Source organism: Methylobacterium sp. W2 (assembly GCF_020662345.1).
Taxonomy (GTDB): Bacteria; Pseudomonadota; Alphaproteobacteria; order Rhizobiales; family Beijerinckiaceae; genus Methylobacterium.
The window spans coordinates 1-54948 of the sequence record NZ_VMOA01000034.1 but is presented as its reverse complement, the minus strand read 5'-3'; the positions used below and the strand labels follow the sequence as shown (position 1 = coordinate 54948).

At 62.6% G+C, this 54948-nt stretch carries 61 protein-coding genes and 1 pseudogene (1 of these 62 only partly in view); 30 read left to right on the top strand and 32 right to left on the bottom strand.

The genetic code is table 11. The features are described 5' to 3' along the window. Positions 1-1192 carry the 3' portion of a putative bifunctional diguanylate cyclase/phosphodiesterase gene (locus FPV16_RS18110; RefSeq protein ID WP_227439773.1) on the top strand. Its footprint begins 1169 nt before the window's first position, so only the last 1192 of its 2361 coding nucleotides appear in the window; its start codon lies off the left edge, out of view; the stop codon is at positions 1190-1192. A gap of 212 nt (positions 1193-1404) precedes the next feature. On the opposite strand, the gene FPV16_RS18105 is transcribed toward FPV16_RS18110, so the two are convergent. The 3 genes from FPV16_RS18105 to FPV16_RS18095 all read right to left on the bottom strand — a co-directional run bounded on the left by FPV16_RS18105 (position 1405) and on the right by FPV16_RS18095 (position 5900). Next, on the bottom strand, positions 1405-1743 hold the full coding sequence (locus FPV16_RS18105) for a hypothetical protein (RefSeq protein WP_227439772.1): 339 nt from the start codon (positions 1741-1743) through the stop codon (positions 1405-1407). A gap of 123 nt (positions 1744-1866) precedes the next feature. Then, entirely contained in the window at positions 1867-3429 is a 1563-nt protein-coding gene (locus FPV16_RS18100; protein ID WP_227439771.1) for a PepSY-associated TM helix domain-containing protein, read from the bottom strand. Between the two features lie 125 nt (positions 3430-3554). After that, entirely contained in the window at positions 3555-5900 is a 2346-nt protein-coding gene (locus FPV16_RS18095) for a TonB-dependent siderophore receptor (RefSeq protein ID WP_227439777.1), read from the bottom strand. A 757-nt stretch (positions 5901-6657) separates the two neighbouring features. Here FPV16_RS18095 and FPV16_RS18090 point away from each other — a divergent pair. Next, positions 6658-7356: a glyoxalase superfamily protein gene (locus FPV16_RS18090; RefSeq protein ID WP_227439770.1), complete on the top strand. Its 699-nt coding sequence runs from the start codon at positions 6658-6660 to the stop codon at positions 7354-7356. Positions 7357-7578: 222 nt separating this feature from the next. Here FPV16_RS18090 and FPV16_RS18085 read toward each other — a convergent pair. The 12 genes and pseudogenes from FPV16_RS18085 to FPV16_RS18030 all read right to left on the bottom strand — a co-directional run. Further along, positions 7579-7761, bottom strand: a pseudogene (locus tag FPV16_RS18085) (hypothetical protein); the annotation flags it as partial. Between the two features lie 269 nt (positions 7762-8030). Further along, positions 8031-8651, bottom strand: a complete 621-nt coding sequence (locus tag FPV16_RS18080) for a DUF6338 family protein (RefSeq protein WP_227439769.1) — start codon at positions 8649-8651, stop codon at positions 8031-8033. A 208-nt stretch (positions 8652-8859) separates the two neighbouring features. Next, positions 8860-9102, bottom strand: a complete 243-nt coding sequence (locus tag FPV16_RS18075) for a hypothetical protein (RefSeq protein WP_227439768.1) — start codon at positions 9100-9102, stop codon at positions 8860-8862. A 17-nt stretch (positions 9103-9119) separates the two neighbouring features. Next, positions 9120-10073, bottom strand: coding sequence for a site-specific integrase (locus FPV16_RS18070; RefSeq protein ID WP_227439767.1), 954 nt, complete (start codon positions 10071-10073; stop codon positions 9120-9122). A gap of 197 nt (positions 10074-10270) precedes the next feature. Next, positions 10271-10666, bottom strand: a complete 396-nt coding sequence (locus FPV16_RS18065) for a hypothetical protein (protein ID WP_227439766.1) — start codon at positions 10664-10666, stop codon at positions 10271-10273. A 12-nt stretch (positions 10667-10678) separates the two neighbouring features. Continuing rightward, complete coding sequence (locus FPV16_RS18060; RefSeq protein ID WP_227439765.1) at positions 10679-10954, bottom strand: ribbon-helix-helix domain-containing protein; 276 nt, start codon at positions 10952-10954, stop codon at positions 10679-10681. Positions 10955-10968: 14 nt separating this feature from the next. Beyond that, positions 10969-11631, bottom strand: coding sequence for an AAA family ATPase (locus tag FPV16_RS18055; RefSeq protein WP_227439764.1), 663 nt, complete (start codon positions 11629-11631; stop codon positions 10969-10971). Positions 11632-11861: 230 nt separating this feature from the next. After that, on the bottom strand, positions 11862-12041 hold the full coding sequence (locus FPV16_RS18050; RefSeq protein ID WP_227439763.1) for a hypothetical protein: 180 nt from the start codon (positions 12039-12041) through the stop codon (positions 11862-11864). Next, on the bottom strand, positions 12038-12331 hold the full coding sequence (locus FPV16_RS18045) for a hypothetical protein (RefSeq protein WP_227439762.1): 294 nt from the start codon (positions 12329-12331) through the stop codon (positions 12038-12040). The genes FPV16_RS18050 and FPV16_RS18045 overlap by 4 nt, the downstream gene beginning before the upstream one ends. A gap of 4 nt (positions 12332-12335) precedes the next feature. Continuing rightward, entirely contained in the window at positions 12336-12800 is a 465-nt protein-coding gene (locus FPV16_RS18040) for a hypothetical protein (protein WP_227439761.1), read from the bottom strand. A 70-nt stretch (positions 12801-12870) separates the two neighbouring features. Further along, entirely contained in the window at positions 12871-13671 is an 801-nt protein-coding gene (locus tag FPV16_RS18035) for a hypothetical protein (protein ID WP_227439760.1), read from the bottom strand. 609 nt (positions 13672-14280) lie between these two features. Then, a complete protein-coding gene (locus FPV16_RS18030) occupies positions 14281-14940 on the bottom strand; it encodes a hypothetical protein (RefSeq protein ID WP_227439759.1) in 660 nt (219 codons plus the stop codon). Between the two features lie 105 nt (positions 14941-15045). Here FPV16_RS18030 and FPV16_RS18025 point away from each other — a divergent pair, with 105 nt between their 5' ends. From FPV16_RS18025 to FPV16_RS18010, 4 genes are all read left to right on the top strand, one after another. Then, on the top strand, positions 15046-15306 hold the full coding sequence (locus FPV16_RS18025) for a helix-turn-helix domain-containing protein (RefSeq protein ID WP_227439758.1): 261 nt from the start codon (positions 15046-15048) through the stop codon (positions 15304-15306). Between the two features lie 226 nt (positions 15307-15532). Beyond that, a complete protein-coding gene (locus FPV16_RS18020) occupies positions 15533-15988 on the top strand; it encodes a helix-turn-helix domain-containing protein (protein ID WP_227439757.1) in 456 nt (151 codons plus the stop codon). A gap of 3 nt (positions 15989-15991) precedes the next feature. Further along, complete coding sequence (locus tag FPV16_RS18015) at positions 15992-16582, top strand: PIN domain-containing protein (protein ID WP_227439756.1); 591 nt, start codon at positions 15992-15994, stop codon at positions 16580-16582. A gap of 556 nt (positions 16583-17138) precedes the next feature. Then, on the top strand, positions 17139-18269 hold the full coding sequence (locus FPV16_RS18010) for a carboxylate-amine ligase (RefSeq protein WP_227439755.1): 1131 nt from the start codon (positions 17139-17141) through the stop codon (positions 18267-18269). A 593-nt stretch (positions 18270-18862) separates the two neighbouring features. Here the strand turns inward: FPV16_RS18010 and FPV16_RS18005 are convergent. After that, a complete protein-coding gene (locus FPV16_RS18005; RefSeq protein ID WP_227439754.1) occupies positions 18863-19393 on the bottom strand; it encodes a MucR family transcriptional regulator in 531 nt (176 codons plus the stop codon). A gap of 151 nt (positions 19394-19544) precedes the next feature. Here FPV16_RS18005 and FPV16_RS18000 point away from each other — a divergent pair, with 151 nt between their 5' ends. Beyond that, positions 19545-19868: a hypothetical protein gene (locus FPV16_RS18000; protein ID WP_227439753.1), complete on the top strand. Its 324-nt coding sequence runs from the start codon at positions 19545-19547 to the stop codon at positions 19866-19868. A 12-nt stretch (positions 19869-19880) separates the two neighbouring features. On the opposite strand, the gene FPV16_RS17995 is transcribed toward FPV16_RS18000, so the two are convergent. The 6 genes from FPV16_RS17995 to FPV16_RS17970 all read right to left on the bottom strand — a co-directional run bounded on the left by FPV16_RS17995 (position 19881) and on the right by FPV16_RS17970 (position 23875). Next, the gene (locus FPV16_RS17995; protein ID WP_227439752.1) at positions 19881-20102 is read right to left on the bottom strand and encodes a hypothetical protein; all 222 of its coding nucleotides are present in this window, start codon (positions 20100-20102) and stop codon (positions 19881-19883) included. Between the two features lie 211 nt (positions 20103-20313). Beyond that, positions 20314-20595, bottom strand: coding sequence for a hypothetical protein (locus FPV16_RS17990; RefSeq protein WP_227439751.1), 282 nt, complete (start codon positions 20593-20595; stop codon positions 20314-20316). A gap of 544 nt (positions 20596-21139) precedes the next feature. Next, the gene (locus FPV16_RS17985; protein ID WP_227439750.1) at positions 21140-21406 is read right to left on the bottom strand and encodes a hypothetical protein; all 267 of its coding nucleotides are present in this window, start codon (positions 21404-21406) and stop codon (positions 21140-21142) included. Positions 21407-21509: 103 nt separating this feature from the next. Beyond that, on the bottom strand, positions 21510-21917 hold the full coding sequence (locus tag FPV16_RS17980; RefSeq protein WP_227439749.1) for a DUF3597 domain-containing protein: 408 nt from the start codon (positions 21915-21917) through the stop codon (positions 21510-21512). Positions 21918-22021: 104 nt separating this feature from the next. Beyond that, complete coding sequence (locus tag FPV16_RS17975) at positions 22022-22744, bottom strand: thermonuclease family protein (RefSeq protein ID WP_227439748.1); 723 nt, start codon at positions 22742-22744, stop codon at positions 22022-22024. Positions 22745-23395: 651 nt separating this feature from the next. Beyond that, positions 23396-23875, bottom strand: coding sequence for a hypothetical protein (locus tag FPV16_RS17970; RefSeq protein ID WP_227439747.1), 480 nt, complete (start codon positions 23873-23875; stop codon positions 23396-23398). A gap of 302 nt (positions 23876-24177) precedes the next feature. Here FPV16_RS17970 and FPV16_RS17965 point away from each other — a divergent pair, with 302 nt between their 5' ends. Continuing rightward, positions 24178-24933: a hypothetical protein gene (locus tag FPV16_RS17965; RefSeq protein ID WP_227439746.1), complete on the top strand. Its 756-nt coding sequence runs from the start codon at positions 24178-24180 to the stop codon at positions 24931-24933. 121 nt (positions 24934-25054) lie between these two features. Here the strand turns inward: FPV16_RS17965 and FPV16_RS17960 are convergent, their stop codons facing one another. Further along, positions 25055-25438, bottom strand: coding sequence for a helix-turn-helix domain-containing protein (locus tag FPV16_RS17960; protein ID WP_227439745.1), 384 nt, complete (start codon positions 25436-25438; stop codon positions 25055-25057). A 201-nt stretch (positions 25439-25639) separates the two neighbouring features. Between FPV16_RS17960 and FPV16_RS17955 the strand changes: the two genes are divergently transcribed. From FPV16_RS17955 to FPV16_RS17945, 3 genes are all read left to right on the top strand, one after another. Continuing rightward, entirely contained in the window at positions 25640-26458 is an 819-nt protein-coding gene (locus tag FPV16_RS17955; protein ID WP_227439744.1) for an outer membrane protein, read from the top strand. Between the two features lie 472 nt (positions 26459-26930). After that, positions 26931-27632, top strand: a complete 702-nt coding sequence (gene ctrA / locus FPV16_RS17950) for a response regulator transcription factor CtrA (RefSeq protein ID WP_227439743.1) — start codon at positions 26931-26933, stop codon at positions 27630-27632. A gap of 378 nt (positions 27633-28010) precedes the next feature. Next, entirely contained in the window at positions 28011-28292 is a 282-nt protein-coding gene (locus FPV16_RS17945; RefSeq protein ID WP_227439742.1) for a hypothetical protein, read from the top strand. 301 nt (positions 28293-28593) lie between these two features. Here FPV16_RS17945 and FPV16_RS17940 read toward each other — a convergent pair whose 3' ends face one another. The 4 genes from FPV16_RS17940 to FPV16_RS17925 all read right to left on the bottom strand — a co-directional run bounded on the left by FPV16_RS17940 (position 28594) and on the right by FPV16_RS17925 (position 33677). Next, positions 28594-30684, bottom strand: coding sequence for a hypothetical protein (locus FPV16_RS17940; RefSeq protein WP_227439741.1), 2091 nt, complete (start codon positions 30682-30684; stop codon positions 28594-28596). Further along, the gene (locus FPV16_RS17935; protein ID WP_227439740.1) at positions 30684-32513 is read right to left on the bottom strand and encodes a hypothetical protein; all 1830 of its coding nucleotides are present in this window, start codon (positions 32511-32513) and stop codon (positions 30684-30686) included. The genes FPV16_RS17940 and FPV16_RS17935 overlap by 1 nt, the downstream gene beginning before the upstream one ends. Continuing rightward, on the bottom strand, positions 32513-32794 hold the full coding sequence (locus FPV16_RS17930; RefSeq protein ID WP_227439739.1) for a hypothetical protein: 282 nt from the start codon (positions 32792-32794) through the stop codon (positions 32513-32515). The genes FPV16_RS17935 and FPV16_RS17930 overlap by 1 nt, the downstream gene beginning before the upstream one ends. A gap of 349 nt (positions 32795-33143) precedes the next feature. After that, complete coding sequence (locus FPV16_RS17925; RefSeq protein ID WP_227439738.1) at positions 33144-33677, bottom strand: TraY domain-containing protein; 534 nt, start codon at positions 33675-33677, stop codon at positions 33144-33146. A 158-nt stretch (positions 33678-33835) separates the two neighbouring features. On the opposite strand from FPV16_RS17925, the gene FPV16_RS17920 reads away from it, so the two are divergent. From FPV16_RS17920 to FPV16_RS17870, 11 genes are all read left to right on the top strand, one after another. After that, positions 33836-34051, top strand: a complete 216-nt coding sequence (locus tag FPV16_RS17920; protein ID WP_227439737.1) for a DNA-binding protein — start codon at positions 33836-33838, stop codon at positions 34049-34051. Positions 34052-34221: 170 nt separating this feature from the next. After that, positions 34222-34365, top strand: a complete 144-nt coding sequence (locus tag FPV16_RS17915) for a hypothetical protein (RefSeq protein ID WP_227439736.1) — start codon at positions 34222-34224, stop codon at positions 34363-34365. Between the two features lie 235 nt (positions 34366-34600). After that, positions 34601-35005 (top strand): hypothetical protein, encoded by a 405-nt coding sequence (locus FPV16_RS17910; protein WP_227439735.1) that lies wholly within the window; start codon positions 34601-34603, stop codon positions 35003-35005. Continuing rightward, positions 35002-35934, top strand: a complete 933-nt coding sequence (locus FPV16_RS17905) for a toprim domain-containing protein (protein ID WP_227439734.1) — start codon at positions 35002-35004, stop codon at positions 35932-35934. The genes FPV16_RS17910 and FPV16_RS17905 overlap by 4 nt, the downstream gene beginning before the upstream one ends. Then, positions 35925-37508 (top strand): YfjI family protein, encoded by a 1584-nt coding sequence (locus FPV16_RS17900; protein ID WP_319802252.1) that lies wholly within the window; start codon positions 35925-35927, stop codon positions 37506-37508. The genes FPV16_RS17905 and FPV16_RS17900 overlap by 10 nt, the downstream gene beginning before the upstream one ends. A gap of 728 nt (positions 37509-38236) precedes the next feature. Beyond that, positions 38237-38494, top strand: coding sequence for a hypothetical protein (locus tag FPV16_RS17895; RefSeq protein ID WP_227439732.1), 258 nt, complete (start codon positions 38237-38239; stop codon positions 38492-38494). Between the two features lie 11 nt (positions 38495-38505). Then, positions 38506-38802, top strand: a complete 297-nt coding sequence (locus FPV16_RS17890; RefSeq protein ID WP_227439731.1) for a hypothetical protein — start codon at positions 38506-38508, stop codon at positions 38800-38802. 71 nt (positions 38803-38873) lie between these two features. Further along, the gene (locus FPV16_RS17885; RefSeq protein ID WP_227439730.1) at positions 38874-39596 is read left to right on the top strand and encodes a phosphoadenosine phosphosulfate reductase family protein; all 723 of its coding nucleotides are present in this window, start codon (positions 38874-38876) and stop codon (positions 39594-39596) included. Then, positions 39593-39835 carry a hypothetical protein gene (locus FPV16_RS17880; protein ID WP_227439729.1) on the top strand — a complete coding sequence of 81 codons (243 nt, stop codon included), beginning with the start codon at positions 39593-39595 and terminating at the stop codon, positions 39833-39835. Before FPV16_RS17885 ends, FPV16_RS17880 begins: the two co-directional genes overlap by 4 nt. 91 nt (positions 39836-39926) lie before the next feature. Beyond that, positions 39927-40349, top strand: coding sequence for a DUF5681 domain-containing protein (locus tag FPV16_RS17875; protein WP_227439728.1), 423 nt, complete (start codon positions 39927-39929; stop codon positions 40347-40349). Continuing rightward, entirely contained in the window at positions 40346-40609 is a 264-nt protein-coding gene (locus FPV16_RS17870) for a hypothetical protein (RefSeq protein WP_227439727.1), read from the top strand. Before FPV16_RS17875 ends, FPV16_RS17870 begins: the two co-directional genes overlap by 4 nt. Before the next feature lie 408 nt (positions 40610-41017). Here FPV16_RS17870 and FPV16_RS17865 read toward each other — a convergent pair whose 3' ends face one another. From FPV16_RS17865 to FPV16_RS17850, 4 genes are all read right to left on the bottom strand, one after another. Beyond that, positions 41018-41197 carry a hypothetical protein gene (locus tag FPV16_RS17865; RefSeq protein WP_227439726.1) on the bottom strand — a complete coding sequence of 60 codons (180 nt, stop codon included), beginning with the start codon at positions 41195-41197 and terminating at the stop codon, positions 41018-41020. 173 nt (positions 41198-41370) lie between these two features. Then, positions 41371-41709: a c-type cytochrome gene (locus tag FPV16_RS17860; RefSeq protein WP_227439725.1), complete on the bottom strand. Its 339-nt coding sequence runs from the start codon at positions 41707-41709 to the stop codon at positions 41371-41373. A 200-nt stretch (positions 41710-41909) separates the two neighbouring features. After that, on the bottom strand, positions 41910-43655 hold the full coding sequence (locus tag FPV16_RS17855; RefSeq protein ID WP_227439724.1) for a PAS-domain containing protein: 1746 nt from the start codon (positions 43653-43655) through the stop codon (positions 41910-41912). 21 nt (positions 43656-43676) lie between these two features. Next, a complete protein-coding gene (locus tag FPV16_RS17850; RefSeq protein WP_227439723.1) occupies positions 43677-44135 on the bottom strand; it encodes a CHASE3 domain-containing protein in 459 nt (152 codons plus the stop codon). Between the two features lie 405 nt (positions 44136-44540). Here FPV16_RS17850 and FPV16_RS17845 point away from each other — a divergent pair, with 405 nt between their 5' ends. Genes FPV16_RS17845 through FPV16_RS17830 form a run of 4 tightly spaced genes read left to right on the top strand, consistent with a single transcriptional unit; the run spans position 44541 to position 46901 of the window. Next, positions 44541-45617 (top strand): HWE histidine kinase domain-containing protein, encoded by a 1077-nt coding sequence (locus FPV16_RS17845; protein WP_227439722.1) that lies wholly within the window; start codon positions 44541-44543, stop codon positions 45615-45617. Positions 45618-45637: 20 nt separating this feature from the next. After that, positions 45638-46081 carry a hypothetical protein gene (locus FPV16_RS17840; RefSeq protein ID WP_227439721.1) on the top strand — a complete coding sequence of 148 codons (444 nt, stop codon included), beginning with the start codon at positions 45638-45640 and terminating at the stop codon, positions 46079-46081. A gap of 8 nt (positions 46082-46089) precedes the next feature. Then, on the top strand, positions 46090-46485 hold the full coding sequence (locus tag FPV16_RS17835; RefSeq protein WP_227439720.1) for a phage holin family protein: 396 nt from the start codon (positions 46090-46092) through the stop codon (positions 46483-46485). After that, positions 46482-46901, top strand: coding sequence for a DUF3618 domain-containing protein (locus tag FPV16_RS17830; RefSeq protein ID WP_227439719.1), 420 nt, complete (start codon positions 46482-46484; stop codon positions 46899-46901). Before FPV16_RS17835 ends, FPV16_RS17830 begins: the two co-directional genes overlap by 4 nt. A 400-nt stretch (positions 46902-47301) precedes the next feature. Here the strand turns inward: FPV16_RS17830 and FPV16_RS17825 are convergent, their stop codons facing one another. Further along, on the bottom strand, positions 47302-48195 hold the full coding sequence (locus tag FPV16_RS17825) for a LysR family transcriptional regulator (RefSeq protein WP_227439718.1): 894 nt from the start codon (positions 48193-48195) through the stop codon (positions 47302-47304). Positions 48196-48322: 127 nt separating this feature from the next. Between FPV16_RS17825 and FPV16_RS17820 the strand changes: the two genes are divergently transcribed. The 4 genes from FPV16_RS17820 to FPV16_RS17805 all read left to right on the top strand — a co-directional run bounded on the left by FPV16_RS17820 (position 48323) and on the right by FPV16_RS17805 (position 52194). Further along, positions 48323-49312: an aldo/keto reductase gene (locus FPV16_RS17820; RefSeq protein ID WP_227439717.1), complete on the top strand. Its 990-nt coding sequence runs from the start codon at positions 48323-48325 to the stop codon at positions 49310-49312. Between the two features lie 35 nt (positions 49313-49347). Then, positions 49348-50331: an aldo/keto reductase gene (locus FPV16_RS17815; RefSeq protein ID WP_227439716.1), complete on the top strand. Its 984-nt coding sequence runs from the start codon at positions 49348-49350 to the stop codon at positions 50329-50331. Positions 50332-50339: 8 nt separating this feature from the next. Further along, positions 50340-50921 (top strand): flavodoxin, encoded by a 582-nt coding sequence (locus FPV16_RS17810; protein WP_227439715.1) that lies wholly within the window; start codon positions 50340-50342, stop codon positions 50919-50921. Positions 50922-51030: 109 nt separating this feature from the next. After that, on the top strand, positions 51031-52194 hold the full coding sequence (locus tag FPV16_RS17805; RefSeq protein WP_227439714.1) for an aldo/keto reductase: 1164 nt from the start codon (positions 51031-51033) through the stop codon (positions 52192-52194). Positions 52195-54948 lie beyond the last annotated feature (2754 nt).

The window sequence follows — 54948 nt, the reverse complement described above, 5'->3', positions numbered from 1 at the left end:
TCAGGGGTTTGCCGTACTGATGCTCGACCTCGACCGCTTTAAGGTCGTCAACGACGCACATGGGCATGCTATGGGCGACGAGCTCCTGCGTAAGGTTGCTACCCGCCTACAATCAGCCGTCGGCGAGATGAACGTCGTGGCACGCCTCGGCGGCGATGAGTTTGCAATCCTGCTGCTCGACGGGGCGACCGTCGCCCAAGTCCAGTCCGTTGCGGCCAACATCGTCGAAGCGATCAATCGTGCCTTCCTGCTCGACGGGCAGCTCGTGCATATCGGGATCAGCGTCGGCGTCGCGATTGCCCCGTTGGATGGCACACAGCCCGAGGACTTACTCCGCAATGCCGATTTCGCTTTGTACAAGGCCAAGGGCGAAGGCAAGGCGACTTTTCGCATGTTCGAGCCCGTTCTCGCCGAACGGATGCAGGCGCGCAGCCGGATGGAAACCGACATGCGCCGCGCTCTGGAGACCGGCGAATTTGAGCTACACTATCAGCCCTTGGTCGACGCTGTGACGGGTGAGGTCACTGCTGCCGAAGCTCTTGTCCGCTGGCGCCATCCCCTGCACGGCCTCATATCTCCAGCCGACTTCGTTCCTCTGGCCGAGGAGACTGGCCTGATCATGCAACTGGGTGCCTGGGTGCTCCGTACGGCTTGTACGCAGGCTGCAACCTGGCCAAACGCAATCCGAGTGGCAGTCAATCTGTCACCTGTGCAGTTCCGTGACGATCAACTTCCGGAGATCGTGTCGGCTGCTTTGAATGCGGCGGGCCTAGAGGGCAACCGACTTGAACTCGAAATCACCGAAGGCGTGATGCTCGACGACGAGGAGCGCACGTTTCTAATGCTTACCAGACTCAAGGGGCTTGGTGTTAGCTTCGCGATGGACGATTTCGGCACGGGTTACTCTTCCCTGAGTTACCTGCGCCGCTTCCCCTTCTCCAAGATCAAGATTGATCGGTCCTTCATCCAGTTGCTCCCTGAGGATAAAGAGAGCGCCGCCATTGTTCGCGCCATCATCACAATGGGTGCATGCCTTGGTATGACGACGACGGTGGAGGGAGTAGAGACGGCCGAGCAGTATGCTTTTGTGGCTGCAGCTCACTGCACCCAGGTCCAGGGCTACCACGTTAGCCGGCCCCTGCCTTACGCAGAGTTCCTCGGCTTCTTGACCGACTTCAAGGCAGCCGCCTAAGCGAGGAGCGATATGCAATCGAACGCTGAAATTTTCAGAAGGTATCAACTCGAACGATCATTGCTTTAAAGTAGACGGACTGGGAACTACCAAAACAAGACACTCGTCCTACGACTAGGCATGTCGGAAATCCGATCATTTTCCAGACATTTTATAGGATCTTCTTGATATACTTAACTTCTATGCGCGGACGTAAAACCAAATATATTATATCAAACCCGTGCAGTTGTATTGGTAAACCGAAGTTCAGAACCAGACATAGCGGCACGACCGCGTGTCGTGATACGCCATTCCGTATTAGTGCCAAAAACTCGATCTGGCTTTGGCTTCACAAAACCTGCGACGTATAGCTGAAGTAAGCTCAAACGTTCCGTGTTATTTTCCCTTCCTGATAGAACAATCCCTTTTCTTCGCATCCGCTGCAGGAAAGACAAATGTTCACTCGTCAAATCTACAATTAAAGAACGGCTTGATGCAAAATCAAAAGGCACCAGACGTTGCCGCGGTGTTGAAAGTTGTTGTCTGCCAATTTTCGATGTTGCCAACAGCATTCTATAAGATCCTATTAATTGAGACCATTCTGGGTATCCGCTCCCAACGTTTCGCCATCCTGCAACCTCAGCCTTCGAACGCTCTCGATGCCCGGTTCTTGCTCCCGCTTTCGCCTCTTTGGTTCAGGCCGTCCTCGGCGCACCGACGGGGGCGGCTTTCGCACGCTTGCGCGTCTGGAAATGTGCGACCTTGTGGGCAACCAGCGCGAACAGCCCCGCGAGGGCGACCATGGCGGCATCGAACCAGAGGAAGCCTGGATCGTGCCGCAGCAGGGCGCTCGGCGACGGCGCGGCGGCGGCCAGGAGGTCCGCTAGGGCCACGGCGAGGAATAGGATCGCGGTGACGATGGCCATCTCCCGCCAGGCGACGCGGTGAGGCCGGAACAGCGGAACCACGCTCATGACGATCCAGGCGCCGAAAAAGGCCCGGACCTCCCAGTCGAGGCGGCCCTCGAGGCCGGGAGGGAGAGCGCGGTTGGCGAGGAAATACACCGCGATCGCCGCCGGCAGGCCGATGACGGTGCCGATATTGAGGGCCTGCACCACGCGAAGGCCGAGGAACGCGGTCTCGCCGGGTTTCGGCAGCCGGGCGACGGACCACAGGATCAGGCCGCTCGCCACCATGACGCATCCCATCAGGCCGCAGAGGAAGAACAGGATGCGCAGGGCCGGCCCGGCGAAATGGGCCTCGTGCAGGCCGACCATGGTGGTGAAGGTCTTGGCCGCCGGCTTCAGCCCGCCCTGCAGGATCTCGACGATCTCGCCGGTGGTGCCGTCGAAGGCGATCTGCGGGTGCTGATGGGCGAGCCCGTGTGGCTCCTCGAAGATCGCGATGACGGTAGCCCCGGCATCGCCCGGATTGACGACAGACAGGCGTTCCAGCGGCTCGTGGATCGTCGCCACGGCACGGGCGACCATCGGCCCGATCGGGGCCAGGGTTCCGGGCTGGCCGACGGGCGGGCGCTGCGTCGTGATCTGGGACGTCTCGGCGTAGAAGCGCGTCGCATCGCCCTTATAGGCGGCGGTGACGCCCCAGGGCATGTACATCATCGCCAGGGTGACGATGCCTGTATAGGTGATCATCAGGTGGTAGGGCAGCGCCAGCACGCCGGTGACGTTGTGCGCGTCGAGCCAGCCGCGCTGGGCCGACTTGTCCCGCCGCAGGGTGAAGAAATCGGCGAAGATCCGGCGATGGGTGATGATGCCGCTGATGAGCGCCACCAGCATCACCATCGCGCAGATGCCGACGATCCAGCGCCCCCAGAGCGGCGCCATGTGCAGCTCGAAATGGAAGCGGTAGAGGAAGTCGCCGCCCCTAGTCTTCCGGAACGTCGCCGGCTCCCCCGTCTGCCCGTCGAGTTGGACGATGCCGGGCGGCGACCCGGGCTTCGTCCGCCAGAACAGGTCGATGATCGGCCGGTCCGGCTGCGGCAATCCGATGAACCAGGACCGCGCGCCCGCGGCATGGGCCTGGAGATGGGCGATCCCGATCTCCGCCGCGCGGGCGAGGTCGGGGACCGGCTCGGCCCGCGCCGCCTGCCTCAGCTCCGGCTGCATCCAGGCCGTGATGTCGGTGCGGTAGTAGCTCGCCGTTCCGGTGACGAAGACGGCGAACAGCACCCAGCCGACCACGAGGCCGGACCAGGTGTGCAACCAGGCCATGGATTGGCGAAGGCCGTTCTTCATGCCGGGCATCATCTCCGTGTACGCGGCACCTCATGAAGGCGTCGGTGCATTGGCTAGCCGTACCCGTGGCCGAGGCACGGAAGGGGTCTTACAAGACCGCGCGGTGGACCCGCGCGGCATCGTCACTACCAACGGTAACGCAGGGTGGCGTAGACCGTACGTGGTAACCCGTAGTAGCAACCGGAATACGTGAAGCACCCGGTGACGTATTGCTCGTCGAGGAGGTTCTGGGCGTTGATCTGCATCGTGAAGCCTTGCAGCTTCGGATCAAGGTACTTCAGGTCGTAGGAAGCCACCGCATCGACCAGGACGCTTGCCGGTACCTGGAAACTGTTGGCCGGATCGCCCCAGGACGGTCCGAGGTAGCGCACGCCACCACCAAGGCCAAATCCGATGAGGGGACCGCTGGTGAAGCGATAATCGACGAACATGGAGGCAGTCGAGTCCGGAACCTGTACCGGGCGTCGGCCAACGATCGGCACCTGCTGTCCGGTAAGCGCGTTCGTGGTGAAGCTGAGGTCCGCCGTGTTGCGAACGTCGAGAAGCGAGAACCCGCCAATCAGCGTGAGCCCCTCGGCAAGGTTCGCGCGTGCCTCGAACTCGATGCCCTGCACGCCGATCTCGCCGGTTTGCACGACGAAGCCTCTGTTTACCGGATCCGTGTTCGTTGAGTTCGAGCGCCGGATATCGAAGGCGGCAGCCGTGAGAAGGATGTCGGTGCCCGGAGGCTGGTACTTGATGCCGGCCTCGTACTGATTGCTGGAGATGGGGTCGGGGATGCGGCCTTCCGAGCCCAACGCAGTGTCGAAGATCCGTCCATTGACGATCGGCTCGAACGCTTCGCTGTAGGAGACATATGGCGCGAAACCGCTGTCGAAGAGATAGAGCAGGCTCGCCCGACCGGTGAAGGCGTCGGCGGGGACGTTCTGCTCGGTCACGGCGCCAGTGTTGAGGTTGCGGGTCGGGCCGGATTGAAGCGCTCTGTCATAGCGGCCGCCTAGGGTCAGGACGAGGCGATCGAACTTGACCTGATCCTGAAAGTAGATGCCGGTTTGCTCGGCGGTGATGCGCGAGTTTGCCGTGAAGGCCGGGAACGCGATGTTCATCTCATAGTTCGGCGCCAGTAGGTTTTGGCTGGGTGCCAGCACAAACGGACCGGAGAGCGTCCTGGTCTCGAAACTTCTGTGATCGATGCCAAGAAGCGCGGTGTGAGAGAAGATGCCGGTGTCGAATGTAGCAACCGCATTGTTATCGATGGTGAAGGCATCGATTCCGACGCGTGTACCACCAGTGAACCGGCTCAGGATCGGCCCACTGGTGAACGGGCCGTTCAGTCGATCGTCGAAGTTCGTATACACGCTCCGGTAATCGCCCTCGGTATGCAGAAAGCGAGCTGCCGAGTGAAAGCGGAGATGATCGCTGAAGCGGTGGTCGAAGATGTAGCTCACTGACGCCTGCGTTCGATCTGAACGTTCAATACCGCGATCACCATCGTAGAAATCGACTGGAAGACGACCGATGACGCCATTGCCGAAGTTGCGCGGAAACAGTGAGCCTACCGCCGGCACACCGCCGTAGAAGCCGGAGAACGGATCGCGCTGGTAGTTGCCGATGACGGTAAGCGAGGTATCGGCCGACGGTCGCCATGTGATGCTTGGACTGATGAAGAAGCGCTCGACCTGGGTGGTCACTGCTGGGCCGTCACCCTTCCAGCCGAGGCCGATGACGCGGTAGGCGAACTGGTCGGCCAGCGGACCGGCCTCCGCAGCAATGGGGCCTCCGACGTCGAACCCGCCGCGGACCTCGTCGAAGCCGCCTCCCTGGACGAAGATTTCCCCGTGTTGGACGAAGCGCGGCAGCTTAGAGACAAGGTTGACGATACCGCCCGGCCCCGACTGCCCGTAGAGAACCGAAGCCGGACCCTTGATGATGTCGACGCGTTCCAGCCGGAACGGATCGACCGAGGGAGACGCATCGCGGCTACCTGGCAGGCTTAGGCCGTCGAGGAAGATCGGAGCCGTAAACCCGCGAATTGAGAATTGCTCCAGGCGGGTGGATCCTGCCCCGCCGCGCTGCTCCGTCGTCACGCTTGGCGTGTAGCGCAGCGCTTGGTTGATGGTCAGCGCATTCTGGTCCTCAATTTGCTTGCGGCCGATGACCGAAATTGACTGAGCTGTCTCAAGGATTGGCGTATCGGTCTTGGTTGCAACGATGCTGCGGCTAGCGACATAACCGGGAACCGCGCCAACAGCACCACCGGCCCCATAGAGAGCACCACCTAGACTTCGGCCGCTTGCCTCCGAGGTCACGCTCAATTCTGCGAGTTCGACATCTGTTGTAGCCGCAGACTGTGCGGCTGCTTCGTTGGGTCCGACTAGGGCACAGGTTGTGGAGAGCAGCGCCGCGTACAGAGAGGCGTACCAAGAATGGCGCACAAGACCGCTTGCGCTATTGAGATAATATAATGCCATTTCGCCAATCACACCGCTGCCAAGCATGCAAAATATCGCCGCCATGTTTTCGATCACGGCGATGTGATTATCTTATTAAATGGAGAGAGCCATGGCCCAACGGCTATGTTATGGAATGCTTCTAAGCTATTTCTGTTCGTATCTGTTTGTTTCTGATCGCCGATACGGTTCATCGCTCTCAGGTTGCGGTAGAAGCATCATCTCCTAAGTCGTCTTTAGAACGATTCGCGTGTAATAGTTTAGCTCAATTCACTCTCAAGTTGTTCTATGTAGGTATGTCACATGCCATGTGTGTGTGGCCAAAACGCAACAAAATGCTAGCTTAAGCTTCTAGCGAAGCCCTACAAACATCGCACGTGAAAGCCCCTTCAAGGTATACATTAGCCTAAAGTGGCAGGATCAAAAATCGTCAAAATCATTTATTTCAAGATAAAATCTGCTGCTACTATAAATACGGATCTGCAGTTTCGACCGATTAGCTTTGATTTTATCAACTGCATAGCTTAGTTTTATTGGAAATCTGGCCGTTTTCTTTACAAATGAGTGTAACTTCTGCCGATCCAAAGCGGCCGCTTCACTTCCAGGTTGACAGCGGTGCGTGCTAGCCCTCTTCTGTTAGCGGCTAGTGCAGCCTGCCGCTCGCGCCGCAAGGTACGGTGAATGCACATACCTCTCCGAATTGGTCTGACCTTCTGGGTGGTCCTCTCGGCAATGCGAGCCCCGATACAAGAGACTGCCCGGTTCAAGGATCGGACACATGCATATTCCTCACGACCCCAAGGTGATGGCCAAGAGCCTCCGTCAGGCGCTTGCCGAACGTCATGTCGACATCTCTCACAGTGATAGTCTGGAGTGCGTTGCGCGTCAGTTCGGCTGGCGTGATTGGAACACTCTGGCTGCCCAACTCGACCGGCCCGTTCTGCGTCTCCCCGAAGATTGGAACGTCGGCGGCACACGCAGCGACGATTACGAGATGGGCTTCGATCCGGCAGAAAGCTGTGCGGTCATTCGCTACCGTGTAGCTCTGGCGGAGCCAACCTTGGGTCATGCGTCATCAGGCTTCGGAACGTTGATGCAGAACTTCCGCGCCGAAGGCTTCCTCAATAAGCGGCTCGAACTCAGCGCACAACTGAAGGCTAGTGCGGTCACTGGAGCCGGCTCGCTTTGGATGCGTGTTGACGGGGAGAAGGGCCGTACGCTCGCCTTCGACAACCTGGATGGGCGCAAGAGCAAGGGGCCGCTCGTTGGCACCATCGGTTGGCAGGATAGGTCCATCGTGTTGGACGTACCTCCAGACGCTCAGTCGATACACTTCGGATTCTTCCTACGAGGCGGGGGCAGCCTCTGGGCTCGGCGGTTCACCTTCACCGAAGTGGATGCCTCTGTGGAAGTGACAGATCATATCATTCCTCGAAGGGCCGTTCCTACAAACCTCGATTTTGCAGCCGTAGCGTAATTTAGGCGGTGGCCTGAGCAGCTTCTATCACTCAGGCCACTGCCAACGCCAAAGTCTGCAACCCACCCCGAGCAGTTCTCTGGTTGTGTAATCATGTTTGTATGAAAAACGATCGTTTTTCTGACAGCTACGGAGTGTGCCTCATTGGACATTCAAAGCAGCTCGGTTCATGTCGGAAAAATATGGCTGGTTTTCTATTGTCGGTAAAACGTATCTAGATCGCTATCCCGACGTGCTAGTTCCATACGGCCCGCGAAAAAGGTCACCCATGGCCTTCCGGCGGAACAGGGTCCGCCAGCGTCTCCGTTGATGCTCCGGCCGATCGTAGATCATGTGGCAGCGCTGGCAGAAGGCCGCGAGGTTCGAGTCGGCGTTGTTCGCGGTGTCGTGGTCACGGTGGGCAGCACCATCTTCGCCGAGGCGCGGGCCGCGTCGCGTGCCGAGCGCGCGGCCCCGGACTAAACCACCCTGGGATCTACTTCTTCGAGCCGCTCGAACCACCGCTCGGCGGATTCTTGGGAGCATTCTGGCTAGTCGGCCCCTGGTATCCGCCATCGATCTTAGGGGGCTGGACGACATTGGTAAGCCCGTGATGCCCGTCCTGCGCAAAGCCACCTTGTGTGCCTTGGTGACCTTTGGTTTCGGAGCTTTGATTGCCTGGATTGCTTCCGTGCTTATTTTCGGTCGTCATTCGCGCTGTCCTTGTGCTTGTTGAACTCGATGGTTCTGATTTCACCCGCCGATATGAGAACACTTTTGCCAGTGTCCTTCCAAGGACCATCGCCGTCCTCTTCAAACACCTGCTCAATCAGCACGTCTCTCTCTTTTGCATCAGAAGAAGCGAAGGAAGCTCCTGACCACCATCCTCTGAATACAGTATCGTTCTTCAGCACCACTACCACCCATTCGCCACCTGCGCGGGCGAATTTGTAGTCCCAAGCATTTGGCACCGAATGGATTGGGTTCAAGCCCAGGCGACGAAGCAAATGATACAACATCTCTTTCTGAGAGGCTATGCCAGAGATGAAGCCCAATACTACAGGTGCGACGAGAAGCACAAATGTCCATAGAAGAACCCTCATCGAATAGGCTTGGTCGTAGGATATAGACAGGTAGATCATCCACCCGAACAGCGCGTTGCTCATCGAGCTATACGCAAGAAGTCTAACGAATTGATCTGCGCCAGTTCTGTCCTGCTCGATCACAAACTGACTTCTTACCGCCCTAATCAAAAATCCTGGGACAATGAAGATCAGGGCAATATAGACGGCATCTAATGATGATAGACTTCCCACAACACTGATGCTCCAAGTCCATTGGGCCGATTGCCCTCGGCCATAATGTACAGTAGTGCCCGAGCCTGTAGGAAGCCTGGGCGCCACTTTTATCAGCGGCGATTTGATCTCCGCTGATTGTTTTCAAAGCCGCCCCGGCTTCGCGCTGTCCGATGTTGTCGGGATGTCGCAACGACGAGGCGGCTTGTCTTCTCCTACACGCCAGGCGTCAGACCAAGCCGGCCATCATGTCGGGCTCTACCGAGTAGATGCAGCCGACATTCTCGCCGTCGTTCCGGCCCCAAAAATAGTCCTGCTCGCCATTGTAGCCCTTGTGCTGGTAGCCCGAGATCAGCCGCTCAGCCTCGTCGCGCGCCTCCCGCTGTGTCCGGTACGAGCCCGGCAGCGCACTGCCTCCGAAGCTGTTCTGACCCGGCCCAAGGTGCCGTTGGTACTTCTTGACGACGAACATGCATTCACCCTCTGCGGCTACAGGAACCCACTCCCTGCATGTCCTTTGAACGCATTCGCGCGGCGGATGTAGCCGACAACCGTCCTCGGGTCGCGGTGGCCCGACACGTCCATGATGCGGGTCATATCGGCGCCGCGGTCGGCTGCCGTTGTGATGAAGCCCGCCCTCAGCGAGTGGCCGGCGAAGAGAGCAGGGTCGAAGCCGGCCAGCGCGGCGTAGTGCTTCACCAGATCCCCGATGCTCCGATCCGTCAGGCGCGGGGCATTGTTCTCGCCCGGAACATTGCTCGCCCGCACCCTCCCCGACCGCGACACCGGCCGGAAGACAGGCCCTTCCGTGATCCCCGCCGCATTGAGCCAGTCCTGCACCAGCGCGACCGGGCGAATGAAGCGCCCGTGCGGAATCGCTTTCTCGATCCCCTTGCCCTCTTGGTCCGTCTTCGACCGGCGCACCATGACGCGCAGGCCCTCGGCATCCTCGCGCAGATCGGCGACATCGAGCGCCGCCAGCTCGGAGCGCCGGAACGCGCCAGCGAACCCGAGAGCGAGCAGCGCCTTGTCCCGCTTGCCGGCCAGCCCAGGCGAGACGTGCTGCAGCATGGCGGCGATGACCTCAGCCGTGGCCGGAGACTTCTGCGTCGGCCTCACCCCGACCTTGCGCCGGATTCCTTTCACCGTCGCGTGGATGCCCTCATCGGCGGTCGGGTCCGCGAGCCCGGCGAGCTTGTGTGCGTACCGGATCGCGGCGAGGCGGCGGCCGATGGTCGACACCGCCCTCCCCGCTTCGGCTTCATGCACCAAGAACTCGGCGATGGCGTGTGCCGAGGCCGGCATGGACTGGAAGCCGTACCGCGAGCACCACGCACCGAACGCAACGGCATCCCCGCGATAGGCCCGCACGGTGGCGTCGGCCTTCGAGGCGCGCTGGTACGCCTGCACGATCGGCGAGACGACGACCGGCAAAGCGTCCAACAGCTGGACACTCTCGGCCTCAGCGTCGACGACAGCGGGCGGCGGATATAGCCCTGGCTTCATTGTTTCACCGGTCTTTTGATCCGCTCGTGTCAAAACTTCCGAGAATGAGGCTTATCGGAAGTTACACGGGTGACGGCTTGATGTGAATCCCGCATGGTGACATGCCGTCCTGTGTGCCTGCCCACAGGCCGGCTTTAGTCGCTTTGTCTCAGGACGTTGCAAGGCAGATGCGTGAAGCCCGCTGCGATAGAAGCGAAGAAACGGTGGTAGCCATCCGCCGTGCGATACTCATAGGGATACGGCGGACGCTCTGGTCGGGGCAAGGCGAACGCTGGAACCGGATCAAGCACTTGATCACCTAGCATGCGCGCTAGAACGGCATGGAAGCGCTCCTTGGAAAAGCCCCGCCAGTCGAGAGGCACCCATGGATTTCGCCGGGGTGGCTCAATGACCTGGAGGGCAACGAGCGTCGCCTCGTTCGCGGTTCGATATGCGCAGCCTTCGGCGCGTGGCCGCGTCAGGTCCTTCCCTTCGAGCCAAGCGTCGGGAATCTCGAAGTCGAAGGGGTGGTTCGGCATCGCGAAGCGCATCGTCCGGCCTCCTTATGCGATCCGAGAGAGGCCGCGCTTCTCGAACACGAGGTTGATACCCTCGAGCAAGAGATCTTGCTGCTGGGCGTCCTCGTCGGCCGCGATCCGCTTTAATTGCCGGAACGCCTCGGGATCGAGATAGGCGGTCACCACCCGCTTGCCCTCGCGCGTGCTGGCCTTCGGATACCGTTGCGCCGTGACTACCTCGCGTGAAGCCGGGGGGGGCGCGACTTCCGGCTGAGCCTCGACAGGCTTCGTCGCCGGCGCTGTGGACTTGTCGCCGAACAAGCTGGGTCGCTTCGTCATCTCTTGCCCTTTGCCTTCCTGTCCTCTGGCCTGCCTGCGCTCAAGCCCACCTGCCCACAGGCCCACGTGAAGAGCGCAGCCACTTCCTCAGCAGCTTTCCCGTCCGGCTCGTACTCGCTGGCCGACCGTCCATCGATCACGGCATATGAATAGGCGACGCGATGGTGAAGCACCTGCGGTGCGACGCGTGTTCCATCTGCTTCCAGACCGCGCCGTGCCTCCTCGACGATGGCGCTCCGACTCGGCGCGGCTGACAGGACCACCCATGCGGGTTTGCGCGCGATCGCGGCGAGGTCCCGTGTCGCCTCGATGGCTTCGAGGTCGAAGGCGGCTGGCCGGCACGGAATGAGGATGAGGTCGGCCACACGAGCGGCAGCGAGTGATGCGCGGTCGGCATTCGGCGCGGTGTCGATTACGAGGAGGCCCGCACCGTTCGACTTCGCCGCCTCGACGAGCTGGGGCAGGCGTTCGGCATGGTCACCAATCACCTCCGGATCAGGGGCCTGCCGCTTGTCGCCCCACTTCCGGGCGGTGGCCTGGGGGTCTAGGTCCACCAAGGCGGTTCGGTAGCCGGCCAGAGTGGCGGCGACGGCGAGGTGAACGGCGAGGGTCGTTTTCCCCGCCCCACCCTTCTGACTGATGACCGCGATAGTCCGCACGCCTGCTTCCCCGCATGAAGGCCCGCCCGCCTGCCCACAGGTAGGCATGGCAGGGTTTCGATATGGTTTCCCTCCCCATACTGGGGATGGCCTCGCAGAGGAAGCGAACCGACAGATCGCTGCCGCCTGCGCGGCCGAGGCAAGAGGGCACGCAGCCAAGCCATCAATTCTGCATGCGGGATTGTGGGCAGAACGGCATGCAGAATCGTAGGCTAGTGGGCATGCCGTCTCTATAGAGCCACCACATATACAGCGACCAGCACGGCGGCGGTGATGACGTTGCCCCGGCCGACCTCGTGTACGGCTCGCTTCAGGAGATTGCAGCGCCAGCGGCGAGCCCGACCGAGGAAACGGGCAATGTCGGCATGACCGAGGGACACGGCGGCGCGCATGGAGAGACGGAGCTTCATCGGGTATGCTCTTGCTGGTTGGAGATTTCGCGGTCGGAGTCGGAGCCACGGAGCCAGATGACTTGCGAGCCGTAGTGCTGTTCGGGTGCGCCGAGGGACGGTTCAGCGTCGGCGCCGTCCTCATCGTTCTCGTCGCCATCGAGGCCGTCGAGGATGGCAATCAGCCGGTCGGCGGCATCCATGGCCGCGAGGGCTGCGGCCTCGATCTCGGCCCGGATCACCGCCGGGGAGGGCCGGGGGATGTGCGCCACGGTTGCGCGCTTCGGGCGGAAGGTGTGGACGTTGCTCATCGGCTCAATCGCGCGCTGCGACAGAAGCTCGGAGCGCCTTGAGCAGCGCGGGATAGACCTCGGCAAAAACGGTGTCGGAACCGTCCTGCGGCGAGCCGTCCAGGTTGCCGTGTCCGTCCACCCACGTCTCAATGAAATCCGCGAGAGCGAGGCGCCCCGCTTCCGTGGTCGGTGCGGTTTCCAGAACTTCGGTGGCGAGGTCGGACCATATGTGGGCGAGGCGTAGATCTTCCTCGCTTGCGACATCCCAGCCACCGAGAGCTTCCGCCCCCTCGACTTCAAACCGCTTGCTGAAAGCGTCCCCGGCCTCCCGCGCTGCGTGATAGCGTTCGATGGCAGAGAACACCGGGTCGGCCTGCTGGCGACGGATCGCACGGGCGGCAGATGCCTTGAGCGCAGCGGCACGCTCTTTCAGAGACGGGCGCCCATCGGCGCGGCGGAACGGGTTGGACAGCTTGAGAGAGGGCACGGCGGCGCTCCTAGGTTTCAGGATGGCAGGACGTGCGCGGTGGGATCACCACCGCGCGAGGGCGGCAGCGTCAGAGGCGCCGGCTATTTGCTTCAGAGGCGAAGAGTGCGGCTTCTTCGAACTCGCCGCAGGAAATGGCCCGGTCGATCAGGACGATGGATTGACGCCCCGCCGTGCCTCTCTCTTCGGACAGGCCCCGCCGGGCCAACTCAGCGGCGATGTAATCTTGGAAATGGGACAGGCGATCGGCCTCGGCATCGAGGAGCAGGCTGCCGCCTGCGTCCTCTTGCGCGCCCAGCGTCCATGTGGTCAGGCCCGCCACATCGGTCGCCAGCTTGAACGCATCGTAAGTGCGGATCAGAGCGTTCAAAGACATGCCTGAGAAGTCGGGTGCCAAGGGCTTCCCCGTTGGAACGCTTCCCAGCATCGGGCTACGCGCAATCAGGTCGAGGATGCGAACGTGTTGAGCGTTGGCGTGATCCTCGTCGATGTTGAACCCCTGGTCGGCCCGAAACTCGACGGCGAAACGCGCCAGGGCAGTGCAGCCTTCCGCCGTGGTTGGAACCGTCTTCAGCAGCACACCGTCAACGTGGACGAAGAAGGCATCGGTCGTCGCGTTCTGTTCGGGTGTCGGATCAATCGTCCCGGTCGGTAGCGGCAGGTTGAAAGCGCGTGTGCGCGCCCAAGCAAGACGCTGCGTCTCGGAGATGGCCGCCAGAATGGGATCGGCAGTGGCCGAAGCGACCGGCGCAGCATCCACCGGCTTACGACGGATGGCGTGGGAGGCCGTGGCCTTGAGGGTATTCAGGCGCTCGCGCAGGGTGGGCTTGGCAGGGTTGCGATGGACGAGGCGGGCAAGGGGATTGCGCATGGATTGACCTCTTGTTTGCTTGTTGTTTTGCAGGCTTGTGGGCAGGCAGTCAGGGAGGCAGATCAGGCCAGAGTGGCGAGACCGACGAGGGCCATTCCGCCGAAGACGATGACGAGGGCGGCGGCCACTTCGACGCCCGACATGAGGGCGCGGAGGATCGGGGCGACCGGTTCGCGTGGGGGGCGTCACCGGCAGGAAGTCGAGATGCAGCGAGCGGGCGAGGTCACTTGCACGGGCCAGGACCGCAGCGTCCGTGATGCCGTCGTGCTGGATGTGCCAGCGCAGATGCCGGAGGAGCATGAGGGAGCCGAACCGGGTCGCGCAGGGCGTCACCAGCAGGCGGTCGAGGGCGGCGCTCATCTCGGCCAGGGCAGCGTCCACGCGAGCCTCGGGAGCGGCCTGCCAGACGGACCACGCCTCATCGTGGGCGTCGATGGCGGCCAGCACCGGGTCAGCGTGGAAGGGCACCCGCTCGACAACGGTGGTCGGGACGAGGGGCAGGGAGAAATCGGGGATCTGGGCATAGGTCATCGGTCGGGCTCCAGAGGGGCTCGTGGCGGCAGGATCGGGGAGGGGGTGCCGGCTACCCGCCGGCAGGGATCGGGGCTGCTAGGCGGTCGCGTAGGCCATGGCAGCGGCGCGGAGCCGGACCGCGTCGTTGCGGGCGGCAACCTGATGGATGCTGTCCGTGTAGGAGGTCGAGAGGCCAACGCGGACGCGGGGCTCGATGGCTTCAGCGGCCTTCAGCGCCTCGATGCCGAGACCGGCAAGGCGGGCAGTCTCGCGGGCCTCCGCCCAAGCCTTCCGAAAAGCCCAGGTGAAGCAGTCGCGGCCGATGGAGCGAAAGGGAACGCGGGGGTAGTTGAACGAGGAGCGGAACAGCTCCCAGGCGCGGGCCAGGACCCCGCGACGGAGAGCGGCAGGCATAGGAGCCACGGGAGCGACGGCCGGGACTGCGAGGCGGCGAGCGGTGGTGGCGCAGGCCCAGAAGAACCGGAGAGCGCGGGAGAGGGCGGCGCCCCAGGTCAAGGCAGGATCGTTCCGGCGGTGCTTGCGAGCCTCGACGATGGCGCAGGCCATGATGGTCGAGACGTTGAAGGTGGAGCCGGTGACGAGGCCGTGCTTCGCGGCGATCTGGACGCGGCCAGCGTCAAGCTTGGCGGCGCTCTCGGCCAGCATTGCGGCGTTGAACTCGGCTTTCGACGGGCCGGAGTTGCGAATGCCGCTGAGGACCATGGACCAGGAGGTGGAGCGGGAGTGGAAGGACATGATCAACCTCTTTCGTTGAAAATCAACGTAAAGCGTCAATACTCGACGGTCAATGCCTTTCGTTGCTAATTGACGAAAATCGTTGGTTCCGCTATCTCGGGTGATATGCTCACCCCTGCTCAGTCTCGTGCCGCTCGCGCCCTCCTCGATTGGTCCCAGGACCAGCTCGCCGAGGCATCTCATCTCGGGCTGTCCACCATCCGCGATTTCGAGAAGGGGCGGCGTGTGCCGTCCCACAACAATCTCGCCGCGATCGTCCGCGCTCTCGAAGAAGCAGGCGTCCAGTTCATCCCCGCGAACGGCGGTGGTGCTGGCATCCGGTTCCGGGACAACCCGGCTGCCGACCCGGCGTTGGGCGCTCCATAAAAGGGACCGCATTTTTTAATCGGAATAGGGGCCGCCCCTAGGGAAACGCGCTCCGACTTGCGCGCCCTAAAAGACCCATTTTCGAGAGCGAGACGCCGCGCGATTGCGAGGGGCAGATACTCGGCTGCGTTCAGCTTCAGCCTATCTATCGACAGCGAACCTTTATTGCGTTTATTGCGTTTGTTGCGAATAGCGCGTAACGATCGCGCTCATCGGAGCGACTCATATGACCATGCCCGCCTTGGCACAGGGTCTCGGTAGCCGCCTGCCGTCGGCTGACGAGAAAGCAATCGCAAATCAACTTCGCCAAGTCATCGCTGCGCATGCCGCTGGTGACGCGAAGCTATTCGCGCTGGACGAGGAGAAGCGCCAGACCGAAATCACGCTTGGTCCAGCTGTGTCTGACCTTTTGATGAAGGTGCTTCGACACATCGGCAGCGGTGATGCCGTTACGCTTGTGCCTGTCAGCCAGATGCTCACGACGCAGCAGGCGGCGGACATCCTCAATGTGTCCCGTCCGTTCCTGATTGCACTCCTAGATAGAAGGGAGATCCCACATACGCTGGTTGGACGGCATCGACGGATCAAGGCTGACGACCTTTTCGCTTATAAGGAGCAGCGGGCAGTCACACGCAGCGCAGCACTCGCTGAACTAGCTGCCCTCGATGGCGAGACGCTCTGAGCCTTGTTCGCTAACCGCTTTACCGCCCTCATAGATGCCTGCTCGCTGGCAGGAGCGCTGAGCCGAAATCTCTTGCTGACGCTGGCAGAGGCAGAGTTTTTTCGGGTGCGATGGTCGGTTCCAATCATGGATGAAACGGAGCGTGCGATTGAGCGTATCCTTGCAAACAAACAGCAAGGCGATGCTGCTCAACGAGCGGCACGAGCTCGACGGGCGATGGAAGCCGCTTTTGAAGAGGCCATGGTCAGTGATGTCGACACATTCCTATCTGTGTGTGACTGCTTGCCGGATCCTGGTGATGCTCACGTACTCGCCGCGGCGCTTAAGACACGCGCTTCAACCATCGTAACCGAGAATTTGCGGCATTTTCCTGAGGCAGTGCTCGCGCCGCTCGGGCTTGAAGCACGCTCATCCGATGCTTTCCTTGCGGACACGATCGAGCTTGACCCTGGTCGAGCAGTAGCTGCAATCAGGCAGATGCGGGAACGTCTGCGGAAGCCAGACAAGACGGCGCAGATGCTGCTGCTTGATATGGAAGCGGTCGGCCTTGTTGAGACGGTTGGCGTGCTACGCTCCTACGAAGCGTCTCTGTAGAAGCCGGCGCACACTGTCGATTTTTCCCATTGACCGTGCATCCCACGCTGGGACGGGGCCGCCAAGGCCGATGGATCATTGGCTAACTCCCTTCAGCTATCCTCTCCATCGAGCCAAGTTGCGTACCGGCTCGCGTGAGATGGACGACCCACCCCGCCGGCCCCGTGAGCAGATCGGGGCGGCGGGGCTGCTGCTCCCGTAGGCTTCCGATCCACACCACGTACTCAATTCTCGTATGCATTTTGCATGACCCTGCCCTTTTTCCGAGGAGGGCTGTCGATGCCGGACCTACTCACACGCTTTCGCGCAGGTGTGCTGTACCGACTCGCTAAGCGGGATGTGATTTCGGCGGACCGTGCTGCTGCCAAGGGTGAGAGCGACCGCTCTACTCAGCTTGTTGCGAGAGCCGATGTACGGCTCAAGCGGGCCTGTGGATTGAGCGGGTGGTCTTCTCACCGACGAGTAACACCCCCAAGCTAGCCATCCTTCAGTCTGAGGGGCGGCGCGAACAAGCAAAGCCTTACCGGTGGTCTCGACGTCAGGAAAAGCGGTTCGAATGGCGCATGCGTTCAAGTTCGGCATCGAAGAGGAAATGTTCCTTGCCAACGCACGGTCGCGCGGCGCGCCGACTCGCTCCGTCGAGCGCTTCCACAAGGAGGTGGCAAAGCGGCTTGATAGCGTCGAGCGCGAACTGCTTCAGAACCAGGTCGAGATTTGCACCAAGCCTTCGGAACGTTTTGAGGAAGCTCGTAGCGTTCTGTCAGGGCTGCGGACCGGCCTGGCGGAGATAGGTCTGAAGCACGGATTGCTCGTTTTCGCTGCTGGCACGCACCCCACAGCTCTCTGGCCGGCACAACAGGAAACCGCGAAATCCCGCTACGTCGATATGATGGACGACCTCCAGATCGTCGGTCGCCGCTCGGTGGTGTGCGGCCTCCATATCCACGTCGAGGTCCCCCGCCCGGAGGCGCGGGTGGATCTCATGAACCGCCTGCTGCCATTCCTGCCGGTTCTGCTGGCCCTATCCACGTCCTCGCCGTTCTGGGAAAAGCGCCGGACCGGCCTCGCCGGCTATCGGATGCGGGCCTATGCTGAGCTGCCGCGCACCGGCCTGCCCGAACTCTTCGACGAAGCTGCCGATTACGACCGCTACGTCGAAGGCATGACGACATCGGGGGCGGTGAAGGATGCCACCTATTTCTGGTGGCACATCCGGCCCTCGATCCGGTTTCCGACTTTGGAATTGCGCGTGGCTGACAGTTGCACCCGCCTCGACGACACGCTTGCCATCGCCGCGCTCTATCGCTGTCTCGTGCGCCTCGTCGATCGCAGGCCTGACATCCATGCCGGGCTTACCGGGGCGTCCCGCGGGTTCGTCATGGAGAACCTGTGGCGGGCAGAGCGCTCTGGCGTCCACGCCACGCTGATCGACGAGGCTACGCTGAAGGGCGTCCGCCTGCCGAAGCTTCTCGACGCTCTCCTCGATCTCGTGGCCGAAGATGCCGCCGCCCTGGGTTGCGAAGCCGAGTGCCGCCATGCCCGCACGATTGCCCGCAAAGGATCCAGCGCCGACGGGCAGCTCGAAGCCTATGAAGCCAGCTTGAAGGAGGGGCGAAGCGAGCGGCAGGCGCTGAGCGCGGCTATAGACTGGCTTGCTGCCGAAACAGTCAGCCCTATCGCTATCTAAGGAAGCCTGCTTCAAGTTTGCACGCTCAAGTTCACTGGAGCGACCCTAGGGAACGGCGTTAGGAACCTGCTAACTATCCAGGTTCAACCTAGGGGCCATGTCAAAACGTACTGTAAGAACAGTGAGAGGCGCCCTCTGGCTGGCATCCCTAGCTCTATGCTGCATCTGCGCCTTCCAACTGATGAAGATCCCGAAGACCGCTCCGCAGCCGGCAGACCATGCCTCGCTGAGCCGCGACCCTGAAACGACAGGGTCGGTCGATCCACGACCTATCAAAGTGTGCAAACCGAGCATTTGCTGATGGCCTCGCACAACATGCTAAGGGCGGTCACCAATCGTTAACCGTACCCTCGCCCCGGCGCCGTTCGATCCTGGGGGCGCCCCTGTGAAGATGGCACCGCGGTGAGGCTCCTGCCGCAAAACCTCGTTGCATCGACCCTACGCACGCTGGAGGCTGGAGCGACGATTGACGGCCGCAATTCACCGTCGATACTGCCCCCGTTGCCCTGCGGCCTGCCTCAACAGGCCTTCAGGGTGACGGCGGGTCGGGCACGCGCCGCGAGCGTTCGCCCGACCCGCTTTTGTGGCCTAGGTTATTCGGCTGTCGTAGCTTTGCGCGGACGACCGGCGCGCTTCTTCTCGGGAGCAGGTGCGTCTGACATCACCTCAGCCTGCGGTGCCTTCGCGGCCACAGCCTTTGATGCTCCATTTCGCTGCTGCCCAAGGCCAAGCGACCGGGCAAGCTCCGAGCGCTGCGCCGAGTAGCTGGGAGACGTCATCGGGTAGTCGGCGGGCAGGCCATGCTTCGCACGATAGGCTTCCGCGGTCAGACCGCGAAGTGTCAGATGGCGGCGCAGCGTCTTGTAGGACTTGCCGTCCTCGAAGCTGATGAGGTGGTCGGGCGTGATCGACTTCTTGATCTGGGCCGGTGTCGCCTTCTCGATCTTGATACCTTCCGGCGTGGCAGATCCCCCGTTGGCAAGGCCACTGACGGCAGCATGCACGCTGCTCAGCAGGTCGCCTAGGGCGCTTGCTGGCAGAGAGTTGTTTGAGACGTAGGCGGCGACGATATCAGCCGCAAGTTCGATGTGGCTGGTCTGAAATTCGGAGGTCTGATCGGTCATAACGTCTTTCTCTAAGGCTCAGCGAGTGCCCTATAGAGCATTTTTCGGCGCGCCCTCAATAGACTTGGTAACGGATTAAAAATAGATTGACCGAATAGGATGTCTTCGAAGCGGGTCCTGCCGAGCCGGACTGAGAGGCGATAAGCCACAAATGACGGACGAACTCCCGCCCTGGCGCGAGATCACGACGGACGACTATGCGCCCCGCATTTTTACGGACCTGGGATCATTGGAAGCATGGATCGCCTCTTCTGAGACCCTCAGGCTTTTATTGGTTCGTCAGCATGAGGGAGAATTCCGCCTCCGTTTGATCCTCCGGGAAGGCGTCGATCTGAGGTGGGGCCCAACTGCAGACCCGAACTGGCGGTGGGATTACGCTCACGGTCCAGAGCTCGCCCTCGACGCCGCTGAAATTTGGATTGAGCGGGCCAATGGCCGACGCAAGCGCGTGGATCAGATGGAGACGCGGCCGTAGTCTTGGTAAGGCTTAGTGCGAGCCATCAGCCCAGGTGACGGACGACCCCGGCGAGGCCCGCTCCATGGCGTTGAGCAGGTCCACCAGATCGTCAGCATCTGCAAATGGAAGTCCGACTTGCCGAACACCCTTCACCAGAGCGGGGTTATTAGATTTCGTGTCGTAGACCGTCCAGACATTGAAAGTTCGGTCGTCGGGGCGCAAATCGTAGGTGATGTGGTGATAAGTATCCACGTACGCCCCCCTGGTGTCGAGGGGGCAATGTTAACTTAAGTTTTCTCGCCGCATAGCGTATGTTGAGTTTCAGACATTCTCATCGATCCTGCTACAACCACCATCCCCCTCACCCCTTCCCGTCGGGCTTCTTGCGCTCGCTATCCGAGCAAAAAGCCCGGCGCGGACTAATCCGGCCGGGCTAGAAATGCTCAACTACGGTCGCCTACTGCTACATGCCACCGCCGGCGCCGCCACCAGCGCTTCCGGTCCCAGAGGCTCGTGCAGGCTGGCTGGAATTGCCACCTGCGGCCGAGTTCGAGGTGACTGTGTCAGCGCCGGTAGCCCCACGAGAGATCGTGCGTCCCGGTCGACCACCGGTCGTGCTCGTGCTGGTCGTCACGGCAGTGCCGCGCTTCTTGTGTCTTGATCTAGCATCCGCTGCCGTTCCCATCTGAACGAGAACGAGGGATGCGAGTGCCACGGTGCAGGCGGTGAGGGTCAAGGTCTTCATGGATGCTCCTGTCAATGCAGGTGGCAACGCGGAGCCCTTCCCTAATTTCCATGCCTGCTTCGCTATGGCTTTGAGACGAGGAAAAACCCCCGCAACAACTTTCGCTGCGCGGGGTCGGTCATTCAGAGGAGCATCGGGGAGGATAACTTCGGAGAGGGCGAAGCACGGGGCGTGCCGGGGGTTAGGTCTCTCGGTTACCCGAGGCGTCCAACCGAGCGAGCAAGTTAGGGCCCTTCCATAGCTCTAAAGGGCGTCCGTCCGTCATCGCGTGAAGCTGGCGAAACGCTTCCTCCTCGTTGTCGGCTGCAATCTCACGCACTCGTAAGATCCGATCACCGAGGTCTTTCAAATGGGCTCGGTACTGAGGGTGCGGAGCCTCTAATTCGCGGAGAGATGCGAGGTCGACAGACAAACGGCGTTCCTTCAAAACGTTGCGCGGTGAGGCGCAGTACGTATGGGATGCCGAAATTGTTTCGTCCGAGCGTCAAAAAAACCCGCCGCGGCGTGAGCCGGGCGGGGCCTTAGGTTCGCGGTAAACGTAGGATCAAGCAAGGTCGTTCTGCTCCTCAGGATCATCGGGCAGACGCTCGGCCGGATCGATGGTCTCTTGCGTATGGCTACCTTCGATCTTCGGGGTCTTGGTGATTACATGATCCATCGGCACGTTCAGCGGATCCTGTGTATCCGGCGCGGTCGACGGGCCTGCCTCGTCGGTTTGGGACGTTTTCTTCTCGGTCATCGCTTCCTCGCTGGCTTCCTGGACAGGACCAACGGCCGGATGAGACGGATGTTCGAGGCCCCAATAGTCCATCCTCACTCGCAGATGGTTTGGATCTGATCGAAAAACCCCGCCGCAGCGTGAGCCGGGCGGGGTCAGTTGGAACGATTAAGGCGGCTTATGACTTGCCCCTTGCTCAATCCTTTAGGTCGGCCGGCACCTTGCCGCCGTTCTCTTCCAGCTTCTTGATGACCTGCTTGTGCAGCCAGACGTTCATCGTGGCCGAGTCTTCCTTGTCGCCGGTATAGTGCAGCTCGTCCGCGAGCGATTTGCGTGCGCTGAGGCTTGAGTCGATGTCGAGGAGCTTCATCAGGTCGACGATGGAGGTCCGCCAGTAGAGGGTCTGCGGGTTCTTGGCGGCGAGGTCATTCAGCACGGCTTCGACGTCAACGGGCTCGCCCGAGGCTGCCGGGGCTGAGCTGGTGGAGGCCGGTGCGCTGGTGCCGGAGCTGGTGGAGGCGTCGGCGGGAGCGGCCTCGGCGGGGGTGTTTGCGCCGCCGAAGGGGTGGAGGATTTTGCTGACGATGCTGCCGAGGAAGCTCATGACGGGTCTCCTTATCGATGCCTGGCCGAGAAGGGGTGAGGCCAAAGGCGACCCATAAACAGAACTATAGCCAAGCTCGTTCCCCTGTTTGAGAATTTGATTGATTATCCCCGTGGCGCCCGCCACCCGGCTGCCCTCGCTTCATCCTCCGAGCAGAACATGCGCTCGCCGTCCTTCTCGCTAATCCGAGTCCGGTCGTAGTCGCGCGATCCGGGGACGTGGAAGACCTTCTCGCCCTTCCGGCTGATGTTGCCCTTGATCGCGCAGCCGCCGGCCTTGAGGGCCGGCTGCGGAGGTGCTGGCGAGGGTATGGGGCCATCCGGGCCGCCCGGCGCTGCGAACCCCATCGTCATCGCCCGCTCGCCCTTGCGCCAGTCCTCCGGCGCCGTGAAGGAGCCGGCCCATATCCCGAGCTTCCCTGCTTTTGCGGTGTCCTCGGCCGGGACGTAGTCCTCGGAATACCGGCGGTAGGCGATGGCGTGGCCCTGCGCGACCAGCCAGCCGTTCAGGTCCTCCGCGCCCTTCCGACAGACCGCGACGGTGCGCCCGTACTTGTCGGTATCCTTAGGATCGCATGAGACGGGCGTGGAGCTGATCCGGTCGGCCAGCGCGAGCGCAGCAGCCTGCCCGCAGCGGAAGGCCTCTCCTGCCCTTCTATGGCAAAGTTGACTGCTCTCCGGTGCATCGATCCCATGGAGCCGAATGCGGGTGCCGCCGATGTCGAGGGTATCGCCATCGACCACCGAGCCCCGGCCGGTGATCGGCTCGGCCGCAGAGGCAGTGGCAAGGGCCAGGAGGAAGGCGAGGGCGTAGATGATTGAGCGCATAACTTTCTGGAGTATCAAGATGCCGTCGCCCCCAATCTGACGACAGGGGACGACGAGGATCCGGCCTTGAGTTAGTTCCCCCACATCCGACGATGCTGGTACTGACGGCTACCCATCCGTCGGTGCATCCGGCTATGGGTGATCCGGCGGTGCATCATACGACGCTCCATGCGTACCTCAGCAATTGTATTGGTGGGGACCGTCAGGGCTGGCGCAAGGCCAACGACCGCGGCTGACGCCGTTGTAACGAAGCCCACCGTTGCAGAAGCCATAAGCACGGTGGTGGCGATGAGTAATTTGCGCATATTAATACCTTCTCGTGCTGCCATCGCACCGCAGAAATCTGCTGCTAAATGGGTGAAGCGTAGGATGAACGCACGAGCCGGTAATTTGGGCTATGGGAGATCAAACGAGTCTTTTGATTGCCTTTCCTTCATGGAAGACGGTGCCTGTCCCCGGTTGCTGCGGCTACTCTGAGCAAAGCGAGATTTCGCCGCAGCGCCTCGACCTCGGCGTGGGGCTCGCCTGCATCCACTGCCAGCTCGACGCACTGGTCCTGCACCTCCGCGAGTTGAGCGCGCAGCTCGGCGTTCTCGGTCGCCAGGGTGAGCAAAAGCAGAGCGTCGGAAACGGCTGGCCTCCCATGGCGCACTAGGTCGCGGGATACGGCTTCGTATTGTAGTCGAAGCGCGTCACAGCACTGTCCCGGAGATCCTCCGGGTACTGCCCCGCGTAATGGCGGATGGCGATCAGACACAAATCAAGCATGTCGTACTGCCGTCCGTCGTGCTCGATGTGCCGGCCCCCACGGTCATCAAATCGCAGGTCTTCCCATAGGCTGCCGAAGCCCGAGACGGGCCGCTCCGTGTCGGAACCTGCCACCATTGGAGGTGCTTTTCCGTGGGTCGCCTCGCGGTGCTTCGCGGCATTGCACATGCGATCGAGGGCCACGAACGGCAGGCCAAGTGCTGCCTTGGCGTCGGAGCGCGCCGTAGGGCTCAGGTAATCGCCGAGATGGTACGAGACGATACAGGCGAGGTAGCCGCGCCGCCTGTCCGGGGTCGCTACGAACTCCCGAATGGTCGGCTCCACGATCTCGTTCGCGAACTCACGCGCCGTCATCGTCGCCATAGGCCAACCCCTTACCGTTGACTTAACCATCCCGCCCGGCCGACATGCCATGTCCGGCCGCGTATCGCCCTAAGCGAGTCGTGAGCCGGCATCAGGAGAGATCACCGCCGCGAGATAGACCCTGAAACGACTACGGGCCCCCCGTCGCCAAACGAGGAGCCCGCAAAAAATCGAAATGGCCTGTGGTGGCCCGACACAATCCCCCACAAGCCATACGACCCCCTCGGGAGTCAAGCGGGAACGCCAATTCCCGCATCGAGAAGTCGTGCCTTGTGCCTGCCGCGGCCCGAGAGGGACCGAGGATGATGTTTCACGCGACCATGGCCGCCGCCATCGACGGCGCGCGGACGCTTGCGCAGATGGATGAGCTATCGCGCCAGGTCTGGCAGGGGCACGGATCGGGTGCATTGGCCGACGAGGAGGCCCAGGCGCTTGCCGAACGGCTCCACGGGCGCCGCAGCGCGATCCGTGAGGGCATCGTGCCCGTAGGCATCCCTGCCGGCCGTGTGAGCCTGTTCCCGCCCCGCAGGAGCGTCACCAGCCCCGACAAGGCCATGTCGAGGGACAGGCGCCGCCTGCTAGCTTGCTCTGGCCCTATGCCGCCCGCGTTGGCCTCGCGGTTCACCACCGGTCAGCTCGCGGTCCTGCGCATCGTCGCCGATGAGGTAGCCGCCAAAGGCGTGTGCGGCCTCTGTGTCGACGCCATAGCCGCTAGGGCCGGGGTCTGTCGTCGCCTCGCTCAGGGCGCGATCCGTCTCGCCGAGGGCGACGGGTTGCTGACGATTGAGGAGCGCCGCCACGAGGGCAGGAAGAACTCGCCGAACCTCGTCCGCATCATCAGCCGAGAGTGGCAAGCCTGGATGCGTCGCGCCGGCCGCTCCCCAGATCGGGGGAGTGGGTGCAAAGCAATTCACCCCACGGATACAGGGGTTCTAACTTCGGGGAAAACCGAGCCCAGCCCTACCCTAAGAGAGCTGCCGGGACGGCAGGGTCGCCTTCACGCCAATGGCTCGCGAGAATCCAGGCGGACTGCGGAACGGGCGAAAGCCATGCGGTGAGGGTATGCGGTTGTTCGACAAGCCGGACACTGCTCTTCCGAACCGTCTGAGGCTTTGCGCGCGGCCGAACCGTACCGTGTGAAAGAAGAGCGCTTACCGGTCGGACGCGAGGTGCTGCTGGCTAATCGGTCTGCAGGACACTCAGCCGAGATGCGGTTCGCACAATCGACAAGACGTCGCGGCGAAGGTCACTGTCCTCAATGGATGCATAGGCGGCGAGGATTTCGATGGCGCCAGGCTCAGCGAGGAAGGGGAACATCTCGTCCTGCCCCTGGGGCTCACTCTCGCCGAAGAGGGCTGACATCGGTACTTCAAAAAAGTGGGCGATCTGCTGTAGGCGGCCGCTGGCTATTCGATTCTGCCCATTCTCGTATTTTTGGATCTGCTGAAACGTAACGCCAACGACTTGGCCAAGCGCAGTCTGTGACAATCCCTTAGCTTTACGGAGGGCAGCGATGCGCAAGCCGATGGCACGGTCAACGTCTGTTGCAGATTTAACGGTCATGCCGCGTCTCACCTCTGTTCATAGATAATTAATCATGATGACACTTCAAATGCGAAATATTGTTCACGTCTGCTCGTAGCCTATCGCGTCAGCTCTTGGCTGGTAAGCCAGATCTCTGCAGTGTTGCAAGATCGCACTATCGCTACTGGCGCTTTCAGGGCTCTGTGTCGTTCAAATTCATCGCACGGGCCAACGACTTCCATGTTCAAGAAGCTCCTCCTCGCCACTGCGGCCACCGCTCTCCTAGCTGGCGCCGCTTCGGCCGCCGACCTGCCGCGTCGCGCCGCTCCCCCGGTCTTCGTGCCGGTGCCGGTGTTCACCTGGACGGGCGCCTACTTCGGTATCAACGCCGGTTACGGCTTCGACGCCAGCAGCAACAGCGACCGCTACAACCTGCCGGCCAGCTCCGTGCTGAACTCCTACGGCACCTCGGGCGTCCTCGTGCTGAACAACAGCGACAATCACGAGGGCTTCGTCGGCGGCGGCCAGGTCGGCTACAACTATCAGTTCACCCCGGGCTCGGGCGTGGTCGTCGGTATCGAGGCCGATGCCCAGTACACGGACTTTGGTAACAAGAGCCGCACCGTGACCGGCACGTTCACGCCGAACGGTGGCCCGGCCCAGAACCAGGCCGTTCGGATCGCTGGCAATGAGATGAACTTCTTCGGCACGGTTCGTGGCCGCCTCGGCTATGCCTTCGATCGCGTCCTGTTCTACGGCACCGGTGGCTTCGCCTATGGCGACGGTGCCACCGGTGGCGACGATTTCCGCACCGGCTACACCGCCGGCGGCGGTATCGAGTACGCTCTACCCACCGACTCGTTCTTCAATTTCTTCAAGTCGTCGGCTGTGACGCTGAAGGTCGAAGGCCTGTACGTGAACCTCGATCAGGAGAACGGTCGCGGTTCACGCTCCGTCTACAACCCCCGGACGGACGTGCTGTCGCTGAGCAGCACGGCGCGTGAGACTGAGTTCGCCGTCGTCCGCGCCGGCCTGAACTACAAGTTCGGATCTTACTAAGGCTTTTCGCCTTATATCATCTGGCTGAGCATCCCCAGCCCGATCCAGCTGGTCGCTTAGCTAACAGACGCCCTAGGAGCTTCTCCTGGGGCGTTTTCGTATGTGCATCGATCTCATCAGGGTGGTGAGAGGATCTGGTTGGCCAGTAGGCGGACGAGCGCATCCTAATGGCCTGAGCTGGCTCGCACACACTCTTGCCGAACTTCAGGAGGATCGTGGCTGCGGTGCGGGGTCTGTCCCGCTGCACACTGGAGCGAGCACGCCTATGATCAAAATTCTGACGGCGATCCTATCGGTCTTCGTGGTCCTGACGCTGGGGGCCTGCCTTACTGCTCTGATGCTCCCCTTCCGAGCCCTGCGCGGTCTAGTGCGCAGCCGAGCCCTGCCTGCATGAAGCGGATCTTGCTTCAGTATCTTAACGGTTTGTTGCCGACGTCCGGTTAGGAAGTCTCAATCTTTTGAGGACCTTCCCATGCGCGTGCTGCTGATTGAGGACGACGCTTCGATCGCAGCGAGCATCGAACTGATGCTCAAGTCGGAGAGCTTCAACACCTACACGACGGACCTCGGCGAGGAAGGAATCGACCTCGGCAAGCTCTACGACTACGACATCATCCTCCTCGACCTCACCCTCCCCGACATGTCGGGCTACGAGGTGCTCCGCAATCTGCGCGTGGCGAAGGTCAAGACGCCGATCCTGATCCTCTCTGGCATGGCCAGCATCGAGGACAAGGTTAAGGGGCTCGGCTTCGGAGCCGACGATTACCTGACCAAGCCTTTCCATAAAGACGAGCTGGTCGCCCGCATCCAAGCTATCGTCCGCCGCTCGAAGGGCCATGCCCAGTCGGTCATCACCACCGGCGACCTGACGGTGAACCTCGACGAGAAGATGGTGGCCATTGCTGGCAACCGGGTGAACCTCACCGGCAAAGAGTACCAGATCCTTGAACTCCTCGCTTTGCGGAAGAGTACGACCCTTACGAAGGAGATGTTCCTCAACCACCTCTACGGTGGCATGGACGAGCCTGAGCTCAAGATCATCGACGTCTTCATCTGCAAGCTGCGCAAGAAGCTCGCGAACGCCTCGTCCGGCAAAAACTACATCGAGACCGTCTGGGGCCGCGGCTATGTGCTGCGCGATGGCGTAGCCGAGATGCAGGCCTTGGCCGGTTAGAGGATGTCACCCCCGCTTCGCTAGCAGCGCAAGGAAGCTTTGAGCGGTAAGGGGGCTCCGCGTTCCAGCCCCGATGGGGTGGATCATATCGACCTGTCGGCGTTCCCGCTGAGGCAATGGCTTGGGAGCGGACTTTCCCGGATCGCTGTCTGCGATGGACGGCAGACCGGCCAGAATGGCGCGGATCACGGATGATGCGGTGAAGGGCCGAGGGAGTATCGCCCCTCTCAGATTTTCACGCTGTTCCAACTCGACCTGTATTGGGGGAGGCATCCCGCGCCCTGGCCCTGGCCTGACCCCGTTCTTCACCTACGATCCCTCATTTACCAGCCCTTAATCATGATCGCGCCCCATGCTTTCGTAAGCGAGGGCGCCGTGATGGATCTGGACGAGACTCTGAGAAATTTGGCGGCCGACACCCTGGCGCACCGAATGGTGCTCGAAATCCTGGCCGCTCAACTCCTTGCCTCGATCCCGGCGGAACAAAGAGCGGCTTTCGCCCAGAGCGTTGTGAGCGCCGCCGGGCGCATCGACGGCCTCACTGCGAAACCGCGTTCGGAGGAGCGATCCGAATTCCTCGCAGACGTAGCCGTACGAACACAGCAGAAAGTCGACGGACTAATCTCCGATGCCATGGCGCGGGTCGGTAGTATTCCATAGGAGACCGGACACCGGCCGCTTCGACAATGGCACGCAGCCGCCGAACGGCCTCGTCGTCTCGATCCTGTTTCATCGCCTGCCTCATTGCGTCTAATCCGATCCCGCGCCACCTTGGGGCTATGTCCCGCTGGTTGTTCGTCGCCCTCGCTCTGATCCTGTACGTCGCTGGCATGGCGGCGCTGTTGTGGGTGGCCAACCTGCTGATTACGCCGTTCCTGGACTTCCTTTACGGGACGGTCGGCCGAGGCGGCGCATGGGCCATGTTCCTCGCCCTACTCGCCGCCACCGGCCTCCTCGCCCTTTACCTCCACAGACGTGACGGTATCGCCGCTGGCAAAGCAGGGCGGAACCGTTCTCCCTGAGACTGTGTGAGCGATTGCGTCAGGCTGTTCACCAGAGCGTCGATGCCACCGGCCCGCTGGGAGGCGTTCAGGCGCATCCCGAGGGCGTTCAACAGCGTGTCCATCGGGTCGCCTGTGTAGACCAGCGCCTGCGCCAACTCGCGGTTCCTGGCGACATCTGCTGCCCTACCCGCCGCATTCGCACCGAGTTGAAGGCCCTTGACGCCATAAGCCATGGCACCCGCCTGCGGCCCGCCGACGATCCCCGCCACAGCAGGCATGACGTCTGAAGCCTTTGGCTTGAGATCCCGAGGAGCAACATCGGCCGCTGACTGCCGACGCATCTCCGTCATCGAGTTGTCCACGATGCGATTGCGGGTTCCGTCAAAGGCGGCCTCTCGCTCGACGGCCCCGATCACGTTGGCCGTAGGCTCCTCGCCGAAGACGGTCCCGAGACGGGCACGGTTATAATCGCCTTCGCCCTTGATCGCTTTCTGTAGCGCCACGCGGTCGTTGGCTGTCGTTCCAACGAGACGGTCCACTTCAGCCCGCAGGCCAAGCCGCTGTGCGTCCTGTACGGGCTGAGCCATCGCGGCGGTTTCGGCGGCGAGTTGGGCGGGACGCGCTGCCTCTCGCCCGCTGTTGAGCAACGTCTGGCCGTTGTCGAAGGCATCACGCTGGCGGAAGAACAACTCGGCGTTTCGGTTGGCCTGCTCGTAGCCAGGCACCTGAGCCTGAAGGGCGTCGTTCAACTGTGCCCTCGTGGCCGAGAGCGCACGCAACTCGCTGCCGGCCGCCGAACCCTGCTGGTTCTGCACGGTCGCGATCATCGCGTCCAAGGCTTCCTTGGCGTTGTGAAGGGCTTCAGGCCGGCGATCCGGGATCATGGCGCGGCCGACACCCGGAACGTCTCCCTCCGTGTGGAGGAGCCCCCAGGCACGCCGCAGAGCCGCTTCAGCGCCGCCCTTCTCCTGAGCGCCCATCTGTCCGATCGTGTTGAGAACGCCGCTGGTGTCCACTTCCACGCGCTGGGAAAGGGCATTGCGATAGAGGGGTGGGATCTCGCGCTGGTACGCCGTGTCGATCCCGGCATGGAATGCGGCCGGATCAGTGGCAGGGCCGAGGTTGCGGCCGACATCATCCGCGAGACGCGCGTTGGCACCCTGCGCCCTCGCGACCAGCGGGTTCATGATCGTCTCGCGGGTGTCGGGCAGGACGGCGAGGCCCTGTGCCCTACCCTCGAACGACGGCGAGGCGTCGAGGAGCATGGCTTCGGGGCCGAGGTTGTTGAGGTTGCCGCGAACCGCATCAAGACCACCCGCGTTGCGAAGGTCGTCGGTGAGCTTGCCCGCCGCAGAATTTCCGAGGCCGGGCACCTTAGCGTTTCGTGCCAAAAGGTGCTCCGACAGAAGCCCGGCGGTGCGGCCTACGGCTTGACCGAGGAAGGGGGAGCCAAGCCCCCCAACGTACCCAAGAGCGCCAGCCTTCAACGCTGCATCGACGTCACCGCCCGTCCGCGCCGCCGAGTCCGCCGAGTTGAGCGCCGCCCCTGAGAACGCCGAGGCCAGCGCCCTCACCGGCACCGAGGCCGTACCCGCTCCGAAGGCCGCAGGAGCCGCCGCGACGAGGGGCAGGGTGCCGAGCGCGCCGCCTGCCACCTCGCCGGCCGTCGTCGACCACGGGTTGGCCTTGGCGGTGCCCTGGCCGAAGGCTTCGACCCGCTTCAGCTCGTCGGCATAGGGCTGGCCGCTTTGGTAGGACCGGACGGCAGCGATCCCCTTGTTCAGCCCGCCCGTGATCGAGGGGCCGATGACCGGGATGCCGTTGATGATTCCTCGACCTATCGCGGCGGCACCATCTCCGGCCATGCCGGCGGCAGGATAGTCCGTGACGTCGGCCGAGGGCGTGGCCTCGTGCAACTTCAGGAGATCCGCGTCGGAAAACTTCGATAGATCCCAGGCCGGAGCCGCAGACACGGGATTGGGAGCCGGAGCTTGTGTCTGCTCCGAAAGCTTCAGAAGCTCCTCATTGGAAAGCGTGGTCAGGTCCATCAGCGCAATCCCCTACGGCGAAGTTCGGCGTCAATCGCGGATCGATCCGGCGCGGCCATCCTGCCTGAGCCCGTCTGGCCGACAGGCTGGGCGGTCGAAGCAGCCGCGGCGGCCGGGAACAGCGGGTTCTTGGCCGAGTAATCAGCGAGGACATCGTCGAACCCGGCATCGATCCGGCCGTTGCGCTGGCCGGCGTACTCACGAGCCAACCGAGCCACTTCCTGCTGGCGCTGAGCCAGAGAGCGAGCGACGCCGATGAGTTCGAGGTTGCCCTCCTTCGTGCGGGAGAGGCCAGGGGCAACACGACCGAGATAGTCACGGTCGGTGTTCGAGATACCAGGGCCGAGCGAACCGCCGAGGCTGTCGAGAACAACCTTGTTGGACAGCGCCTCGAAGACCTCAGTCGGCTTGGTGAAGCTGGCATCCTTGACGCCCAGCGACACCATGAGCTGGTTGGCCTTCTTCAGACCCTCCGCTCCGACGCCGGAGTAGAAGTTGGGATCACGGGCTGCCTGCTCCATTAGGGACAGGGTGTTAATGGTCGAGCCGGCGTTCCGGCCCTTGGTGGCAAGATCAAGCTGGTACTCGCCATAGCCCTTGCCGACCGTCGCATCCTGGGCCTTCTCACCGCCCATATTGATCGTCTGGCCGCTCGGATTGACTGCCGAGAGCTTGCCCTTGCTGTCGCGCTGGTAGGAGCCGGTAGGGAGGCCGAGGGACACACGCTCGGCTTCAGGAACCTGCGCGTACGTGTCGTCGGGCTTGCCCGCTGCCGTGCCCTCTGCCGAAGCCTGATTTTGGCGACGGAGATAGTTCGGATCTTCGGGGCCACCCACGACTGGCGCGAGCGTTCCGTCCGAACGCTTCTCCCATCCGAACTTGGGCTCGACCGGCGCCGGGACTGCCGTCTTAAGCAGGTTGTTCAGCGCCTCGGAATGGCCGGCCCCCGAAGCCGAGATGGCAAGATCCACCTTTTCAGGAGCATGGCCGGCCTGGATGAGGCTGGCACGGGTGCTGTTGTTGGCCGCCGTCTCCCGTTGAACCTTGCCGGTCTTCAGCGCTAACTCTGCGCGAGCGAGATCGGACACGGCCCGTTGCACGTTGTACTTTTGAGCGTTTTGGAAGCCAGCGTTAAGGCCAGGGCCAAAACCCTTCGTGCTCATCAGGCCCGTGCCGAGACCAATGAGGGTATCGCCCACGCCGCTTTCGCCGAGCTTCTGGAAGAGGCTCCCGAAGCTGAAGCCGGGGGCGCTGGAAGCTGCTGGTTGCGCCGTCGGCGCTGGCATCGTGCCGGAAGCAGGAATGGCATCGGCGGCGGGCATGTCGGCCTGAGCCGTAGCGCCAGGCACCAAGCCGAAGTTGGGCCGGACGGGAGGCAGGGGCACCCGCACATTCGGCATCGGTGCATCGTCCGCGAGAAATTGGGGCGATGCGGTCGGTGCCGGGACAGGCTGCGCCGAAGCGCCGAACGACAGGGGGCGAGGAGCCCGAGCGGGAGGCGCCTGCGGGACCATTCCCGTCTGCGCCTCGGCCGCACGGGTCGCCGCCTCGTTCTCGGCCACGAGAGGATCGTAGCCCATCCCAGGCGGGCGGGTCGGCGGCATCGGGGCCGCGCCCGCCTGCGGAGGCAGAGCACCCGGCACCGAGGGGGCGCCGAAGAGTGATGCGCCAAATCCGAAAGGAATCGACGGCGCCGGGGGCTGGCCCTGATCCGGGGGCGGCATCTGAGGGGCGCCAGAAACACCGGCTTGCTGAGCGAGCAGACGCTTGATGTCGTCGGCCGAGAGCCCTTGAGGCACGCCAGGAGCTGCGCCGAAACCAAATGCCATTACGAGATCCCTTCACATTCGAGCACGATCCGGCGGACCTTCATCCACTCCTCCGCGCGGCCATGCAGTCGGGCCTGGACGAAGGCGAGCATGTCGCACTCGTCCTGCGGCCCGTTCGCCTTCAGCAAGAAGAGGCGGGCGGAGCCGATGTTCTGAGCGGCCTGGACGTTCTCGGCGGCGTAGGCGGCATATTCCGCTGCCATCGCCATCCGCTGATCGGATGGGGCAGAGGCCACGACGCTCTGGTCGGTGCCGGGGGCGGTTTCTTGAGGCTGATCCATCGGCGCCACCTACCCGTGAGCCAGGGCGCGAGGGGCGCCAGCACATGAAGGGTGAGAGGCGGACGACACGGTAGGGCGAGGAGCACGTTCGACTAGAACGCGCCGAACCCACTCCGAAGCCGAGGAGCCCTCACGCGCGGCGGCGGCGTCGATGGCCGCCCGCAGCTCGGCATCCGTGCGCATTGTGAACGTGATCGGATATGTACGCATGAACGCCCTCCGTTGCTGTTATCGACAGTAACATTCGAGCTCATTGGCGGTAATACCGGGAGCAAAGCCTCGTTTCTTGTCTGGTCTTGTTTGTCCCGATGGGCCGGATTGGTCCGACTTATTCACGAAATGAAGCGGTCTATTCTATGTCCTTATCCATGGGATCGGCGGGCAAGCGACGGCTCATGTCCGATTCCTTTCCACCCGGCGCCATCGGCAGAGCCCAGCCATGCTTCCGCAGGGCGTTGTAGGCGAACTGCTCAGTCATCTCGCGGTAGATCCGCTGCTCGTCTTCAGTCTGAGCGAATTGGCTCAGGTACTCGGCTTCGCTGTAGTCGGTGCCAAGAACGAATTCACAGACCCGCGAGACGGCACGACGCACATAGACAAGCGTCTGCCAGTCACTCGTGAAGGGCTTGCCGGTGGTCCCCTCTATCCATCGGATCGTCGTCGCGATGCATTGGACCAGGGGCCGGGCGTGAGAGGTCTCGCCAACCAAGGCGACGTACAAATCATCCTGATCGAAGCTGCGCTCCAGTCGAAGCTCGACCTCCTGCGCCAGTGACCGCCCGTTCATGGAGGCGGCACGCTCCAGACGAGACCGCCCCTCTTCCGAGAGGCGCACGCTCATCGTCGCCCGGCGACCCTCTCGTTCCGCAGCTTTGACGGCCATTCCATCCACTCCTGTTTCGGGGGTTCTGTCCCGCGCGGTTCAGATATCAATCCAAGGGCTTGAAAAAGCAATCCACTCCGGCTATTCCGGTGTGGTGCATATTTCAAGCCGCACGGGGCGCAGTCCTTTGCCACCCCGTCTGACTCGGAGGGATTGGCATGCCGACGATGGATGAAGTTCGGAAAAGACTGACCGACGGCAAGAACGTGCGAGCCAAAGTGATGGCCGATGCGGTCGGGATGAGCCTGTCGGCATTCTACGCGGCATGCGAGCGCGGCGACATCGAGACCATCGCCATCGGCCGCACGAAGCTGATCCCAGCGCACGAGGGGATGCGCCTACTCGGCATCAAGCCGGAGCCCATCGCCGCCTAATCCGCCGCTGGCGGGATCTGGCCCGCCGGCATCCGCAGCAGCCCCGAACCCGAGTGCAGACAAAAGTCGGCCCCGCACAAGCAGGGCGCTCGCCGGGGCCGAATAAAGTTGAATTTGGTATGGCACCCCATAGAGCAAAACCTGTCCGGCGGCAATTGCCCGCCGTCCCGATGGCGTCCTTTGACGGGCCATCACCCGCTGAACTTCGCGCCCATCGCATCCTGAACCGCGTCAGCGTCAGCCGCGAGGTCGCCGAGCAGATCGCGAGCCTCGCCTACGGCTGCATTCCCGAGAAGTGGGAGCGGCGAGCTTGACCGCCCCCGCGCAGATCCTGCGCCCCCCTCCCGCCGTTGACGACATGACGCTCGACGCAATCGCCGATGCAATGGCGCGGGCTAGTGTCTTCTCAGAGAGCGCCGCCCGCTTCGCCGCGCTCCACGACACCCGGTCGATGGCCTTCGCCATTCGGTCGGCCGCGAGCTGCATCCATGCCGCCGCCGAGTATTTAGACGCCGCCGCCGGCGCATCCTCTCACCCGGGGAGAGTGGCATGAACCGCCCCCGCACCATGAAGCGCATGACGGCCGAGGCCGACGCAATGCGCGAGTCCGACCGACTGTTCTTCGAGCGGTTCCCGCATCGGCAGCACCGCGTCCGCCGGCTCAGCAAGGCCGAACTCGCTCAGTTCGAGGAAGCCACCGGAACGACGCTCCTCGTCCCGAGCCAGGCCGACGCCTTGTTCGTCATCATCAAGAACTTGGCGCCCGGTGTCCGGCTCCGCATCCACACGTTGGGTCCGGCCGACGAGACTGGCGACGACGCGCCCGAGGCGATGGTCGCCGCCCTTTGGAACCGGAAGGCCGCCAGCAACCCCTTCCTGCTCAAGCAGGAGGCCCACATTCAGAAGGCCATGCGCCTGCCGGGCGGTCCCCTCCACGAGGGGGGCGCTGCATGAACGGCCCCACCCTCATAGAAATCGCCCGCGCCGTCCCAGGTGGGAAAGTCAGCGGAAATCAGGTGCTCGCTCCAGGTCCGGGGCACTCCCACAAGGACAAGAGCCTGTCCATCCGCCTCTCGGCTGGGCCGGACGGGTTCGTGGTCTACAGCCATGCCGGCGACGACTTCCGAGATTGCCGAGACTATGTCGCCGACGCGCTTGGTCTGTCGTCAGACCGGTGGCGAGCCGGCTCCCATGCCCCCGATCCCGAGGCTATGGCCGCGCGCCGCAGGGCTCAGGAAGAGGCCAGACAGGCGGAGGAGGCTGAGACTGCAGCAAGGCAACGGCGAGCCCTCGCCATCTGGAACGCCAGCCAATCGCCCGCCGGGACCATCGTGGAAGCCTACCTCGCGAGCCGGCGCTTAGCGCTTCCCGGGGAGATCTCGGGCGAGACTATTCGCTTTCACCGATCCTGCCCGTGGGACACCGGGACCGCCCCGGCAATGGTGACGCTGTTCCGCGACATCATCACGGACGAGCCCCGCGCCATCCACCGCACAGCTCTCACCCACGAGGGCAAGAAGGTCGGCAGGAAAATGCTCGGACCTGTAGGTGGCTGCGCCATCAAGCTTGATGCGGACCAGACGGTAACGACGGCCCTCGCCATCGGCGAAGGGATTGAGACGTGCCTTGCCGCCCGCCAGCTCGGCATTACGCCGACATGGGCACTCGGTAGCACGACAGGCATTGCAGCGTTTCGAGTGCTCGACGGCATCGAACGACTGCAAGTCCTCGGAGAAAACGACGAGACCGGCGCCTCGGATCGCGCCTGCAACGACGTGGGCGCCCGCTGGCACCGCGCCGGCCGATCCGTGGAAATCATCACCCCGAAAATCGGCACCGACCTCAACGACGTGGTGATGGAGGGCGCAACGACATGGGAATGAACCATTCCTCTGCCGAAGACACCAGCCGAGTGCATCGTCGATCATTCACGCCGCCTCCAGAAGGGAAGGCGGGCAGAGGGCCTTACCCGCAGGCGGTGGATAGGGACCATCTTGAGATTGCGCCGGCCCTCAGCGCCGAGACCGTGTTCCCAGTCCATGCCCTCCCGCCCTTGATGAAGAGCGCCGTCGAGGCGTTGGAAGAACACATCCAGGCCCCCCGGTCGATGTGCGCTCATTCGGTTCTGAGCGCGGCCATGCTGTCCTGCCAGGGCCTCGCCGACGTCGAGGTTCAGGGGCTCCCTACCCCTCGCCCCCTGTCCCTGTTCATGCTGGTTGTTGCGGTCAGCGGCGAACGCAAGAGCGCGTGCGACGATCTCGCCCTCCTCGCCGTCAGTAAGCACGAGGCACAGCTTAGAGCCGAGTGGGATGAGGAGGCCCGCGAGTACAAGGCGACGGACGCCGCCTATCAGGCTGAAAAGAAGAAGATCGAGCGCGACGGCAAGATCACCCACGAGGAGCGTCTAAGCCACCTGCGCGACCTCGCTGAGCCGGTTGCGCCCCTGATCCCGGTCATCCGCGCGAAGGAGGCCAACCTTGAGGGCCTACTGAACGTCCTGCAACACGGCCGGGCAAGTATCGGAATTTTCACCTCAGAAGGCGGCCAGTTCCTCGGCGGCCACGGGATGGGCGACGACGCCAAGACCCGAACCATCACCGGCTTGTCCGAGCTATGGGACAGCGGGTCAGCCCAGCGCGTTCGCTCGCGAGAGCATTGCTTCCTCAACGGCCGGCGCGTCGGTATCAGCCTCGCCGCCCAGCCCAAGGTCGCCTCATCCCTCCTTAGCGACGAGTTGGCGAAGGACCAGGGCTTTGTCGGCCGCTTCCTCGTCGCTATGCCGGATAGCACTATCGGCAAGCGGCAGATCCGGGGCAGCGACCCGCTCGGAGATCACAGGCTGATGGGCTTCCATCGGCGATGCGGCCAAATCCTCCGGTCGCCCCTGCCCCTGCGTGACGGCGCCCGGAACGAGCTTCAGCCGCCAACGATCGGCCTAGATGACGAAGCGTGGCACGTCTGGCAGGCCATGGCGCAGGCTATCGAGGACGGGTGCAAGCCCGGCGGCCCCTGGATACCCGTGAGATCCGCTGCCCTTAAGATGGCCGAGAATGTAGCCCGGATCGCCGGCATCCTCGCTGTATTCGAAGATCCGACCATTATCCGGTCCCGCGGAGACATCTCCGGCGATGTGATGGCCGCCGCCGCGGCAATCGGCATGTTCTACCTTCAGGAGGCCCTACGCCTCACAGGCCACGCGATCCTCGACCCAGAGATCCGCGCGCAGAACGAGCTGGCCGAGTGGCTGACGACGGACAAGGATTTCGGCCCCGGCAAGCTCATCTCACCCAGCATCATTCAGAAGCGCGCCCCGAACCACCTCAGGACCAACGCAGCGACCGTGCGTACCCGCATCGAGGCGCTTGTGAGCTTCGGACGCCTGGAGCCGGCAGGCCGCAACGAGATCGGGGGCCAAGCCTATCGCGAGACCTACCGCATCACCGCAGAGGGGGGCTGATCCGTGAACGACCTTCCCATGTTCGACCCCTTCAAAGCCCTCGCCGAAGCGAGAAAAGCACGCGGAACCGAACTTCCGCAGAAACTTCCGCAACCGCCTGCGGAAGTAAACCGCGAAATAGATCAAAGGCTTAGCCCCACTTCCGCAACTTTCGCAGCTTCCGCAGGGGGGCTCCGTGAGCCTCAGGACTTTCGCACTCCCTTATTAAGAAAGAAAGAAAGATTTTACTCAATCTTTTCAAGGACATGCGAGGAGCACGACACGCTCGCGGACCATCAAAGCGGGCACGGTTGCCATACCCATGCGGAAGTTGCGGAAGCTGCGGAAGTTTCCCTAAGTAACTGTGATCGCAAGGTTTCTCACAAAACACCCCCTGCGGAAGTTTTGGGGCCATTGCTGCGGAAGTGGCACGAAGGGGTTGCAAGGCTGTCTCCGGGCCAGCCGCCATGTCCGGGTTTAAGTCTCACCGATTGGTCCCGCACCTACTCTAGCGCCCTCGCCTTCCTCGACACGTTCGGCGCCCAGGCCGAGGCCCTTGGCTGGCAGACGAGCGAGTTATGGGGCGTGCATCCCGAGCGCGGGACAATCCGAGTGGATCATTGCGGCGCCCTCCTACTCACCGCCGGCCATGTCCGCGCCATCACGGCCGATACGATCGCATTCGAGCGAACCACATTCCGCAGGAAGGTAGGAAGCTATCAGGGCATCCCAGTCTGGGAGTTCGGTCGATGATCCCCGCCGCCGACGCCTGGGGGCCTTTCGCGCCGGGTCTTCCCGAAGCCGAGCGCCGAGCACAGCTTCGCGCCTTGCGAGCCTTGTCGAAGGTCTATGCCGGTCCCCGCGCCGCCGCCCTCTGCCAGCTCCTCGCGCAGGCCGAGACCGACACCGCCGCCTTAGAGCCCGCGAGCCGCGCGCTTCATCACCTCGAACCGCTCGACTGGCGCCGGATCTTGAGCAGCTTCGCCAATCTCTCTGCATCCGCCTGAAAGGAGCCGACATGCAGACCGAGATCACCTGCGCCCCGCCGCAGGGCTCACCGCTCGCCCCGATCCTGTCGAGCCTTACCGGCCTCGTCGTCGCGATGGAGGCGCACACGGCACCGAGCCCCGCCGCCACCGCCTTTCACCAGGCTATCCGCAGGAAGGGCGATGAACTCGCCCAGATCGGCGGCATCGAGGTTCTAGACTACGCGCTCGTCTTCATCCGTGAGCAGGCTTCGAGCCCAGCCAAGGCCGGCCATCGAGAGGCAGTCTTAACGGAGGCGTGGACCGGCCTCGCGGGGTGGCGAGTATGACCCAAGGTCTCGACACTCTAGCGGCCACATCTCGCGAAGCTCTCGCCGGCATCTTCGCCCGCCACGAGCGCGTGTTCCTCGCGTTCTCCGGTGGCAAAGACAGCCTGACCGTCGCCCACCTATGCGAGCCTTGGGGGGATCGCCTTACCCTGCTTTGGTGCGATACCGGCCACATGGCCCCGCACATGAGCGACTTCGTTCAATCACACCGCGAAAGGTTCAGCCTCATCAAGGTTCAACCTCAACGCCCGCTCATGGATCATTGGGCCGAGCATGGCGCCCCGGCCGATCTGATCCCCCTGGAGCATTTGGAAGGCGTCGACTGGCGGTACCCGCGCCTTCAGCCCTGGTCGGTCTGTTGCGGCACTCATCGCACATGGCCTCTCGTGGAGTTCCTGAAACAGCAGTCCGCGCCGTGTGCCTTTCTCGCCGGCCAGCGCCAGCAGGATCAGGGCGCCAACGTCACCGGCATTCGCGGATTGATGCCGGGCCACGTCGAGTTCGGGTTGCCGCTATGGGGCTGGACCGATGCCGACGTTCTCGCCTTCGTCGCTCAGGAAGGCATTCAGCTTCAGCCGCACCATGCGACCTGCGGAACGTCAATCGAATGCATCATCTGCCCGGCCAATCTTTCGCGCGAGAAGATGAACCTCCTCGACCGGCATTACCCGGCAGAGGCGGATTTCGTGCGCCGACTGGCAAGCCACTCTCTCGGTCTCGCCGCCGCCAAGGCCAACGAGATCATGGGCGTAATCAACGGCACCGGAACCGCAGAAAGAGAGGGAGTTCGATGAGCCCACGCGAACAAGCCGCCTACGCCCGAGGCGTGAGAGAGGCCCGCCAAATGGCGATGATCGCCGCCGTCACCATCGAGGCCCGCGACGACCACCGCGAGGTCCGCCAGCAGGCCGCAGCCGCGGCCCTTCACGGACTGGCCGAGGGGTTGAAGCAGCTCCTGCCAACGAAGACAGGCGCCACCCTCTTGCCGAGCAAACCCCTGCTTCAGGATGCACTTAGCTCCGATATGCGGTAATCATGATGGGCCGAAAACCTGAAAGCCGGAGTTCCGGGTTTGCTGATCTCCCGCTGATCGAAACAGCGGCGGCGGCGCAGGAAAGTAGACGATGACGAGTCGAGGGAAGCCATTTCAGAAAGGGCAAACGGGGAACGCCGCCGGCCGCCCAAAGGGCAGCCGCAGCCGATCTGCGCTTGCCCTGGAGGCCATCCTAGAGGGCGACGCCGAGAGCATCGTCCGCAAGGCCATCGAGCTCGCCACCGACGGCGACACGCAGGCCCTCAGGATGTGCCTGGACCGCCTCATGCCGGCCCGGAAGGACCGCCCCGTACAGTTCGACCTTCCCGTGATCGAGACCACTGCTGACCTCCCCAAGGCCACGCAGGCCCTCCTACAGGCTGTCGCTGCCGGCGAGCTCACCCCGTCGGAGGCCGCCGACATCTCGAAATCCGTCGACGCCCACGTCCGCGCCATTGAGGCGACGGATCTGCATGAGCGCCTTGCCCGCCTGGAGGAGATGACCCAGCCATGACCTCGAAAGTGATGGACCTCCGCCTCCGCAAGCTGGAAAAGGCAAGGAAGGCCAACCGCTTCGACAACATGTCGGAGGAGCAACTGAACGAGGAGATCAACCTCTACCTCGTCGAGGTCTGCGCACCGTACGGCACCGTGAACGCCATGGCCGAGGCGCTGAAGGCATCACCTGATCGCCTGGACCAGGAGGTCGCTGGGCACCTCGAATGGTACATCGGCTATGTGGGCGAGGAGCGAGCGGCGGGGCGGATGGGGTGAAGCAGCGCTCCGCGCACGGAGCATTTGCACGGCCGCCTAGCGAGCCGGATGACGATCAATCGGCATCTTGTTCTATGTGAAGAATGCCCAACCGCCGGGCGACCTCGGCCGCAGCCGTGCCACCCGCTTCCAGGGCATTTGCGCGGTTCGAGAATTCCGGGCGAGAACGAGCAATCAGGAACCGATCAGTGCCGCAGTAGATGGTCCAAGCCCATTCGCATGGCCTTACGCCAATCGCTTCGGCCTGGACCCTGAGGGACGTCGGTTGATCGTGAGGCATGGTTGGCACCGTGCCATGGACGGTAGGCAGCTTCAAAGCGGAGCTACTCTCCGGTCTAGGGCCTTCTTTACAATGACCGCGTTTCACGATGAGCCGTACAGGCCATTCTACAAGTCCCGCTTCAGGCCTTAAGCCGCGGATTGAAGTGCGTTAGCTTCACCCTTGGCCGTATCGTTGTGATGGATGCTTGCGATCAGGAGAGCGCGTTGCGTCCGCATCGTTTTCAGAAACTTCTCGATGTCCATCAGGTCAGCGCGGGCCTCGTGGGGGTTTTGGTCTTCGGCCTCAAGAAATGCGATATGAATCATCGCATTGATCCTTCGGTCCTCACCTCTAGCAATGAGGCTTCCTAAAGCAGCGAGACCGTCCTGTGCCACTTGAGTCATCATACCGCCCACCTCTTGCAGGCGGGCTCAGTTGTTATGGTTAACGATTGGTTAACAAAGTGCCGTAGGCGCGCAAACGGTGTAAGGGGCTCATCTCACCTTTCTAGGCTTGTAAGGTATCGGATCACGTCCTCGACTTGGTTGGGATCGAGCTTGAATTCTGGCATGCTAGGATGACCCGTTCTGATACCTTCTGCTAGGGACTCTGCAAGATCGGTCACCGGATAGCGAGTATGGAGGTCGCGGAACCGAGGTGCCTCGGCAAGCGGACTTTCGCCTATGCGACCAACTGCGTGGCAGCGAGCACAATGAACCTGCACGTAGGTGTGTCCCCGCCGGACGTGGACGTCCTCAGCCGCGTCAACCGACGTGACCGTGACGCTCAGGCCCGCGGAAAGGATTGCTGCGGCCAGGGTTGAGGCAGGGTAGCGCATGGAGGTCTCCCGCAAATGGCTCGCTCACAGCAGACGTTTCGGATAGCTCTCTCTCAAGCGCAAGCCTGAGCTGAGCCAATGCGCGCACCCGCTTACCACGCGATTGCTGCCGTTTCAGCTGCACAAAGACCACTCCGTTGGATTGCGCCTATGTCGTCGCGTGGGATCTCCGGGAATGAAAATGTGACGTAACGATCAGCTCAAGAACGCGGTCGCAGGACGACGATGTTTCCGTCTTCAAACGCAGGTGGAATGGAGTGGCCGAGAGCCTCGGCTACCTTGACGGCTAAATGCTCACGCTTGAACGGCTTACCAATCAGGCGGACGCCATCGTCCAGGCGGCCGTGATGGACGATGGAGTTCTCGGTGTAGCCCGACATGTAGAGAATTCTCACCTCGGGACGCATTTCGGTGATGCGTTCGGCAAGTTCTCGACCACGCACCTTACCGGGGAGCACCACGTCAGTCAGCAGCAGATCGACGGCAGCCGTGTTGGCGCCGAACACCCGGAGAGCCTCCTCCCCATCGGCAGCCTCTAGGACACGGTAGCCAAGGTCGGACAGGATTGCGCAGGCGATCTCGCGCACCGCCGGCTCGTCTTCGACAACGAGCACCGTGGCATTGCCGCGGGGCAGTTCGATCGGGGCCACGGAACGCTGTCCGGCAACCGAGACAACGCCCACCGCCCGCGGCAGGTAGATCTTCACTGTCGTACCCTCGCCGGGCTCAGAATAGATCTTTACGTGCCCGCCGGACTGCTTCACGAAGCCGAACACCATCGCCAGTCCGAGGCCGGTGCCCTTGCCGTCGGGCTTGGTCGTGAAGAATGGCTCGAACACCCGCTTCACGACCTCGGGCGTCATGCCGTGGCCGGTGTCGGAGACGGCCAGCATGGCATAGTCGCCTGGCGTAACTTCTGAATGGTGTTGAGCATATTCCCGGTCCAGAACCTTATTGCCGAGCTCAATGGTCAAGCGTCCTCCGCCTGGCATGGCGTCCCGGGCATTCAATGCAAGGTTCAGAACCGCGCTTTCTAATTGTGCTGGGTCCGCCATTGCCGGCCAAAGGCCGGCGCTTTCGACGTAGCGGACTTCAATGTGCTCTCCGAGGGTACGCCGGAGTAATGGTACGAGGTCGGGCATCGTGGCTGCCAAGTCGATGGGCGTAGGGGCCAAGGGCTGCTTGCGCGCAAAGGCAAGAAGTTGACCGGTAAGTGTCGCCCCACGCTGGGCAGCCCAGGCGGCCCTCTCGATCCGAGTCTGGAGCTTGGCATCTTCATCGCCGAGCTTGGATCGGACGAATTCCAAATTGCCGAGGATCACCTGTAAAAGGTTGTTGAAGTCATGTGCGATGCCCCCAGTCAGCTGGCCGATGGCCTGCATTTTCTGCGCCTCGCGGAGCACACCCTCGGCCTGGGCGCGCTTGGTCATGTCGGTTACCGTCACCACGAAGCCACCATCAGGCATCGGCGTACGGCGAAGCTCAATGTGGTGCTCATCGCCGCGAATACGCTCGTACACCACCGGCTCTCCGGAGACGCTTCGGCCGTGGCGGATCTGGTCCTCACTTTCCAGGGCGGGACGACCGGCATCGGCGGTGTGCTCGACGAAGGCGGCGTAGGGCGTACCGGGACGCAGCATCGCTTTGGGGATGTCGAGCAAGACCTGGAAGCAATGATTCCAGTTCGTCATCTGTCGGTCGGCCCCGAACACCGCAATGCCCTGGCTGAGGCTATCAAGGGAAGCGCGTAGACGCAGGGCTAGCGTACGCTGCTCGGCTTCGATCTGGTACGAGCGCGACCAAGCTTGGTTCAGGAGGCGTGCCGCGAGTAGCAAGACGACCGCAGCAAGAACCGCGCCACCAAGCACCAGCCAACGGACCCAGGCTGCGCGGGCATCGTTTTCTCCCAAACGCCTGTCCAACAAGCCCTGTTCTTCTCCAAGCATGGCCGCCAGGGTAGTCTCAGCCTACTTCTGATAATCGCGACCCGCATCGGTGTTGACGAGGCGCAGCGCCGCCTCAAATCCGACGTCCCGACGTAGCTGCACGGTCTGTGCGAGCTCTTCCAGCTTGTGCTGGATCACTGGGGACAGATCGCGGAGCCGTCGCTGTTGTGCGGGGTTGTCGACGGTGAGCTTTTGTAATTCTCCCTGTAGCCCCCCGACGCGATCGCGGGCCTCGTTGTAGGGTGCCAGATAATCGTCCTTGCTGGTGAGGAGGAAGCCACGCTGACCGGTCTCCGCGTCGCGAAGGGCGATGGCGAGATCCTTCATCGTGGCGAGTACGCGGTAGCTATGCTGCGACCATTCACGTGCCTCGCGGGAGGCACCCAGCCGCTCCCAAGTCACGCCGCCGACCAAAGCCAGAATGGCGAGTAGCACGGTGAAAACCAGGAAATTAGCGCGCGCGACGAGGTGCTTGGTCATGTCGATCCCGTCTTCGCCTGCGCCGGTGCGTTGGATGACCGTTGCTCAGGCGCGGGCCCGAGCAACGCGCCGAGATGGGAACCGGCACAGTTCGATGATGCAGTTCCTACCCGTATTCCTGGCGATTGCGAGGAAATAGCGATGCTGAGCCTCTCTACGATAATTGCATCGTTCGGCTCCTCAACTCCATCCATGGAGGGCAAGGGCTACCCTGTCTGGTTGCCCAAATTAAGCTGGCGGATCATTCGGGTCGGCAAGTGAGCGTTGGTATGGCGGAATTTGAACACAGGGGATTCATGACCAAACGGCAACTACCGACCACGTCCGATAGTTGACGGGCGAGCTCGTTGACGGGATCCGGGCGCGGTGCCGGGATGTCCTTCCGCTTCCCGCTGGAGATACGCCTTGGACGGATATGGTGGTGGGGAGCTGAACCGGCCTGATCTGGGGGTACTCCTGGCGGCAGTCGAGGCGTCAGGAGAGGCAATCCTTATTACGTCGGCGGAGCTCGACGAGCCGGGACCGCGCATCGAATACGTCAATCCGGCCTTCATGCGTATGACGGGTTACACAGCATGCGAGGTTCTAGGACTTACACCCCGTCTGCTCCAAGGCCCAAAGACGGAGCGTGCCGTACTCGATCAAATGCGCGCAGCGCTCGTAAGAGGCGACGGATTTCAGGGTGAGGCGCTCAATTATCGCAAAGACGGTACGACCTACATGGTCGAATGGTTGATAACGCCCGTGCGCGAGGCGAATGGCGACATATCGCGATGGATCTCCGCACAGCGTGACGTCACTCGACGCCGCGCCGCCGAGGACCAGCAAGGATTGATGGTCCGCGAGCTGCATCACAGGGTAAAGAACACGCTAGCCACGGTGCAGGCGGTGCTAAATGCAACCGTGCGCTCCTCCCCTTCCATCGCCGAGTTCACACGTGCCTTTTCGGGCCGGATCGCCTCGCTCGCCAAGACTCATGCACTGATCACCGAGGATACGGATCAGGTGGTGGGTTTTGAAGAGCTGTTGCGAGATGAGCTGCAGGCTTACGACGAACCGGGACGACAGCGTGTGAGGCTCCAGGGGCCTCCAGTCCTCCTCTTCTCCGAGCTCGCGGTACCTATTGGTATGGCGCTACATGAATTGACGTCGAACGCACTCCGCCATGGAGCGCTTGGCGACCCCCGCGGTTGGCTGGAGGTTGCCTGGTCTGTCGAGGAATGCCCAAGCGGCCAAGTCCTTCACTGGACCTGGAACGAGCACGACGGCCCACCCACCGCCCTACCGACGCGTGAGGGCTTCGGCTCGAAGCTGCTCAATCGCGTGCTTACGCTGCAAGTTGGTGCGAGGGTCGACATCGCGTTTGATCCGGATGGGTTACGGGTGAGCGTCGCCGTTCCGCTGACGATGGCCGAGCGTCAGTCCAAAGATACGGAACCCTATGCCAACCCTACAGTTTTCCGTAGCGCCTCGCGAACATAACAGTGCGGTGGAGAGCCGGAATGAGCAAGATTTTTAATGACCTTCCGTCAGGCTCCGCAGAACGTGAGGTCGGCACGTTAGGCGGTTTCACCGGCTCAATCCGAGAACAAGCGGAGAGCTATACCGAGAAGCGTAAGGCTGATGTATCCCGCGTCGTGTCAGATGTTGCTGAGGCCATACGCGCGAGTAGTGCCGACTTCGGGAGCCACCAGCACGTGAAGGCCTTTTTCGACAGCGCCGCCGATGGAATTCAGGAGCTTTCCGAAAAGATCGACCAGCGCACGTTCGGCGAAATCTATGGCGAGGTTGAAGCCACCGTCCGTCGGAACCCTGGTGTGACCGTAGCTGCTGCAGCATTCGCTGGTTTCGTACTCTTCCGCTTTCTTAAGGCGTCAAAGATCCCGCCCGTGCCGCGCTCCTATGCAATGGTTCCAGTTGACGTCCTCCCAACCCAGGACGTGTGAGACGCGTTATGGCCGAGCCGCAACTTCGGAGCCTTCCCAGCCTCGTTGGTGATGCGATCCGCGAGACGCATAACGTTGTTTCCAAGGAAATTGCGCTCTTTCGCACCGAGATGAGCGAAGGCCTTCATCAGCTCGCCATGGGCCTGAGCCTATTCATTTCCGCGACCTTACTCGCGGTAACAGGCGTGCTGGTGCTGATCCTCGCGTTGGTGAAGGGCTTGGCCACGGTACTGCACTCCGAAGCCATGGCAGCCCTTGTTGTCGGGGGTGGGTTCGCGGTGGTGGCGCTTGGCCTAGCGTTGTGGGGGCGTAGCAAGGTTTCCCTTGCTAGCCTGGAACCTACTAGGACGGAGCGACAGGTCCGCCAGGATGCTGGCATCATTACGGAGCGCATGGGCGGATGAGTAAGCCAGCAGACGAGATCGAGCGTGAGGTCGAGGCAAGCCGAGGCAGACTCGACCGGACACTCGATACCCTTCAGTCCCGCCTGGACGTCTCGGGCGTCACAGCCAACTTGATGAGCTCCGCCTGGCGCGCAAGAATGCTTCATGGGAATACCGCCCGGGTCGTTGACGCGAGCCGGGCGAACCCACTGCCGGTACTGCTGATCCTGAGCGGGCTGGGCTACCTCGTTTACGACACTGCACGGCGTGCGGCCGAGGCGAGACGCCTTGCTCTGGTGCCGGGGGATTTGTCCCGAACGAACACGGACAGCAACCTAGCGGGGAACAGTCAGGATCGTTTGGACAACCGGCTCAATGATGCACTGGAGGAAAGTTTCCCGGGCAGTGACCCGGTTTCGGTACAGATCACGAGATAGGTGCAAAAGTCGCTCTATCGATATGAGCGATCACCGAGGCGAAGGAATACGTTAGGCGCCTTAGGCGAGAACCCACATCCTAGCCAATTGTGAAGGAGGGATTGCTAGAACAGCTCTCTTTTCTCACGTCTGTAAACCGACGGTATTTCCGACACCTACGGCTGATTGCGGCAGAGTCCGAGAAGGGTGGAGGCTGTGTGACGACGCGTCTCGGGCTGATGCAAGTACAAGGATTTCCTCCTGAAACTCTCAAACGTCGCTGTCTCGGCCATCCGAGCTGATGTTTCCCAGTCTTCCATGGAAGATTGCGCTCCAGCGTGGCGAAGTGCCGACGTTTTTACACAGCCTGGGTGGCAACCGGACCTTGGCCTTTCGTCCCGAAGCAGACATTTCGGGGGTTCTAGCCCCGATAGCGTAGGACGTCGACCAGCAAGGCAAAGGCCGGCGTCGGCTGGCGCCGGCTCGGGTAGTAGAGGTGGTAACCTGGGAACGGCGCGCACCAGTTGGCCAGTACCCGTACGAGCCTGCCTTCCGCGATGTATGGCGCTGCTTTGTCCTCGGCGAGGTAAGCCAAACCGAGCCCGCCCAGGGCCGCCTTCAGGATCAGGGCGGTGCTGTTGAACACCGTCTGCCCTTCGACCCGCACGTTGATCGCGCGCCCCGCCTTCTCGAACTCCCAGGCGTAGAGGCCACCCCGCGTCGGCAGGCGCAGGTTGATGCAGCGATGCTCGGTCAGGTCCTGTGGGGTGAGCGGCTTCTTCCGATCCGCGAGGTAGTCGGGCGCGCCGACCACCGCCATGCGCATCTCGGGTCCGATGCAAACTGCCACCATGTCCTTCTCGACCTGCTCGCTAAGCCGCACGCCCGCGTCGTAGCGCTCACTGACGATGTTCGTCAGGCCGTTGTCGGAGATGACCTCGACTTGGATGTCGGGATAGTCCGGTAGCAGGCGTTCCAGCGCCGGCATCAGGATACTCTCGGCCGCATGCTCGCCGGCCGTGATCCGGACAGTGCCAGCCGGCTTCTCGCGCATCTCGGTCAGGGCGGCGAGCGCGGCATGAATTTCCTCCACCTTCGGCGTCACCGTACGCAGCAGGCGCTCGCCGGCCTCCGTCGGCGAGACGCTGCGAGTGGTACGGGTCAGGAGCCGCAGGCCCAGCCGAGCTTCAAGGCCTTTCATGCTGTGGCTCAGCGCCGATTGCGACACGCCGAGCTGCGCCGCCGCCCGGGTGAAGCTGCGCTCACGCGCCACCGCTACGAACGCCATGAGGTCGTTCAGGTTCTCACGCGCCATTCATGAAACCTTTTCATAGCCTCATGCGGATTTGGCCACCTAATCGCAGGATCGCGCAAGGCTTACCTTGCCGTCCTGCACGGGGCCCGACCTCTCAGGCGCTCCTCCCTCTACCGAAGGCACGATCATGAAAACTCGCAAGCTCGGTCCTCTCACCGTCTCCGAGATCGGCTACGGCACGATGAGCTTCGCTAGCTTCTACGGAGCTTCGCCCGAGCGCTCAGAGGCGATCCGCATCATTCGTGGTGCGCATGAGCGCGGCGTGACCCACTTCGACACCGCCGAGGCGTATGGCCCGCTCACCAACGAAGAGCTGGTCGGCGAGGCGCTGGCACCTGTGCGGAATTCGGTGACCATCGCGACCAAGTTCGGCTGGAACATCGACCCGGAGACCGGCGAGCGCCGCCCTGGGCTGAACAGCAAGTCGGCCCACGTGAAGCGGGCCGTCGAGGGCATGCTCAAGCGCCTGAGGGTTGAGAGCATCGACCTCCTGTACCAGCACCGCGTCGACCCGGAGGTGCCCATCGAGGACGTCGCAGGCGCGGTGAAGGAGTTGATCGTCCAGGGCAAGGTCAAGCATTTTGGCCTCTCCGAGCCCGGCGCGCAGACGGTTCGTCGGGCCCACGCCGTCCAGCCGGTGGTCGCCATCCAGAGCGAGTATTCGCTTTGGACCCGCGACCCTGAACCGGAGATCCTGCCGCTCTGCGAGGAGCTCGGCATCGGCTTCGTGCCCTGGAGCCCCCTCGGCGCGGGCTTCCTGACCGGCAAGGTCGACCCGGGAGCGACCCACGTGGCGGGCGACTTCCGCGCGAACTCCCCCCGCTTCACCCCTGAGGCGAAGGCGGCCAACCAGGCGCTGGTCGATCTCCTGAAACGCTTCGCCGAGGCCAAGGGGGCGACGCCCGCCCAGATCGCGCTGGCGTGGTTGCTATCCCGAAAGCCCTTCATCGTACCCATTCCCGGCACGCGCCGGCTCGACCGGGTCGAGGAGAACCTCGGCGCCGCCGGGGTCGTGCTCAGGCCCGAGGACATGGCCGAGATCGAGGCGTCCGCCTCCGCCATCCCCATCCAGGGCGAGCGGCTTCCGCCCGCCGTCCTGCAGTTCTCCTACCGCTGAGCCCCAAGCCCGATCCACCCAGACGGAGATCCCGGATGCAAAAACGAACGCTTGGAAGCAATGGCCTTGAAGTCTCCGCCCTCGGCCTCGGCTGCATGGGCCTGAGCTTCGGCTACGGCCCCGCCACAGACCGGCAGGAGGCCGTCACGCTGATCCGTGCCGCCGTCGAGCGCGGAGTGACCTTCTTCGACACGGCCGAGGCCTACGGACCCGGGCTCAACGAGGAAGTCGTGGGCGAGGCACTCGAACCGATGCGTGATCAGGTGGTCATCGCCACCAAGTTCGGCTTCAAGGACGGCGTTCCGACCAACGGGCTCGACAGTCGGCCTGAGCGCATCCGTCAGGTCTGCGACGAGGCCTTGGGGCGCCTGCGGACCGACACCATCGACTTGTTCTACCAGCACCGGGTCGACCCGAACGTACCGATGGAGGACGTTGCGGGAACCGTGAGGGACCTGATCGCGGCCGGCAAGGTCCGCCACTTCGGCCTGTCGGAGGCGGGACCCGCCGCGATCCGTCGCGCGCACGCCGTGCAGCCTGTCGCGGCCCTGCAGAGCGAATACTCCCTGTGGTGGCGGGAACCAGAGGCCGAGATCCTGCCCCTGCTCGAAGAACTCGGCATCGGCTTCGTGCCCTTCGCCCCGTTGGGCAAGGGTTTCCTCACCGGGAAGCTCGATGCGACCGCCACGTTCGGCGAGGGAGACTTCCGCAGCGTCGTGCCGCGGTTCTCGCCCGAAGCGATGAAGGCGAACCAGGCGCTAGTCGATGCCGTGAAGGCGACGGCCGCCTACAAGGGTGTGACCCCCGCCCAGATCGCACTCGCCTGGCTCCTCGCACGGAAGCCCTGGATCGTGCCGATCCCTGGCACGACGAAGCTGCACCGTCTGGAGGAGAACCTCGGGGCGGCATCGATTGACCTGAACCAGGACGAGCTCGGTCGCATCGAGCAGGCGCTGGCGACAATCCAGGTGCAGGGCGACCGCTACCCGGCCTCGCATCAGGGCTTGGTCAACCGCTGAGGCGAGCGATGAGCGATCTCACCAGACGGGCCACGCTGGCGGCCTCCGCGGTCCTTCCCTGGGCAACGGCGCAGGCCGTCGCCGATGCCGGCGCCAGTCCAATGCCGTCGGGATCGAGGGTACTGGTCGCCTTCTTCACCCGCTCGGGAAACACCAAGGTGATTGCCGGCACGGTGCAGCGCGACCTGAAGGCCGACCTGTTCGAGATCCGGCCGGCGCAGCCCTATCCCGAGGATTACGAGGAGACCGTCGCGCAGGCCCAACGGGAGACGGAACGACGGTACGAGCCTCCGTTGGCCGCGACGGTACCGGACATCGCGGCCTACGATACCGTCTTCCTCGGCCTGCCCATCTGGGGAACGACGGCGCCGCCGGTGATCCGCTCCTTTCTGCGCTCGCACGATCTCAAAGGCAGGACGCTTCGGCCGATCATCACCCATGGCGGCTACGGGCTCGGCGACAGCATGGCGGTGATCCGCGCGCATGCGTCGGGCGCCATGGTGGCCGAGCCTTTCTCGATGGAAGCCGACCAGGAGCGCCGAACCCTCAACAAGGTCCGTGGCTGGCTCGGGTCGATCAAGCCCGGCTGAGGCATCCCCTAATGCCGTCCCCGGTGCAGCCGAAAAAGTTCGCGCCAACGCTGCCCCGACGGATGGGGCGGCCGTCGTCAGCTTCGCCCCCGTCACGGACCCACGGAACATGAACCAGCCATCCCCGCCGCAGCCCACGTTCGATCCCGTACGTCGGACCCTCCTAGCATCGGTCCGTGACCTCGCCGCCGTCGCGACCGGCCTCGGGTCCGGTCCGGTATCGGGGAAGGCCATCGCCGCGCCCTCGCCGGAAGCCGGGCTGACGGGACGCCGCAAGCTCGGATCGCTGGAAGTTTCCAGCCTCGGCCTGGGCGTCCAGAACATGAGCCGCACTTACCAGACGACGGTCCCAAGCCGGCCCGAGATGCACAACATCATCCAGTCGGCCTTCGACCACGGGGTGACCTTCTACGACGCCGCCGAGGCTTACGGCCCCCACGAGGTCGAGCGCATCCACGGCGAGGGGGTCGCGCCCTTCCGGGATAAGGTCGTCATCGCCTCCAAGTTCGGCTGCAACATCGACCTGAAGACCGGCGAGCGGCGCCGCGGCCTCAACAGCCGGCCCGCCCATATCAGGCAGGCCGTCGAGGGGATGCTCGGGCGTCTGCATACCGACCGCATCGATCTCCTCTACCAGCACCGCGTCGATCCGCAGGTGCCCATAGAGGACGTTGCAGGCGCGGTCCGCGACCTCGTGAAGGAAGGCAAGGTCCTGCACTGGGGCCTGTCGGAGATGGGCTTGCAGACCCTTCGCCGCGCCCATGCGGAGCTCCCGCTCGCCGCCGTCCAGAACGAATACTCGATGCTGTGGCGTGGGCCGGAGCAGGACGTGATCCCGCTGTGCCAGGAACTGGGCATCGGGTTCGTGCCCTGGAGCCCGCTCGGCGTGGGGTTCCTGACGGGTGCGGTCGACGAACGCACGCGCTTCGCCGCGGGTGACATCCGCGGGAGCGAGACGCGGTTCTCACCGGAGAACTTGCCCCACAACCTGGGTCTCGTCGCCCTGCTGCGGCAGTGGGCCGAAGGGAAGCGAGCCACCCCTGCGCAGGTTGCCCTGGCTTGGCTCCTGACGCGCAAGCCCTGGATCGTGCCGATCCCCGGCGCGACGCAGATGGCGCACATGCTGGAGAACGTCGGCGCCTCCAGTGTCCGTCTAAGCACCGAGGAATTCGCCGAATTGGATCGGGCCGCCTCGGCAGTCGAAGTCCGCGGCAAGCGACTGCCGGACGCCGTTCAGCTCTTCTCCGGGGTCGAGGCGCCGCCGAAGACCTAACCAGTGTCGACAAGCCTGAAAGCGGACCTTCCCAGCGCACGCTAAGGGTCGATAGCAACCTGAGCGATATGTCGGGTATCTGACTGTTTTCCCGACGCTTCCAAGTTGGGCTCCATGTACAGCTCCAAGCGGCCCTGTTTCTGTCGGGAAACTATGACTGGCTTTCTGTTGTCCGGAAAACGATCACATTCTACTATGCCGACATTCGGCGACATGCTCAGACGCACATCCCTTCGTATTGCCTGGTGAGCAGATAGTTTTACGGCCTAATCCCAGGCTCGGTAGGGTGCCGCAAACCATGGCGGACATGGTGGGGAAGGAACGTCGCAGTGGTCAGATCGGTCATTGGACCGAGCGGGTCCGAATTGACATGCGCCGCATTCCGGGCGGTGCCGCCTGCCTTGCTCCGTAACGTAGGCCCGCTTGTTAAACCCTCTCTCATTGCTGCCTCTAGCGCCTGCAGAGCCTTCGCAATGCGCTCCGGGAAAGCGTCCTCTATGGGGGAAAGCCTTGGCCATGGCGCGGTCGACGCCGTCCCTAAAAGGCAGGGCATTACCAACGTCGCTGCGGAGCTGCCAATTGTTGAGTGTATTATCATTCATAAGGGAAATGCTGGCCACAGCGCCGGTTCGCTGACGGGCAGACAGGCTGCTCGCGAGCACGCTCAACATTTATTGGCGCAGATGGTTTCCGGCTACCGTCATTTTGGTAGGATATACAACCTTTCGGTTAGCGTGACAGCAGAGGCTTGCGGAGTATTTGTTCACCTCGTGTTCTTTTGCTGCGGATAGACCATAGAAACAGAGGGAGAGGGGCGTCGGTGAGGCCGCTCTAACCCATGGCTCGGTTCAGGGACCATCTGATCTATGTCCGACGCAACGCCTGACGTGGCTGTATCTATTCCTGCAGCGGTCGAGTGCATCCCCATGTCTCATATCGCCTTCATAGACGAAGTTGTTTCAGTATGCGTTATGGGACTCAACCCAACTCGGCCTCAACTTCCTTTCAATAACCACCTGATAGCGAGAGCATAGTGCGTAAACAGGAACGGCGGTCATTCACCGTCGAAGTTCGGCAAAGCACCACCACAGGTCGTTCCTTCATCCCTGCTAAGCCTCCACGAGATGCGAACAGGGTGAGGAGCATCGCGAGCTCTTCGATGGCGGCTTCCGCTGTCTTCGCGCGTCCCACAGCGTTCTCTGACGCCCGTAAGACTGAGACACCTCGGCGCATCCTGCCGAGCCTTATGGTTTGGGAGCCGACGGAAGCTGAGCACGAGGCTGCGGCTGTTTCTGAGCCGTCCCCCGTTCATATTCGTCGCGTCCCGTCGTCTGAGGTATTCGAGGATGCTCCGAAGCCTAAAAGCAGGCCTCGGAAAGTGGTACCCACCGAAGAGGCCGTGACGCCCCTTTCGCGGGCAGCTGCTCGGCCGAGCACAATTAGCCCGACATCAGAACCAGCAGCGCTAGCAATTCCCCCCCGCGGGGCGCGAGCTGAAGCCGCGATCTTGCCCCGTGCGGAAAGATGGAAGCGCCGCCTTCCCCGCGCCTGCTGGTGATATGTTGGCAGCAGCTGTCATCTTCCCAGAGGGCGATCACTAGCATCTTCGCTGGGTCCAAACCGAACCGCCGCAGAGAGTTGGAGCTAGTGGATCGGGTTAGGAGAAACGGTACCTGCCTTGGGTTGGCATGGCGCATTTCAGAAGAGAAGAAAAATCTCCGTATTGCCCGCTCCGCAAATTGAACAGTGTACTGTGGATACACGGAGGCGATTGAACGAATTTGATCACTGTCGCGTTTGGCTCCCGATCAGGATCAATCGGGAGAAACGGACATGACGATCCAGGCATTCACTTTGGCGGCTTCGCTTACCCTCGCTCTTACTGGCGCGGCGCTTGCTCAGACTGCAGCCGGGGGTGGCAGCGCTGAGGGAAACATGAACAATCCCGGCAGCGTAAAAAGCAATAGCGAGAAGGGCATGGAGCGCTCGACGGGATCGGCATCCGGTGTGGCGATGGAGGCCCCCGCCTCGACCATGGCTCCTGGTGCTGCCGGTGGTGCTGCAGCGCCTGGCGGAGCCCCAATGAGTGGTCATAGCAGCGGCGGGGGCACCAGCTCCAGCGGCATGTCGAAGTAGACTTTCTTCTAAGCCTCGCGGCCTTCGGGATCGCGGGGCTTATTCCCGTCCAAAGCCAAAGGCTGTTTCAGCACGACGCTCTTACGGGTCCTCTGACCGATTCTTGCATGAACCTTAGGGCTATCCGCGGAATTTGTACCGCCAATACCATTCCTAGAAGATAAGTGGGTTGCTCATGTAGGCCCGCACCATCGAGCCGGCCTTAATCGCGCGCTGGTACGCATGGACGATGGACGCGAGTTCGGACGGCAGTATTTCCGCGGGGGTCGGCGAGCGTTGCTCCGACAGGATGTCTCCAACGTCGGAAACGACTTCGACGCTGAATGCCGGGGATTCAGGCCTCATCATCACGCCCGGGGTATTTGTCGTTGCGGGTCAGCCGACCGGCTCGTACATCAATGATGGCATCCTCAATCCTGCGATACTCCGTGAGGAGCTGCTGGAGATCTCCCTTTGCGGGTGGCCTGCCCCCATTCGGCGGCCCAGGTTCAAAGTTAGTGCATCGTCGGTCTGGAGTTGACCCCGTTTGTGGTCCACGGCCTATGCAAGTTCTCGGGCAGTGACAGCTTGGTTGGCGAAGGCTCGGGGCGTCAAGCCGCCCAGAGCCATATGGGGTCG

Coding starts and splice junctions, on each gene's coding strand:
- FPV16_RS18105 (WP_227439772.1), bottom strand. CDS start 1,743: ATGCTGTTGGCAACATCGAAAATTGGCAGACAACAACTTTCAACACCG.
- FPV16_RS18100 (WP_227439771.1), bottom strand. CDS start 3,429: ATGAAGAACGGCCTTCGCCAATCCATGGCCTGGTTGCACACCTGGTCC.
- FPV16_RS18095 (WP_227439777.1), bottom strand. CDS start 5,900: ATGGCATTATATTATCTCAATAGCGCAAGCGGTCTTGTGCGCCATTCT.
- FPV16_RS18090 (WP_227439770.1), top strand. CDS start 6,658: ATGCATATTCCTCACGACCCCAAGGTGATGGCCAAGAGCCTCCGTCAG.
- FPV16_RS18075 (WP_227439768.1), bottom strand. CDS start 9,102: ATGTTCGTCGTCAAGAAGTACCAACGGCACCTTGGGCCGGGTCAGAAC.
- FPV16_RS18065 (WP_227439766.1), bottom strand. CDS start 10,666: ATGCGCTTCGCGATGCCGAACCACCCCTTCGACTTCGAGATTCCCGAC.
- FPV16_RS18050 (WP_227439763.1), bottom strand. CDS start 12,041: ATGAAGCTCCGTCTCTCCATGCGCGCCGCCGTGTCCCTCGGTCATGCC.
- FPV16_RS18045 (WP_227439762.1), bottom strand. CDS start 12,331: ATGAGCAACGTCCACACCTTCCGCCCGAAGCGCGCAACCGTGGCGCAC.
- FPV16_RS18035 (WP_227439760.1), bottom strand. CDS start 13,671: ATGCGCAATCCCCTTGCCCGCCTCGTCCATCGCAACCCTGCCAAGCCC.
- FPV16_RS18030 (WP_227439759.1), bottom strand. CDS start 14,940: ATGTCCTTCCACTCCCGCTCCACCTCCTGGTCCATGGTCCTCAGCGGC.
- FPV16_RS18025 (WP_227439758.1), top strand. CDS start 15,046: ATGCTCACCCCTGCTCAGTCTCGTGCCGCTCGCGCCCTCCTCGATTGG.
- FPV16_RS18020 (WP_227439757.1), top strand. CDS start 15,533: ATGACCATGCCCGCCTTGGCACAGGGTCTCGGTAGCCGCCTGCCGTCG.
- FPV16_RS18010 (WP_227439755.1), top strand. CDS start 17,139: ATGGCGCATGCGTTCAAGTTCGGCATCGAAGAGGAAATGTTCCTTGCC.
- FPV16_RS18005 (WP_227439754.1), bottom strand. CDS start 19,393: ATGACCGATCAGACCTCCGAATTTCAGACCAGCCACATCGAACTTGCG.
- FPV16_RS18000 (WP_227439753.1), top strand. CDS start 19,545: ATGACGGACGAACTCCCGCCCTGGCGCGAGATCACGACGGACGACTAT.
- FPV16_RS17990 (WP_227439751.1), bottom strand. CDS start 20,595: ATGAAGACCTTGACCCTCACCGCCTGCACCGTGGCACTCGCATCCCTC.
- FPV16_RS17985 (WP_227439750.1), bottom strand. CDS start 21,406: ATGGACTATTGGGGCCTCGAACATCCGTCTCATCCGGCCGTTGGTCCT.
- FPV16_RS17980 (WP_227439749.1), bottom strand. CDS start 21,917: ATGAGCTTCCTCGGCAGCATCGTCAGCAAAATCCTCCACCCCTTCGGC.
- FPV16_RS17975 (WP_227439748.1), bottom strand. CDS start 22,744: ATGCGCTCAATCATCTACGCCCTCGCCTTCCTCCTGGCCCTTGCCACT.
- FPV16_RS17970 (WP_227439747.1), bottom strand. CDS start 23,875: ATGGCGACGATGACGGCGCGTGAGTTCGCGAACGAGATCGTGGAGCCG.
- FPV16_RS17965 (WP_227439746.1), top strand. CDS start 24,178: ATGATGTTTCACGCGACCATGGCCGCCGCCATCGACGGCGCGCGGACG.
- FPV16_RS17960 (WP_227439745.1), bottom strand. CDS start 25,438: ATGACCGTTAAATCTGCAACAGACGTTGACCGTGCCATCGGCTTGCGC.
- FPV16_RS17955 (WP_227439744.1), top strand. CDS start 25,640: ATGTTCAAGAAGCTCCTCCTCGCCACTGCGGCCACCGCTCTCCTAGCT.
- ctrA (WP_227439743.1), top strand. CDS start 26,931: ATGCGCGTGCTGCTGATTGAGGACGACGCTTCGATCGCAGCGAGCATC.
- FPV16_RS17945 (WP_227439742.1), top strand. CDS start 28,011: ATGGATCTGGACGAGACTCTGAGAAATTTGGCGGCCGACACCCTGGCG.
- FPV16_RS17940 (WP_227439741.1), bottom strand. CDS start 30,684: ATGGACCTGACCACGCTTTCCAATGAGGAGCTTCTGAAGCTTTCGGAG.
- FPV16_RS17935 (WP_227439740.1), bottom strand. CDS start 32,513: ATGGCATTTGGTTTCGGCGCAGCTCCTGGCGTGCCTCAAGGGCTCTCG.
- FPV16_RS17930 (WP_227439739.1), bottom strand. CDS start 32,794: ATGGATCAGCCTCAAGAAACCGCCCCCGGCACCGACCAGAGCGTCGTG.
- FPV16_RS17925 (WP_227439738.1), bottom strand. CDS start 33,677: ATGGCCGTCAAAGCTGCGGAACGAGAGGGTCGCCGGGCGACGATGAGC.
- FPV16_RS17920 (WP_227439737.1), top strand. CDS start 33,836: ATGCCGACGATGGATGAAGTTCGGAAAAGACTGACCGACGGCAAGAAC.
- FPV16_RS17915 (WP_227439736.1), top strand. CDS start 34,222: ATGGCGTCCTTTGACGGGCCATCACCCGCTGAACTTCGCGCCCATCGC.
- FPV16_RS17910 (WP_227439735.1), top strand. CDS start 34,601: ATGAACCGCCCCCGCACCATGAAGCGCATGACGGCCGAGGCCGACGCA.
- FPV16_RS17905 (WP_227439734.1), top strand. CDS start 35,002: ATGAACGGCCCCACCCTCATAGAAATCGCCCGCGCCGTCCCAGGTGGG.
- FPV16_RS17900 (WP_319802252.1), top strand. CDS start 35,925: ATGGGAATGAACCATTCCTCTGCCGAAGACACCAGCCGAGTGCATCGT.
- FPV16_RS17895 (WP_227439732.1), top strand. CDS start 38,237: ATGATCCCCGCCGCCGACGCCTGGGGGCCTTTCGCGCCGGGTCTTCCC.
- FPV16_RS17890 (WP_227439731.1), top strand. CDS start 38,506: ATGCAGACCGAGATCACCTGCGCCCCGCCGCAGGGCTCACCGCTCGCC.
- FPV16_RS17880 (WP_227439729.1), top strand. CDS start 39,593: ATGAGCCCACGCGAACAAGCCGCCTACGCCCGAGGCGTGAGAGAGGCC.
- FPV16_RS17875 (WP_227439728.1), top strand. CDS start 39,927: ATGACGAGTCGAGGGAAGCCATTTCAGAAAGGGCAAACGGGGAACGCC.
- FPV16_RS17870 (WP_227439727.1), top strand. CDS start 40,346: ATGACCTCGAAAGTGATGGACCTCCGCCTCCGCAAGCTGGAAAAGGCA.
- FPV16_RS17865 (WP_227439726.1), bottom strand. CDS start 41,197: ATGATTCATATCGCATTTCTTGAGGCCGAAGACCAAAACCCCCACGAG.
- FPV16_RS17860 (WP_227439725.1), bottom strand. CDS start 41,709: ATGCGCTACCCTGCCTCAACCCTGGCCGCAGCAATCCTTTCCGCGGGC.
- FPV16_RS17855 (WP_227439724.1), bottom strand. CDS start 43,655: ATGCTTGGAGAAGAACAGGGCTTGTTGGACAGGCGTTTGGGAGAAAAC.
- FPV16_RS17850 (WP_227439723.1), bottom strand. CDS start 44,135: ATGACCAAGCACCTCGTCGCGCGCGCTAATTTCCTGGTTTTCACCGTG.
- FPV16_RS17840 (WP_227439721.1), top strand. CDS start 45,638: ATGAGCAAGATTTTTAATGACCTTCCGTCAGGCTCCGCAGAACGTGAG.
- FPV16_RS17835 (WP_227439720.1), top strand. CDS start 46,090: ATGGCCGAGCCGCAACTTCGGAGCCTTCCCAGCCTCGTTGGTGATGCG.
- FPV16_RS17830 (WP_227439719.1), top strand. CDS start 46,482: ATGAGTAAGCCAGCAGACGAGATCGAGCGTGAGGTCGAGGCAAGCCGA.
- FPV16_RS17825 (WP_227439718.1), bottom strand. CDS start 48,195: ATGGCGCGTGAGAACCTGAACGACCTCATGGCGTTCGTAGCGGTGGCG.
- FPV16_RS17820 (WP_227439717.1), top strand. CDS start 48,323: ATGAAAACTCGCAAGCTCGGTCCTCTCACCGTCTCCGAGATCGGCTAC.
- FPV16_RS17815 (WP_227439716.1), top strand. CDS start 49,348: ATGCAAAAACGAACGCTTGGAAGCAATGGCCTTGAAGTCTCCGCCCTC.
- FPV16_RS17810 (WP_227439715.1), top strand. CDS start 50,340: ATGAGCGATCTCACCAGACGGGCCACGCTGGCGGCCTCCGCGGTCCTT.
- FPV16_RS17805 (WP_227439714.1), top strand. CDS start 51,031: ATGAACCAGCCATCCCCGCCGCAGCCCACGTTCGATCCCGTACGTCGG.